We start from the raw sequence: 53055 nt of genomic DNA, 5'->3' as shown, positions 1-53055 counted from the left end.
TGAAGACGCGGCCCGGGTGCTGCGCGAGGTACTTCAGGAGCTCGAACTCCTTGAAGGTCAGGTCGAGCACCCGGCCCTTGAGCTTGGCGCTGTACGTCGCCTCGTCCACCGACAGGTCGCCGTTGCGAATCTCCATCGGCGAGTCGTCGTTGACGATCTGCTGGCGGCCCATGGCGAGCCGCAGCCGGGCCTCGACCTCGGCGGGACCCGCGGTGTCCAGCAGCACGTCGTCGATGCCCCAGTCGGCGGTGACGGCCGCGAGGCCGCCCTCGGTGACGACGAGGACGAGCGGACAGCCGGGCCCGGTGGACCGCAGCAGCTGGCACAGGCTGCGCACCTGGGGGAGGTCGCGGCGGCCGTCGATCAGGATGACGTCGGCGCCGGGGGTGTCGACCAGGGCGGGGCCCTCCGCGGGGGCCACGCGTACGTTGTGCAGGAGCAGGCCGAGGGCGGGGAGCACCTCCGTCGACGGCTGGAGGGCGTTGGTCAGCAGCAACAGAGAGCTCATCGCGCTCCTCCCTCGTGCTTGCGGCCTCGCTCGAGCACCCGGGTCGTCGTCGGTTCGTGCACGGTTCGCTCGCCCATAACGTTCGGTTCCTCCTCGGTCCCTGCGATGGGGCACTCCCACGCCCTCTTCACAGGGGTGGGGGAGTCTGCGGCACTGCTTCGTACGGTGCGAATCCCGCGCCCCGGGGACCCGCTGTGCGGTGGACCCGCCGTACACCTGCGGTTTCCCGCGTCGTATACAACGCTTCCGAAAGCACAAAAGGACCCGGGGGCAACGCTGCCCGAGTCCTTCACTCAGCAGAATAGCCCACATGAGCACTGGTGCGGCAGGTCATGTGGCGCCACCGCCTGCCGTCCGGCCCCCGGAGAAGGGCGTGCGCACGCCGCCGCGGAGGCCTCCGCGCACGTACGACGGGGTGCCGATCGGCGTCGTGCGCGAGCCAGGGGGCGTCGTGCGCGACGCCGGAACGCCACCCTCACGTCACTCCGTGTTCGCACCGCCGGGAGTGCCGGGGGTGCCAGGGGCGCACAGGAGCGCGGGTGGATGCGTATCGAGGTGTGCGCGCCGAGGCGGTCGGGCCGGTCGGCCCGCAGGGCGCACGGGGTCGCCCCTGAGTGCCCGTTCCGACCCGTTCTCGTACGGTGTTCGGTCGGCGTTCGGTCCCCTGGCCGCCCCGTTCGGCGCGGGCGGCTAGCCTGGCGGTGTTCACCGCGTACACCAACACTGATGTGCGTCACGACGATTGAGGGACGAGATGGCAAAGGGCACGGTGCGGTACTGGGCCGCAGCCAAGGCCGCCGCCGGGACCGCCGAGGAGCCGTACGACGCGGGCACGCTCGCCGAGGCGCTGGACGCGGTCCGCGGGCGACACCCGGGCGAACTGGTCCGCGTGCTGCGGCGATGCTCGTTCCTCGTCGACGGTGATCCCGTGGGCACCCGCGGACATGAGACGGTACGGCTGGCCGAGGGCGGCACGGTCGAGGTGCTCCCGCCGTTCGCAGGAGGGTGACCACACGATGAGCAACCAGCCCCACGGCTCCCCCTACGAGGGGTACGACCCGTACCAGCAGCAGCCCGCCCAGCCCTCGCATGCTTCGCAGCCCTCGCAGCCCGCCTGGCAGTACGCGGAGGAGCAGGAACAGCAGCAGTACACCCAGCAGTGGGCGGGCCAGACCTGGGAGACGCAGCTGCAGCCGCCGGTCCCCGCGGCCGACGCGGCGGAGACGGCCTACCTGCCGTCCCAGGGGTACGGGCAGCAGCAGCCCCTGGCGCCCGAGGCACAGCAGCAGTGGCAGCAGTACGCCGCCCAGCCGCAGGGATACCCGCAGGGGTACACCCAGCCCCACGCGCATCAGCAGCACCAACAGCATCAGCAGCACCAACCGCACTATCAGACGCAGCAGCCCCAGCAGCAGCACCAGCCTCACGGCCATCAGCAGCCGGCCCAGCAGCCGGCCCAGCACTTCGCCACCCGTCCCCCCGCCGGAGCGGCGGTGCCCGCGCCCACGCGCCGGGCCGCGCCCACCGACCAGGCACAGCGGGCGCACCAGGCGCACCAGGCGCACCAGGAGCCGCAGCAGGAGGCGGAGCCGGAGGCCGGTTACGGTCCCCCGACCCTCACCGGGAACGCCCGCATCACCGATGCCCAGCGCGCCCGCGCCGAGGGCCGGTCGCCGATCATCGAGCCCGGTATGCAGCCGGCGCTGCTCACCGCCGTCCTCGGGATCCTGCTCTCCGCGACGGCGGCGATCGGCCAGTACGCCCTGGTCGTGCCGCTGGTGATTCTCCAGGCGGTGACCGCGGCCGGCTGGTTCCGGCTCAACGGCATGTGGCCCGCCCGGCAGGGCATCGTGCTGGCCTTCGCCGGCGCGCTCACCGCCGACGTGGCCCTGCTCGCGGTCGGCCGGGAGAACGCACCGGCCGCCATCCTCGGCACCCTCGGCGTGTGGGTCCTGCTGACGCTCGTGCTCCAGCTGCGCAGCCACGCCGATCCCGACGAGCGGATGTACGGACTGACGGCGACGGTCGCGTCGGCCGCCCTGGCGATCATCGCCACCGGGTACCTGGCGGCCGAGTCCGACGCGGTGACGGCGGGCGCGGCGGCGGTGGCCGTGGCGGTGCTCGCCCGCGCCCTGCCCCTGCCGGCGGCGGCCTCCGTGGTCGTGGCGCTGCTGGCCGGTGCGGGCGCCGGGATCGCGGCGGGCTCGATGACGGGCCTGGGCGGGCAGGGGGCCCTCGTCGGGCTGGGCGCGGCCGTCTGCGCCCTGGCCGGTCACCGCGTCGCCGCCTACGACTACCCGTCCCGCTTCGTGCACTTCACGGCCGGTGTGGCGCTGCCCCTCGCGGTGGCGGCGCCCGCGGTCTACCTGCTGGGCCGCGCGCTGGGGTAGGCGCGGCCGGCCGGCACGGGTGATCGACTCCTCATCGGGAAGACACCGCGTTCCGCCTCCCGCCCGGCTAGGGTCGCGTGCAAGCGGCCGCTCGGGCCGTTGACGAGCGACGAGCTGACGGGCGGGATCCAGGACATGCGCGCACTGCGAGCACTGATCGTCGTCGCCGTGATCCTCGGCGGACTCTTCGTGATCGCGGACCGTGTCGCGGTCAACTTCGCCGAGAACGAGGCGGCCGACAGACTGCGTACCAGCGAGGGCCTGAGCAGCACACCGGACGTGTCCATCCAGGGCTTTCCCTTCCTGACCCAGGTCGCGGGCGGCGAGCTGGACGAGGTCGAGGTGGGCATACCGGACTACGAGGCGCCCTCCGGCGACGGCGGTGGCACCGTCCGCATCACCGACCTGAGGGCCGACATGCGCGGGGTCGCCTTCGCCGGGGACTTCAGCTCGGCCACCGCACGGTCCGCCACGGGCAGCGCGATCATCCCGTACGGGGAACTCCTCAAAGCCGCGAAGTCGGAGCCCACCCAGATCGCGCCCGGGGTGACGGCCCGGGTGGTCGGCCTCTCCGACGGCGGCGACGGCAAGATCAAGCTTGAGGTGGACGCGACCGTCCTCGGCCTCGACCTGCCCGAGCCGGTCACCGTGCTCAGCTCGGTCGCCGTCGAGGACGGCACCGTCCAGGCGCGCGCGGACTCCCTGCCGGACCTGGGCGTGAGCCTGCCCGACAGCGCGATGCGCTCGTTCACCGACTTCCAGCAGGCCATCGACAAGCTCCCCGGCGGCATCGCGCTCGACAAGGTCGAGGGCGCCGCGGACGGCGTGCGGATCACGGTGAAGGGTTCGGACGTCGAACTGGCGGGGTAGGACAGCTGACGGCCGCGCGTGGGCCCGGCCGTCCGTCAGGCGAGACGCGGCTGTCCGTACCGCAGTCACGACCTCCCGAACATGCGTCCGCAGCGGTCCCCTGCGCCTTGCGGAGCCCCGCCCTTCCCATACTTCGGACGGTCTTGTCTCACGATGCGACACATCGGTGACACGCGTACCCGTCCGTCCTTACGATCGGGCGCATGAAGCAGCGACAGGCGGACCTCACGAAGCGGCGGGCAGTCGACCTGTGCCGCGTCGCCGCCATGCTCTGTCGCGCCGTCTGACGGGAGCGCGCCTCCCGTTTCCCCGGGCCCTGGCCCCGATCCAGGGCCGCCCGTGCGCCGCGTCGCCCGCCCGCCGGGCCTGACCGCGCACCTCCCGCTTCGTCACGCACAGCACCGCCGCAACTGCCCCGGAGGAGAACAACATGAGCCGCAGCGACGTCCTGGTCGACGCCGACTGGCTGCAGGAGCACCTGTCCGACGAGAACCTCGTCGTCGTCGAGGTGGACGAGGACACCACCGCGTACGACAAGAACCACATCAAGAACTCGATCAAGCTCGACTGGACCAAGGACCTGCAGGACCCGGTCCGCCGCGACTTCCTCGACCAGGAGGGCTTCGAGAAGCTCCTCTCGGCCAAGGGCATCGCCAACGACAGCCTGGTCGTCCTCTACGGCGGCAACAACAACTGGTTCGCGGCCTACGCCTACTGGTACTTCAAGCTGTACGGCCACGAGAACGTGAAGCTCCTCGACGGCGGCCGCAAGAAGTGGGAGCTGGACGCCCGCGAGCTGGTCGAGGAGGTGCCCGAGCGCGCCGCCACCACGTACACGGCCAAGCCGCAGGACACCTCGATCCGCGCCTTCCGCGACGACGTCGTCGCCGCGATCGGCAAGCTGAACATCGTCGACGTGCGCTCGCCCGACGAGTTCTCCGGCAAGCTGCTCGCCCCGGCCCACCTGCCGCAGGAGCAGTCGCAGCGCGCCGGCCACGTGCCGTCCTCGCGCAACATCCCGTGGTCGAAGAACGCCAACGACGACGGCACCTTCAAGTCCGACGACGAGCTCAAGGCCCTCTACGAGGACGAGCAGATCGACCTCTCCAAGGACACCATCGCCCTGTGCCGCATCGGTGAGCGCTCCTCGCTCACCTGGTTCGTGCTGCACGAGCTGCTCGGTGTCGAGAACGTCAAGAACTACGACGGCTCCTGGACCGAGTACGGCTCCCTCGTGGGCGTGCCGATCGAGCTCGGCCCCGCCAAGTAGCTCGGCCCCGCCAAGCAAGGGAGAAGCACATGTGTGGAGCGAAGGCCGGCGGCCCGGACGCCTCGACGATCAAGCCGGGTGAGACCACCATCCAGGGGCAGGTGACCCGCGACGGCGAGCCGGTGACCGGCTACGTCCGGCTGCTGGACGCGACCGGTGAGTTCACCGCAGAGGTGCCCACCTCGGCGACCGGACAGTTCCGCTTCTACGCCGCCGAGGGCACCTGGACCGTGCGGGCCCTCGTTCCCGGTGGCACGGCGGACCGGACCGTGGTCGCTCAGCAGGGCGGCCTGGCGGAGGTCGCCATCGCCGTCTGAGCAGCCGTGTGACGGCGGCCGGCGGAAGCCGGACAGCGAGAAGGGCCGTATCCCGGGGCCGAAGGGCCCGGAGGTACGGCCCTTCGCCGTACCGCGTGCGGGCGCCCGTTCCGGGCCTACGCTGGGAGACATGTACGCACGGCGGCGGCACGTGTACTTCGCCATGATGGGCGTCTGCCTGACGCTCTTCGTCCTGGGCTGCGCCGTCGTCCGCCTCTGGTCGGTGCCCGTGGCCGTCGGCATGTGCGTGGTGGCGATGGTCATCCCACCGCTGGCCGCGATCGTGGCCAATCGCCGCGGCCCCGACGACCGGTGGTGGGACGCGCCCTCCGGCGACGAGGAGTCCGACGAGTGGTGGGACGAGCTGGACGGCAGGAAGCGGCGCAGACAGCCCTGACGGGCACGTCCTGACGGCCCCGTCACGCTGGTCACGCCACGTCACGGTCAGTACACGAGTGCCTGGGTGCCGTCCGCCATCGCCTCCTGCACGAACACCTGCGCGCCCGCGATCCGCACGCCCTCGAGGACGTCCGCCTCGGTGATGTCGCGCCGGGCCGCGCACTGGGTGCACAGGGTGAGGCGGCCGCCGGCCAGGACCGAGTCGAGCAGATCGGGCAGCGGAGCCGCGTGCGGGAGCTCGAACCCGGCCGCCCGCCCCGGCAGCGCGAACCAGGCGGACTCCCCGGTCAGCCAGAGGGACACCTCCACCCCACTGGCCACGGCCACCGCCGCCACGGTGAACGCCTGCGAACAGCGCTCGGGGGCGTCCGCCCCGGCCGTCACCTTGATCAGGAGCTTCTTCGCCATGGCGGGATGGTAGTCCGTGGGGCGGGCCGTCCCGGGGCCGCCCCGTCCGGCCGAGCCCCACCTCACGCGGAAACCCGGGCCCCCGCCGCGTAAGCTGGGGCCCGGCCCCGTGTACGTATGCGCTACACCCGCTCAATCGAGGAGCACCCTGTGGAGATCTTCTTCGAAGTCCTGCTGGTCCTGGTCGCCGTCGGCGTCCTCGCCTTCACCTGGCTGGCAGTGAAGAAGCTGTACCAGGGCCAGCGCTGACCCCCATCGAGGAACTTCCTATCCCATGATTGAGATCCCGTCCGACCTGCACAAGGACCTCGTCCCGCTCGCCTTCCTGCTCGGGAACTGGGCCGGTGCGGGCGTGCACGACTTCCCCGGCGACGAGAAGTGCAACTTCGGCCAGGAGGTCACCTTCACCCACGACGGCCGGGACTTCCTGGAGTACCGCTCCCACACGTGGGTGCTCGACAACGACGGCAACAAGGTCCGTCCGCTGGAGAGCGAGTTCGGCTTCTGGCGGATCGACGCCGACCGCAAGGTCGAGGTCACCATGGTCCGTGACGACGGTGTCGTCGAGGTCTGGTACGGCGAGATGGCCGAGAAGAAGCCGCAGATCGACCTGGTCACGGACGCGGTGGCCCGGACCGCCGCCTCGGGCCCGTACAGCGGTGGCAAGCGGCTCTACGGCTATGTGAAGAGCGACCTCATGTGGGTCGGCGAGAAGCAGACCCCCGAGGTCGAGCTGCGCCCCTACATGTCGGCCCACCTGAAGAAGGTCGTCACGCCCGAGGACGTCGAGCGCTGGGCCAAGGCCCTCCCGGACGACATGCCGGACGACGGGATCGCCTTCTTCCGGTGAGCGCCTTTCGGTGACTCCGGCGACTTCCCCGACCGCTTCCGCGCGACTCGCCCTAGACTTCCCGTGTGGTGAGCACCGACTGGAAGAGTGATCTGCGGCAGCGCGGCTACCGGCTGACCCCGCAGCGGCAACTCGTGCTCGAAGCCGTGGACACCCTGGAGCACGCGACCCCCGACGACATCCTCGGCGAAGTGAGGAAGACGGCGTCGGGGGTCAACATCTCCACCGTGTACCGCACGCTGGAGCTGCTGGAGGAACTCGGGCTGGTCTCGCACGCCCATCTGGGGCACGGGGCGCCCACCTACCACCTCGCGGACCGGCACCACCATCTCCATCTGGTCTGCCGCGACTGCACGAACGTGATCGAGGCGGACGTCGAAGTGGCCGCCGAGTTCACGGACAAGCTCCGTGAGACGTTCGGTTTCGACACGGACCTGAAGCACTTCGCCATCTTCGGCCGGTGCGAGGGTTGCTCCCTCAAGGCTTCAACTACCAAGTCGTAGGCTTGGTCCCATGAAGAGCCCACTGCTGTCCCTGCCCGGCGCCGTCCCCGCCGAGGGCGTGGACGAAGGCGTCGCCGCCCACTACGGCGATCTGTTCCGCGAGCAGCGCGCCCTCGCCGGCGGCGACGGTTTCGTCGACCTCTCCCACCGGGGCGTCGTGACCGTCACCGGCGCGGACCGGCTCAGCTGGCTGCACCTGCTGCTCACCCAGCACGTCAGTGACCTGCCGGCCCACCGGGCCACCGAAGCGCTCGTGCTGTCCGCCAACGGCCACGTCGAGCACGCGCTGTACCTCGTCGACGACGGGGAGACCGTCTGGGCCCACGTGGAGCCCGGCACGCAGGGCGCGCTGATCGCGTACCTGGAGTCGATGAAGTTCTTCTACCGGGTGGACGTGGCGGACCGGACGGACGACATCGCGGTCGTGCACCTGCCGGCCGGTTCCATCGCCGAGGTCCCCGAGGGCGTCGTCGTCCGCGAGACCCCGTACGGCCGCGACCTCTTCCTGCCCCGCGCGGACCTGGAGGCGTACGCGGAGGGCGCCGGCCCCGCCGCCGGACTGCTCGCGTACGAGGCGCTGCGCGTCGAGCAGCACCGGCCCCGCCTCGGCTTCGAGACCGACCACCGCACCATCCCGCACGAGCTGGGCTGGATCGGCACCGCGGTGCACCTGCAGAAGGGCTGCTACCGCGGCCAGGAGACCGTGGCCCGCGTGCAGAACCTGGGCAAGCCCCCGCGCCGCCTGGTCTTCCTGCACCTGGACGGCAGCGAGGTGCACCTGCCCGCGCACGGCACCGAGATCCGCGTCGCGGGTGAGGGCGAGGGTGAGGGCCGGAGGATCGGCTTCATCACCACGTCCGTACGCCACCACGAGCTCGGCCCGGTCGCACTCGCGCTGGTCAAGCGGAACGTGCCGCTGGACGCGCGCCTGCTGGCCGGGGACACGGCGGCGGCGCAGGAGGCCGTCGTCGAGCCGTAGGCCTGTGGACGGGGCCCGGCCGCACTCGATCCGACCGGACCCGTCAGACCTCGATCAGTACGGTGAACGGGCCGTCGTTCGTCAGCGAGACCCGCATCTGCGCGCCGAACCGGCCCGTCGCCACCGTCGCGCCCAGGGCGCGCAGCCGGGCCACCACCTCGTCCACGAGCGGCTCGGCGACCTCGCCGGGCGCGGCGGCGTTCCAGGTGGGGCGGCGGCCCTTGCGGGCGTCCCCGTACAGGGTGAACTGGCTGATCACGAGCAGCGGCGCGTCGATGTCGCTGCACGACCTCTCGTCCTGGAGCACGCGGAGCGACCAGAGCTTGCGCGCCAGCCGGTCCGCCTTCTCCTTGGTGTCCTCGTGGGTCACGCCGACCAGGACGCACAGCCCCTCGCCGTCGATCTCCCCGACCGTCTCGCCGTCGACGACGACGCTCGCGCCGTCCACCCTCTGCACCACCGCACGCATGCGGACCATGATGCCGTGCGCACCGGGGTCACCCGTTCGGGGGTATGGACGGGAGCCGGTACGAACGACCGGCGCGCGCCGAGCGCAATCGTTTCGCCCCGCGTCACCCCAGGTGCGCGCCGTGTGCCGCGAGGATGATCGTTCTTCATATCCTCAACCGGCCATCTGGGCCGATCAAGGGCACTCGGTCACATAGCGTCCACTTCTGGTGGCACCATGCGGGTGTTGTGGTGCGTGCGTGATCCGCGCCGCGCCGGTCGAGGGGACGGGTGGCAGCAGCATGAGCGCATCGAGTGCGAGTACGAGCGGCAGTGCGGACCTGGGCGCGGGGGCGTGGCCGGCGGAGTGGGCCGCCGCGGGGGCGCCCCGCCCGCCCACCCAGCGCACGGACAGTCCGCCCCTGCGCCCCGGCCCCCCGCGGCCCGGACTGACGGAACTCCGCCTCCCGGAACTGCGGGAGCTGCGCCGGGACGCCCAGCGCGACGAGGCCGACCTCAGCTATGTGCGGCGGCTGCTTCAGGGGCGGATCGACATCCTGCGCGCGGAGCTGGCCCGGCGCGGCGGGACGGCGGCGCCCGCGGGTCTGGTCGACCGGCTCACGGAGATCCTCCGGGACGCGCCCACCCGCCGGCGCTCCTCCGCCCGCCACGTGACGGTCGGCACGCCGCGCGGTGCGGAGTACCGGGCCCTGGCCGCGGAGATGCTCGGCGAGGTGGAGCTCTCCGACCTGCGGGCCCGTACGGACGACGAGCTGGCCGCCGGCCTGGGCCGGCTCGCCCGCTACGAGCGGCAGGTCTCCCGCCGGCGGCAGCAGCTCCAGCGCACGGCCGACGACTGCAGCTCGGAGATCGCCCGCAGGTACCGTGAAGGGGAAGCACAAGTAGACGACCTGCTCAGGTGACGTTTCGGCGGCAGAGACGCCCGGTGCCGGGTCCGGCCGGACCCGACCGGTCACCGGCCCGCCGACCGCCGTCACGTGGCGCCGGACGGGAGACCCCCGGCCGGGCCGGGGCAGGTCCCCGTTCCGGAAGGCCGACCGCCGATGACCGTCACCCCTGCCACGCCCCCCGCGACGCCCCTCGACCCCCCTCCCGCCGCGCCGCCCGTCCTCGCCGAGGCCGTACGCTCCGGCTTCGTCGAGAGCCGGCACCGGGGAAGCCTGGTGCTGCTGGCCGCGGACGGCTCGGTGGAGCTGGCGCTCGGGGACGTGACGGCGCCCGTCTTCCCCCGGTCCGCCAACAAGCCGATGCAGGCGGCCGGCATCCTGCGGGCCGGTCTCGACCTCGCCGGGGAGCGTCTCGCCCTGGCCGCCGCCAGCCACTCCGGAGAACCGTTTCACCGGGACCTGGTGCAGAAGATGCTCGCCGAGCACGGGCTCACGCCGGCGCGGCTGCAGTGCCCGCCGGACCTGCCGCTGGACCAGGAGGAGGCGGAGACGTACCTCGCCTCGGGCGCGGCCCGCGACCGGGTCACCATGAACTGTTCCGGCAAGCACGCGGCGATGCTCGCGGCCTGCGTCCTGCGCGAGTGGCCCACCGAGTCGTACCTGGAGCCGGACCACCCCCTCCAGCGGCTGATCCACACGGTGGTCGAGGAGGCGGCGGGCGAGCCGGTCGCCTCGGTGGGCACCGACGGGTGCGGCGCGCCCCTCATGGCGATCGGCCTCACCGGGCTCGCCCGCGCCTTCCGCTCCTTCGTCCTCGCGGCCCCCGGCACCGCCGAACGCCGCGTCGCGGACGCCATGCGGACCCACCCCGAGTACGTCGCCGGCACCCGGCGGCACGATACCTGGCTGATGCGGGAGGTCCCGGGCGTGCTGTCCAAGATGGGCGCGGAGGCCGTCCAGGCGGTGGCACTGCCGGACGGCCGGGCGCTGGCGCTCAAGGTGGAGGACGGGGGCACCCGTGCGCTCCGCCCGGTCCTCGCCCGCGCCCTCGCCCTCCTGGGCGTGGACGCCCCGGTGGTCTCCCGGATCGGCGGTGTGCCGCTGCTGGGCGGCGGCCTGGAGGTGGGGGAGATCAGGGCCATGTTCTGAGGCGCGCGGCGGGCGGAGCGGCGGGCGGAGCGGCGGAAGGGCGCCGCCCTGGTGGGCGACGCCCTTCCGCGGACGTCCAGGCGTCTGTGGTGCCCGGACCTCTTCTGAGCCGTGCTGAGCCGTGCTCCTTCCCTGCGGTCGCTGATCGCTGGTGCTGTCACCGTGATCCGTATGCGCGGTGACGAGGTGTTGCAGGCTCCCCGGTATTCAGTTGTGTGTGCCGTATTCGGTTGTGGCGATGTGAAGTTGTCACCGTATGCGGTTGTGACTGTGCGGCTGTGATGGTGCGGCTGTGACGGTGCTGCGAGGCCGGCCGGGCTCCCGACCCCCCTCCCGTGGGGAGCCCGGCCGGCGTCACTGATGCCAACCCCCCGTTAGCCTGACCATGTTGTCGAAGTTGGTGACCAACTCTATCTTTCTTATCTCCTCTTGGAGTCGGCTCATAACCACCTTCCCATGAACTGCCGCAAGATGGCGCGAAGTTGTAGGGTTTGGTCGTGGAGCCGGAAAGTACCGCCGTCAATGGGCGGAAGAGGGCACAACGGCCACAGAGGTCTCACCGCGAGGTGGCCGACGAGCTGCGCAGCCGGATCAGGTCCGGGGTGCTGCGGCCGGGGGAGCGCATGCCCACCCAGGCCAGGCTGGCCGACGAGTTCGGCGTCGAGCGGGGTGCCGTACGGCAGGCGCTGCGCATCCTTCAGTCGGAGCGTCTGCTCACCAACGTTTCCAAGGGAAGCCCGGCCACCGTGGCACCGAACCCGGCGGACGCCCTGATCGGGCCCGAGGCCCCGCCGCAGCCCACGACGGTGGCGCTCGCCCCGCGCATCTCGGCCGCCTTCGCCGTGGAGCACGTGAAGATCGACGCACTCTGCCTGACGTCCGTCTCGCTGACGCTCGCCATGGGGGAGCCGTTGCGCGAGATTCACTCGGGTCGCACGAAACCGGCCACGGTCGACGTCCGGGTGCTGATGCCCAGCCGCCACATCGACCTCGCCTTCCCGACCCCGACCTCGGTCGACCCGTCGGCCGACCGCCGGCTGCAGCGCCGCTGGCTGGCCCAGCGCAACGCCCAGGGCCAGGTGCTGCGGCACAACCTGATGACCCTGCGCGCGACGCACGGCATCGACGTCCGTGTCTCCTTCCGGGCCCTGCCCTTCACCCCGCCGGTGAAGCTGTACCTGCTCAACGGCTCGGAGGCGCTGTTCGCGTACTACACCGTGCAGCGGCACGAGCGTGAGGTGGACAGCGAGAACCTGGAGACGTACGACACCGTGGGCACGCAGTCGATGCTGTTCGCCTTCGAACGGGGGGCGGCCCTGCGGGACACGACCTTCGTGGAGCAGTCGCACCTGTGGTTCGACGCGCTGTGGGAGACGATCAGCTCCGAGATGCTGCTTACGGACTGACCGCCTCCCGGACGTCGTTCGGCCGTCCGTACGGTGCCCCGGCCGTGGGGCAGGCCCGCGGTGGCGCGGTCACGTGGCGGGCGCGGTCACCGTCATGGCGAGGACGACGGCGCCGATGGAGCTGCAGAGGGGGCTTCTGGCCTTCAGCCCGATGGTGAGGAGCAGCAGCCCGATGATCCCCATCGGGCCGTACCGCCACTCGATGAGCTGTTCGACGCCGGCGAGAAGGACGGCGGAGAGGAGCGCTATGAGGGGCACGGGTGGTACCTCCTTGGCTGCGGGGCCGGTACCCGAGCGGTACGGACCTGCCGTTCACGGCCGTTGGGCAGCTGCCGACCCGCGGTGAGAGGAGGCAAACCGTCCGCCAACTCCTCAGAGTTGGCAACCAACTTACTGAGGTTGTGCCCAGTTGGTCGCGCCTCGAAAACAGCCGCTGGGCAGGTCCTCACGGAGCGTCCGGGGATGGTCCGCAGTCGGTCCGCGGATAGTCCGCAGACGGTCCGCGGATGGTCCGCGGATGGTCCGCGGAGGGAAGACGGTTGTACCGTTCTGCCGGTGACTCAGGAGAACGCCGCAGCGAACGGCCGCAGAAGGCTGTCGCCCCAGGAGATCGCCGACATCCTGCGTGAGCGCATCCGCACCGGTGGTCTCCGGGCCGGCGACCGCCTGCCGACCCAGGCCGAACTCGCGGAGGAGTTCGGCGTGGAGCGGGGCACCGTCCGCCAGGCCCTGCGCGCACTGCAGGAGGACGGGCTGCTCAGCAACGTGAGCAAGGGCAGCCCGCCGCGGATCGCGCCCCCCACCCCCGCGAGGACCGAACCCCGGCCGACACCGGTCGGGCTGGCACCGCGCCTCACGAAGGCGTTCGCGGCGCCGCACGTCCGTATCGACGCCGCCTGCCACACGGCCGAGACGCTGTTGCTGGCCCTGGGCGAACCGGTTCGCCTGATCCACGAGGGCAGGCTGCGCCCCGAGTCGGTCGACGTCCGTGTCCTGCTGCCGTCGCGGGACATCGACCTGGCGTTCCCGGTGCCGGTGGAGCGCCACGAGGAGGAGCGCGCCCCGGTCCACCGGCGCTGGCTGGCCCAGCGCAACGCCCAGGGCCAGGTGCTGCGGCACACCCTGCTGTCCCTGCGCTCCTCCCACGGCATCGATGTCCGGGTGACCTTCCGCGCGCTGCCCCTCACCCCGCCGGTGAAGCTGTACCTGCTCAACGACGCGGAGGCGCTGTTCGCGTACTACCAGCTGACCCGGCGCGAGGAGGAGACGGACGACGGGACACTGGAGCTGTACGACGCCCTGGGTCCCACGTCCCTGCTCTTCTCCTTCGCACGGGACGGCGGGGAGATGGACGCCGCGTTCGTGACCGAGTCCCGGAAATGGTTCGACGCCCTCTGGGAGACCATCACCACGGACCTGACGCTCTCCTAGCCGGGGCTGTCCCGGGAGTGGCTGTCCCGGGGGTGCGGTCACCTGGCAAGGACCGGAGTCGGCTGCCAACCGGCCGAGAGATGTCCGGAGTTGGTCGGCAGCACCGGGTCACCACCGGCGCAGGAGAACGTGGACGTGAACGGCAGCAGCGGACGGCCCCCGCAGGAGATCGCCGCGTCGCGCGGGGGGCCGGCGGGGCCCCGGCCGGCCACCGTGACGCTCGCCGAGCACATCGAGCGGGCTCGCGAGGTGCCGCACGTGGCTCGACGTCGTGTGCCTCACGGCGGAGACGCTGATGGAGGCCCTGCACACCGCACGGCTGCACGTCCGGGAGGGGCGGGTGCGGCCCGCGTCCCTCATCCTGCGCTGCCTGCTGCCTGCTGCCTGCTGCCTGCTGCCCGACCCGGACCTCACGCAGGCCTCTCCCGTGCCGGTCGACGGGGACGCGGCCCGGGCGGCGGAGACCCGCCGTGCCCTCGCCGCGCAGCGTACGTCCCAGGCGCAGGTGCTCGACTGCCGAGCGGTGAGCCGGAGGTGTACGACGCCTGGGGCAAGCAGTCACTGCTGTTCCGCTTCGAGCGGGGAGCGGGCGGGTGGGACGCAGCGTTCGTGGAACAGTCGGGGAAATGGTTCGACGCCCTCTGGGCAACGATCGCCCGTCCATCGACACTGACACTCACCTAGTGGACTCGATGCGACGGGAGCCGGGCCGGTGGCGGACGCGACGGACCATCTCCGGCAGCTGGTGTCCCGGACGCGGTACGTGGTCTTCGACTTCGACGGACCGATCTGCTTCCTCTACCCGGGCCGCTCGGCGGAGCGCGTCGTGAGGGCCCGGGCGGCATGGCTGCGGGAGCGCGGACTGCACGATCTCCTCACCGAGGAGGAACGCGACCGCCCGGACCCGTACCCGGTCCTGACCGCCGTGGCCGGCCGTCGTCCCGGCAGTGACCTGCTGGCGGAACTGGAGGAACGGCTCACCCGGCAGGAGCTGCGGGAGGTGCCGCGGGCGTGGCCCACCCCGTATGCGGACGTCCTGGTCCGTACCTGGGTGGCGCTGGGCGTCCGGCCGGCCATCACCAGCGACACCTCCGACCGCCCGGTGCTGTCGTACCTGGACGGCAGGGGACTCACCGCGTGCTTCGTCCCGCACGTCCACGGCCGCCCACGGCCGCCCCGGTTCCCCCAGCCGTACGCACACCCCCTGCGCCGGGCCCTGATCACCCTGGGCGCGGCCCCCGGGGCGTCACTGATGATCGGCGACCGTCCCGAGGACGCCGCCGCCGCCCGCGAGGCGGGCGTGGCCTTCCTCGGCTACGCCCCCGACGAACGCGGCGAACGACGCTTCCTGGAGGCGGGCGTACCTGCTGGGCACCTGGTGTCCTCCCTGGAGACACTGCTCCGGGCGGTCCGGGAGGGGGCCTGACGTCATCGGCCCGGCCGACTGGCCGACTGGCCTTACGGCCGACTGGCCTTCCGGCCGCCCGGTGGCAGGATCCGGCGTGACGAGAGTTACGAGAAGGCGACGGGATCATGACCGTGCGCGCACCTCGGTGATCGTTTTCGTGGCTAGCGTGGTCGTGCTGGTGAGCGGCGGACTCTCCCGGGCCCATCTCCTCCCCCCAGGGCTCGCCGCCGCTCACCGGCGACGCCCGCGCGGCCCCGGTCCCGGTCCCTCAGCTCGTGGCCGCGTCCAGTACGGGGATCAACTGCTCCTCCTCGTACGTGAGGTGGGCCTCCAGCTCGGTGGTCAGACGCTCGACCTCGCGGCGTACGCGACCGGGATCGGCGGCGTCGGCCGTGGTGTCGGCCGCGGCGTCCGTCACCACGCGGCGGAGCTCCTCCAGGAGTGCGGCGATCCGCTCGTGCTCCTCGCGCAGCCGGTCCAGGACGGGGCCCAGCTCGGGGTGGCGGGCGGCGAGGAACGGGAACAGGCCCATGTCCTCGCCGGTGTGGTGGTTGTGCAGCCCCTGGCAGAAGGTCAGGCAGTTGACGCGGAGCTGAGCACCGAGCGCGGCACCGCTCTCGACCCCCCGCTGCACCTCCGCGTTGATGAGCGCCAGCTCGCGGCGGAAGGCGTCGTGGACGACCTTGACGGCCTCGCCCATGGAGGCCGCGTTGATGTTCGGCGGTCCGGCCACGGGTATCTCGCGCAACGCGACCACGGGAATGACGCGCTCGGTCCTGCTCTGGTACTCGGCCCACCCGGGCTCGTCCTCCACCGCCCGTGCGAAGGCCCGGTCGCGTTCCTCCCCGCTCAGGACGACGGCCTCGGCCTCGTACGTGAACGCGCCGCTCTCGACGGTCACCCGCGGCTCGGCGAGGAGGTTGCGGTACCAGTCCGGGTTCTGGGGCGCGCCGCCCGCCGAGGCGATGACCAGGACGTTCCCGTCGCCATCGGGGAGGTACCCGACCGGGGTCGTATGGGGCTCGCCGGTCCGGGAGCCGGTCGTGGTGAGCAGGAGGAGCCGGCTGCCCTCGAAGGGGCCGCCTACCCGCCCGTGGTGGGCGCGGAACTCATCGATGATCTGCTGGTTGAAAGGGTTCGGCATTCTCTGCTTTCCGGGTGATGGGGAGAGGGCGGTTCCGAGGTCTTCGCTTTGCACGCATTGCGATATCCGCTGTTTTCGGGGTCGCCTGATAACGCCGTGGCCCATGGCCCGGTGAATTTCGGGCTACGGGCAGCCCGAATTGCACGGCATGGGACAGGGCGGAAGCGGCGAACCCGCAGGCACTGCTGACCGGGGGGAGGCGACGACGCCGTACGCGCACCCGGCAGGTGTCAGTAGCAGTGGCAACAGTGCTGAGGACAGCGGTGGAAGAACACGGCGGACCTCTGGCCCGCGCCGGCCTCACTCAGAGGCCGGGCACCCAACTCGCTCACGGCACAAGGCCGACCCGGCAGTCATGGGGGAACCGTAAGGGCAGAAGTGGGGAAACGCAATGCCGTAATGTCCGGGAACGGATTGGATAACGCGGGGCGCCGTAGCGCTTGTCGGCGAAACGGGTGCCGCTCCAGGAGGCGGCGTCGATGGTGACGTTCTCCCCGACTGCCTCGGCGAACTCACGGCACCAGGACATGGTTCGGTCGAGATCCTGTTCGCCCAGGAGGCGGCTCCGGCCCGCCGGCAGCGGCTCCGGTGGGATGAGGGTGCCGAGGCGGTACAGACGGAGCCGGGTGTCCCGGATGCCCGGCGTCGCGCCGGTGTGCCGCTGCCAGGCCCCGGCGAAACCGGTGACGGCGCCGTGGTCCGCGCTGACGGCGGGGAGATGAGGAGCGCACCGAGCCCCGAGCCCCGGTGCGTGCCGCACGTGCGGGGTGCTGTTCACCGGACGGTTCCCGTCAGGGCGTCCGCACCCCAGTCGGCCGGGCGGTCGCTGAGCGGGCCGCTGCCGTCGAGCGTGCGGTGCGCTCGTGGTGCCCCTCGGCCGGGGTGGGCAGTGCTTCCGTGTCCACTGCCGCCGCCGGTTCCTCGCGATCAGTCATCCGTCCATCATGCGGTGCGCGCTCCGGACCGGAACGCCGAGCTGGTCCAGGACAGTTGCTTCGCCGCCGGACCGCTGCCACGCAGGAGCACTTTTGCAAGCAGTCGCTTGCAAAAGTTAGCAAGGGCGGGCATGGTGGAGGCATGGCATCGCTCAATGTCGGCAATCTCGGTGAGTACCTCCGCGAGCAGCGGCGCAACGCGCAGTTGTCGCTCAGGCAGCTCGCCGACGCCGCCGGGGTGTCCAATCCGTATCTGAGCCAGATCGAGCGCGGGCTGCGCAAGCCCAGCGCGGAGGTGCTGCAGCAGGTCGCCAAGGCGCTGCGGATCTCCGCCGAGACGCTGTACGTGCGCGCCGGCATCCTCGACGACACCGAACGGGACCGGGACGAGGTGGAGACGCGCGCCGTCATACTCGCCGATCCCAGCCTCAACGAGCGGCAGAAGCAGGTACTGCTGCAGATCTACGAGTCCTTCCGCAAGGAGAACGGGTTCGGGATCGCCGCCCAGCAGGAGTCGGCCGAGGACGCGCGGAGCGCTCGGAGCGCTCCGGGCGCACGGAGTGCTCAGGACGCGGAGGACGCGCGTACGGGGATACGCGCCGTCCAGGACACCGACGCCGGGAGTCCCGGCTCCCGCGCGGACGGCGACGGGAGCGGTGCCGGTCCGCAGCAGACGGCCAGCTGATCCCAGGACGTACAGGGCGGCATGGCGGTCGCCGCGTACGGCACGACCGCTCGACCCCTTGAACGCGTGAACGCTCGAACGACGCACGAACGCTTGAACGCTTGAACGCCTGACAAAACCCTCAGTTGAAAGCCAATCGGAGGACCGTCACCATGGCCATCACCGACGACCTGCGCAAGACCCTCAGCGACCCGACCCCGCTCTACTTCGCCGCCGGCACCGCCGACCTGGCCCTCCAGCAGGCCAAGAAGGTGCCGCACCTGGTCGAGCAGTTGCGGGCCGAGGCCCCCGCGCGTATCGAGGCCGTGCGCCACACCGACCCCAAGGCCGTCCAGGAGAAGGCCAGCGCCCGGGTCAAGGAGACCCAGGAGAAGGCCGCGGCCCGCGTCAAGGAGACGCAGGAGACCATCCAGACCAAGGTCAACGAGATCCTCGGCAGCCTGGACACCGACCTGAAGAAGCTCGGCGAGACCGCCCAGGACCTCGCGCTGCGCGGTGTGGGTGTCGCCGCCGAGTACGCCGTCAAGGCCCGGGAGACCTACGAGAAGGTCGCCGAGCACGGCGAGCAGACCGTGCGGCACTGGCGCGGTGAGGCCGCCGAGGAGATCGAGGAGCTGGCGATCGCCGTCGAGCCGGACACGAAGCCGGTCGACGACATCAAGGAGGGGGAGAAGCCGGCCGGGACCGTCGAGGTCAAGGCCGAGCCCGCCCCCGCCGCGGTCACGAAGCCCGCGCCGGTGAAGAAGACCCCGGCGGCCAAGAAGACGACCGCCAAGAAGACCACGCCGACGGCCAAGTGATCACGGTCCGGTGACCCCGGCCGGCCTTGTGGCCCGGGAGCGCCGGGCGTACTCCTCATAGCCGGTACTTCCGGAAAGGGCCGGGGCACTCCAGGATGTCCCGGCCCGTTTCCCGGGTACGGTGGCCGTAAGACGACTCGATCGGGTGGTGGGCATTGTGCTCCTGACGGCATTCGGCGGCTTCATGTGGCTGCTCTTCACCGCCATGCTGGTGCTCGCTGTGGTGGCGCTGGTGATGGCCGCACTGGCGCGAGAGGACGCGTACCGCGCCGCCGACAAGAAGACCAAGACGTTCTGGCTCGTCATCCTGGGCGTCACGGTCGCCGTGAACGTCTTCGTACCGTTCCTCTTCCTGCAGATCGCGGGCCTCATCGCGACGATCGTCTTCTTCGTCGACGTCCGGCCCGCGCTCCAGCAGGTCTCGGGCGGTGGCCGTGGCGGTCGCCGCGGTTCCAGCAGCGACGGACCGTACGGGCCGTACAACGGCGGCCGCTAGGCACCACCGCGACCGTCGCGATCGCCGCAACCGTCGCGATCGCCGCAACCGTCGAGATCGCCGCGGCACCGGTACGCGCAACCGAGCCACCGCCTCCGGGCGGTGGCTCAGTCGTTCCCCGCGACCGCGGGCTCCCGGTCCCGGTCCCGGTCGAGCAGCAGTACCGCCACGTCGTCCGTCAGCTCGCCGCCGTTGAGGTGGCGGGCCTCGTTCACGGCGGCCCGCAGCAGGTCCTCGCCGTGCAGCCCCTGGGCGAGCAGGCGGCGGATCAGGTCGACCATCCCGTCCTGGCCGAGGCGTTCCCCGCTGTCGCCGACGTGGCCCTCGATCAGGCCGTCCGTGTAGAGCATCAGGCTCCAGGCGTCGCCCAGCGTGATCTGCGTACGCGGCCAGCGGGCGTCCGGCAGCAGCCCGAGGGCGGGGCCGTTGTTGTCGTACGGCAGCAGCTCGGCCGCGGGAGCGGTCCGGGCCGTGGTGGCCGCGGCCACCGGAGCGGCGTCCGGGCCCTGCGCCGGACCGGGGCGGACGACCAGCGGGGCCGGGTGGCCGGCCAGGCACAGGCCCGCGCTGCGGCCGTCCGGCGCGATGTCGACCGTGCAGAGCGTCGCGAAGATCTCGTCGCTCTCCCGCTCGTGCTCCAGGACCTGCTGCAGGGTGGAGAGCAGCTCGTCCCCGCACAGCCCGGCGAACGTCAGCGCCCGCCAGGCGATGCGCAGCTCCACGCCGAGCGCCGCCTCGTCGGGCCCGTGCCCGCAGACGTCGCCGATCATGGCGTGCACGGTGCCGTCGGGGGTGCGGACGGTGTCGTAGAAGTCTCCGCCGAGCAGGGCCCGGGAGCGGCCGGGGCGGTAGCGCGCGGCGAAGCGGAGCGGGGAGCCCTCCAGCAGTGGGGTGGGCAGCAGTCCGCGTTCCAGCCGGGCGTTCTCCTGGGCGCGCAGCCTGGACTCGGTGAGCCGCCGCTCGGCCGTGTCGGAACGTTTCCGCTCCACCGCGTAGCGGATCGCCCGGCTCAGCAGCCGCGCGTCCAGCTCGTCGCGGAAGAGGTAGTCCTGGGCGCCGACGCGCACCGCCTCGGCGCCGCGCTCGGCGTCGCCGGACGCGGTGAGCGCGAGGACGGCGTGCCGGGGCGCGAGCAGCAGGACGTGCTTGAGCACGGCCAGCTCGTCGTCGACGACGACGGGGTCGCCGGCGGGCGCTCCCTGCGTACGGGCCGGCAGCGCGAGGTCCAGCAGGATGCAGTGGACGTCGTCGGTGAGCAGCCGTCCGGCCTCGGTGAGGTTCCGTGCGGTCCGCACCTTGATCGGCTTGCCCGCCGGGTCGAGCAGCTCGGGCACGCTGAGTGAGCCCGAGGGGTCGTCCTCGATGAGCAGCACGGTGAGGTTGGTGCCGCTGTCGGCGGGGGCGACGGTCCTGACCTCCGTGCTCATGTCCGCCACCTTCTCCGCCCCCCTTCCGCGCGGGTGTCCGGGCACGGGTCCCGGCCCGCTCCCGGACCCGGAGTCGACTCCGGACTCGCATGCGGCCGGGCCGTGCGGCGGCTGTCCGGGGGTGCTGCTGTGCGGCGGCTGTCCGGGCGGGCCGCCGGGTTCGGGTACGGCGGGCGCCTGACCACTCTCCACGGCCGGGATCACCCTCTGCCGCGGTACGGGTACGGGCATCGTCTTGGGTTCCTTCCCCTCCCCCCGAGGGCACGGTGGTCCGCGGGACGTCGGGCCACCGACGGGGACCATAGCGCCAGGCGGCGCCGCAGCGGAACGGCCCGTGGCGAGCCGACTGGCATTCGGCCAACGGCATATGCCGCAAGCCCGCACGCACTTGGGCACGGCCCGGTCGTACCGGGGATGAGGAATGTCACGCGCCCGGCAGCCGCCGGGGAGCCGGCCGGTGGACGGGACGTGCCGGGCGTCACGTGGGGCGGGTCACGTGGGATTGCGGACGACTCCTGCGACCGGTGGGACACGGGAGACGTGCTGGAGGGACACGGGTGGTGCCGTGCCCGGCGCCGGGCGGCGGGCCGGTGAGCGCGTGGCCGGTTCACGCGTCCGGTCGTACGACGCCCAGGATCGGCATGGAGCCCGCGCCGGTCGTCGTCACCGTCCGCCCCGGGCGTGGGGCGTGGACGATCGTGCCGTCGCCCACGTACAGGGCCACGTGGCTCGCGTCCTTGTTGTAGATGATCAGGTCGCCGGGCCGCATGTCCTCGATGTCGACCCGCTCGAGCTGCTTCCACTGCTGCTGCGAGGTGCGCGGGACGGCCACGCCGGCGGCGGCCCAGGCCATGGAGGTCAGACCGGAGCAGTCGTACGTCCGCGGGCCCTCGGCACCCCACTCGTACGCCTTGCCGATCTGCTCCGTGGCGAACTCCACCGCCTTCTCGCCCGGTCCGGAGGCCTCACCGCGGGCGCCGTCCAGCACGCCCGAGCGCAGCCACGCGGTCTGCGCCTGCCGCGCGGCCTCCTGCTCCAGCAGTGCCAGCCGCTCCCGCTCCTCCTGCTCCAGCCGCCCCTCCAGCTTCTCGGCCGCGGCGATCCGCTTCTTTATCTCCTTCTGGGCCTCGGCCTTGGCCGCGCGGTTGGCCTCCAGCTTCCTCCACTGCGCGGAGGCGTCCTTCGCGTACTGCTCCAGGTCCTCCTGCGTGCGCTGCGTCTCGGTGAGCAGGCCCTGGGAGGCGTGCTGGCCCTGGCGGACGCGGTCGGCGTCGTCGAGGTACTGCTGCGGGTTCTCGCTGAGCCAGAGCCGCACCTCGGGCGGGAGGCCGGCACCGCGGTACTGGGCGCGGGCCGCGGCGCCGATGAGGTCGTTCAGCTCCTCCAGCCGCTCCTTGCCCTCGACGATCTCGCGGGCCAGCTCGACCACCTCGGCGGACTGCTTCTCGGCCTTCTCCTCGGCGGCGTTGTACGCGTCGGTGGCCACCGCCGCGGCGTGGTAGAGGTCCTCCAGCTGCTTGCGGACGGCTTCGAGCTCCTCGTCGCTCGTGGCCGTCGCGCGGGGAGCGGCCGTCGCACCGGGCGGGGTCGTCGCACCGGGAGAGGCCGTCGTGCCCGGGGACGGGTCGGGGTGCGGTGCGGTCGGGGCCGCGTGGGCGATGCCCGGCGCGCCCAGCACGGTCACCGCGCAGACCAGGGCCACGGCCGCGGTGGTCAAGCTCCGCTTGCGGGTTCCCATTTCCTGCCCCCAGCCTGCCACCTGACCACCTGCCAGATCGCCCGTCGGTACCGTGTGGGCGTGTGGACGCCCCAGGGGCGGACGCCCGCATGACGTCTCCCCACCGATGGGACGAACGACCCATGGGCGGCGTTCCCGGCGGGGGCGCCGGGGGGCGCCGGGGAAGGCCGTGAAGCGCTGGTTGTGCCGAGGAGCACCGAGAAGCGCCGAAGAGCACCGGGAGCACCGAGAGCACCGAGAGCGCCGAAGGGCATTCGAAGGGCATCCGAAGGGCTCAGCCGCGCGGCGCCAGCGCCTCCCACGCCACCGTGACCTCGCCCTGCCGCCAGCGTGCGCCCCCGTCCCGGACCGGCCAGTCGGCGGTCAGGTCGCGCACCGCGCGGATCCACCGCTGGCGCGCGCCGTACGAGGCGTAGGGCGCCGCGGCCGCCCAGGCGCGGTCGAAGTCGCGGAGGAAGGCGTGCACCGGCTCACCCGGGACGTTGCGGTGGATGAGCGCCTTGGGCAGGCGTTCGGCGAGGTCGGAGGGTCGGTCCAGGGAGCCGAGGCGGGTGGCGAAGGTGACCGTGCGGGGGCCCTCCGGGCCGAGGGCGACCCAGACGTGGCGGCGGCCTATCTCGTCGCAGGTCCCCTCCACGAGCAGCCCGCCCCCCGAGCGCGCGGTCGCCGGGGCGAGCCGGGCGCACAGCCGTTCCCAGACCGCGGCGACCTCGTCCTCGTCGTACTGGCGCAGTACGTTGGCCGCGCGTATCAGCGTCGGCCGGCCGGTCACGGGCACCTCGAAACCGCCGTGCCGGAAGACCAGCCCCTCCTCCGCGTACGGGAGCGCCGCCGCGACCCGGGCGGGCTCTATCTCGACGCCGACGACGCGGGTCCGGGGTGCGGCCGCGCGCAGCCGCCGGAGCAGTTCGACCGCGGTCCAGGGGGCCGCGCCGTAGCCGAGGTCGACGGCCACCGGGTCGGCGGCGCGGCGCAGTTCGGCGCCGTGGACCGCCGCGATCCAGCGGTCCATGCGGCGCAGCCGGTTGGGGTTCGTGGTCCCGCGCGTCACCGTGCCCACGACGGGGGTCCCCCCGCTCGACCGGGGCCGGGAGCGGGGGAGGGCCGCCGCGCGGGTTGTCATACGTACGAGGGTAAGCGGCGGCCTGTTGCCCTCGTCCGGGGGTATACGAGGCTTGTGTGACGGTTGCGACCACGCGTACGACTGCTTACGCATGCTCACGGGCGTGTACGGCCCTCGCGGACGCGCCCCGAGTCGAACGGTTGAGCGATCTCCGTAATAATTCGGCAAAGAGGAAATGGAGCGGCCCGCTCCGGTGTTCCCCCTCTTCGGAGGGGACCGTGCGCCCTCCGGCCGGCCCGCCCGCAGCAAGCGCCCGCTCCAGGACGCAAGGCGCCCGTACAAGGAGGAACGCCACGTGAGCCAGTACGCCAGCAGGCTCGGGCGTCGCTCCCCGGGCTCCCCGGCGGTGTCCGCGCGGCTCCGGCTGCCCTCCCGCAGGCCCCGCCGGGTCGCCATGCTCTCCGTGCACACCTCGCCGCTGCACCAGCCCGGCACGGGCGACGCCGGCGGCATGAACGTCTACATCGTGGAGCTCGCCCAGCGGCTGGCCGCGATCAACATCGAGGTCGAGATCTTCACCAGGGCGACCACGGCCGCCCTCCCGCCGTCCGTCGAGCTCGCGCCCGGCGTCCTCGTCCGGCACGTCGACGCGGGCCCGTACGAGGGCCTGGCGAAGGAGGAGCTGCCCGCGCAGCTGTGCGCCTTCACGCACGGCGTGATGCAGGCGTGGGCGGGCCACCGCCCCGGCTACTACGACCTGGTCCACTCGCACTACTGGCTCTCCGGCCACGTCGGCTGGCTCGCGGCGGAACGCTGGGGCGCCCCGCTCGTCCACGCCATGCACACCATGGCGAAGGTGAAGAACGCCGCGCTCGCCGAGGGGGACACCCCCGAGCCCGCCGCCCGCGTCATCGGCGAGACGCAGATCGTGCGCGCGGCCGACCGCCTCATCGCCAACACCACCGAAGAGGCCGCCGACCTGGTGCGCCACTACGAGGCCGAGCCCGCCAAGGTCGCCGTGGTCCACCCCGGCGTCAACCTCGACCGTTTCCGCCCCGCCGACGGCCGCGCCGCCGCCCGCGCCCGCCTCGGCCTCCCGCAGGACGCGCTGATCCCCCTCTTCGCGGGCCGTATACAGCCCCTGAAGGCCCCCGACGTCCTCCTCCGCGCGGTCGCCGTGCTCATCGGCGAACGCCCGGAGCTCCGCTCGCGCCTTGTCGTCCCGGTCGTCGGCGGCCCCAGCGGCAGCGGCCTGGCCAAACCCGAGGGCCTGCAGAAGCTCGCCGCCCGGCTCGGCATCGCCGACGTCGTCCGCTTCCGGCCGCCCGTGCGGCAGGACGAGCTCGCGGACTGGTTCCGCGCCGCCTCCGTCCTCGTCATGCCCTCGTACAGCGAGTCCTTCGGCCTGGTCGCCATCGAGGCGCAGGCGGCCGGTACGCCGGTGCTCGCGGCCTCGGTCGGCGGCCTCCCCGTCGCCGTGCGCGACCAGGAGACCGGCTTCCTCGTCGACGGGCACGACCCCGTGGCGTACGCGCGCGTGCTGCGCCGTTTCGCCGACACCCCGCACCTCGCCGGCAGCATGGGCGCGGCGGCGGCCCGGCACGCTCGGGCCTTCGGCTGGGAGGCGTCCGCCGCGGCCACGGCCGACGTCTACACGGAAGCCGTCCAGTCCCACCGCCGCAAGGCCCGCGCGGGCGCCCACCACGGCTGACGTACCGCGGGCGCCCACCACGGCTGACGTACGCTCGCTGCATGGCTGACGCAGCGTCGATCGTCGAGCAGTTCCTCGCCGGGGCGGAACTGGAGTGGGAGAGTCCCGGCCCCGGCACCTACGTCGTGAAGCTCCCCGGCACCCGCAAGCTGTCGACGACCGTCTCCCTCATCGTCGGCAGGCACTCCCTCTCCCTGAACGCCTTCGTCATCCGCCACCCGGACGAAAACGAGGCGGGCGTGCACCGCTGGCTGCTGGAGCGCAACCTCAAGCTGTACGGCGTGAGCTACGCGGTCGACCCGCTCGGCGACGTGTACGTGGTCGCCAAGCTCCCCCTGTCCGCGGTCACCCCCGAGGAGATCGACCGGCTGCTCGGCTCGGTCCTGGAGGCGGCCGACGGCCCCTTCAACACCCTCCTCGAACTCGGCTTCGCGACCGCCATCCGCAAGGAGTACGCGTGGCGGGTGTCGCGGGGGGAGTCGACGCGGAACCTGGAGGCGTTCGCCCATCTGACGCGGCCCGCCGCGGACGGCTGACGGTCACCGGACGGCGGTACGCGCGTACCGCCCCGGCGCCACCCCCACCAGCTTCTTGAAGTGCCGGGTGAGGTGGGCCTGGTCGTAGAAGCCGGTCGCGGCGGCCACCTCGCCCGCCGGCAGCCCGTCGAGCAGCAGCCGTCGCGCCCGGTCGACCCGCCGTGACACCAGGTACTGGTGCGGCGCGATCCCGAAGGCGGCGCCGAACGCCCGCACCAGGTGCGCCGGGTGCGCGTGCACGAGCGCGGCGGCCTCCGCCAGGGTCACGCCCTGGGCGACCCGCTCGTCGAGCAGCTCACGGAGCCGTCCGGCCGGCGGCCGCCCCTCGGGCAGCGCCCGCCGTACGGTTCCGGCGCGGCGACCGGGCCGCAGGTGCTCCCGCAGCCGCTCCTGCAGCCGCTCCCTCACGAGCGCGAGCCGGCTCTCCGCCTCGAACTCGTCCCCGGGGCGGGCGAGCGTGGCGTGCAGCCGCCCCACCTCCCGCCGCAGCTGCGGATCGCGCAGATCGGGCCCGTCCACGGCGGCACCGACGAGACCGGCGTCCAGCACGGTGGCGTCCAGGTACAGCACCCGCTTGCGGAAACCCGCCTCCGTGACGGGCGCCCCGTTGTGCGGCACGTGCGGCGGCAGCAGCGTCACCGTGCCGTGCGGGGTGCCGTGCTCGTGCCGGTCGAGGTCGTACCGTACGGCGCCGTCGTCGACGACGAGCAGGGTCCAGGCGTCGTGCACGTGCATGGGGTACGCGTAGGCCGTGTAGTGCGCGTGGAAGACCTCGACGACGCCGGGTACGCGAGGGCGCCAGGCGGTGACGTCGCGGATCTCCTTGCGCCCCTGCTCAACGGCGGACATGCAAAAAACGTACAAGACGCGGCCGTGCGGCGATCGGCAGTCTCGAGGCATGAGCACGATGACCACGACCACCACCGAGAACACCGCGGAGCCCATCCGCTTCGACACCAAGATCGCGGTCCTGCTCCGGGACGACCTGGAGACCTGGCAGCGCCTCAACGTGACCGCCTTCCTGGTGAGCGGCCTCGGCGCACAGCTGCCGGAGGTGATCGGCGACCCGTACGAGGACGCGGACGGCGTCGCGTACCTGCCGATGATCCGCCAGCCGGTCCTGGTCTTCCAGGGCACCGGGGGCACCCTGAAGACCGCTCACGCACGCGCGCTCTCCCGCGCCCTCCCGCGCGCGGTCTTCACGTCGGAGCTCTTCACCACGGGCAACGACCGCGACAACCGCGCGGCGGTGCGCGCCGTCCGCACGGACGACCTGGACCTGGTCGGCCTCTCGGTGTACGGCCCGCGCAACGCGGTGGACAAGGTGCTGAAGGGTGCCCGGATGCATCCGTGACCCGTGACGCCCGTTGTGCCGTGAGGGACCCGCCGGGGCGGCTGCGGGGAACACCGCAGCCGCCCCGGCCCGTCACTCCACGCCGCCCGGCCGGGCCCCGCGGCTCTCGGCGATACGGAGGCTGTCCCGGAGCGCCTCGACCAGCCGGGCGGTCAGATAGCGCAGCTCGGGGACGCCGGTCTCCGGCTCGTCGAGCAGCGCCACCGCGTGCTCGACGAGCCGCAGCCCCATCCCGATCTGCGTCACCTCCACCAGGTCGGCCCTGCGGGAGAGGTACCCGCCGTGGTCGTCGGTGAGGAGGTAGGAGGGCCTGCCGTCGGCCGACGCCCAGGGAAGAAGCCGAAGCACGGGCACCGACCGCACCTCCTCCGGCTCACGCCCCTCAGCCGTCACGCGGTCACCTCCACACCGTGGATACGACGGGGCCCGACATCGACGCCGTACGTGGCGAGCCAGAGGGCGCGACGACGGTGGCGCTGCTGCCGGCGGAGGTGCTTGCGGTGGGCGAGTTCAGCGGACGTGAGGAGGTAGGGGCGTACGAGGGCGGAGGCTTCGCCGGGGAGGAGCCATGGTGGGGGAGGGATGGGCGACGAGCTCGGGCCGACGGTCCGGGTGGTCGGTTCCGGTTGCCGCCGGGTGAGTGGGGGCAACGGCGGTGTGACTGCTCGGTGACGACCCCGAGGCGGCAGCAACAACCTCAGCAGTCGGACGAGCAGGAGGGAGATAAAGTGCGGCATGTCTACCTGCCTTGTTCAGGTTGGCCATGCCCCCGGACCGCATGCAGCGCGGTCGCGGGGGTTTTCGTGTGTGGTGCGGTGCAGGGCTCGGTGAGACGAGCCAGGAGCCGTCCACCGTGCAGGTCGGCGCTCGGATCCTTAGTGACGCGTCGACCGAACAGAGCGTATTCACAGAAACGCTGCGAGTTAAGGAAAACTGTGACTCGTAACTCTTATGTGTGACTGCCAGACTGGGCGCCCCCGGAGGGAGGGCACATGACCCAGGGACTCGGCCTCGTCGTCCGCTTCCTGCTTGCGAGCGATGAGGCGGCAGCCGCCTTCGACGACCTCTGCGCCCGCACCATGGAGGGCATCGAGGAGCATGAGCCCGGAACGCTGGTGTACGTCCGACACACCCCGCCCGAGGAGCCGCTGACCCGCGTCTTCTACGAGCTCTACGCGGACCGGGAAGCCTTCGAGGCACACGAGGCCCAGGAGCACGTCAGGCACTTCCTTTCCGAGCGCGGCCAGTACCTCGCGGGCACCGAGGTGATTTTCCTGGACGCGATCGACGGGAAGGTGGCCGCACAGTCGTGACGGCGCACGAACGACCGGCCTTCGGTACGCGGGTCGCGGAGCTGAGGCGTCGGCGGGGGCTGACACAGAGCGAGTTGGCGCTGGCCATCGGACGCACCGCCAGCTGGGTGTCGCAGGTCGAGCGCGGTATCCAGCCGGTCAACCGGCTGGATGTGCTGCGGCTGCTCGCAGACGGTCTGGACGTTGCCCTCAACGTGCTCCAACCCGAGGCGCCGGACGCGACAGGCTCGGACGGGGTGCCGGCCGCACAGGCGCGGAACGACCTGGACCAGGCCCGTCTGGTGATGTCCGGACACCCCGCGCTCGACGTCGTCCTGGGCCATCGCCCGACCGCCCACGGCGACGAGCCGCTCGACGGACTGCGTGGCGATGTGGACCGGCTCTGGACGTTGACGCACTCCGGGCGCTTCGCCGAGCTGAGCCGAGCGCTGGCACCCCTCGTCCCACGGCTGGAGCGAGTCTCCCGGACGGCATCGCGTGAGGAGCGCGCGGAGGCGTTCGGGCTGCTGGCCCGCACGTATCAGGCGCTGGCTTCGGCCTTCGTACGCCAGAACCAGGCCGACGCGGCATGGGTGGCCGCCGACCGTGCCATCCGGGCGGCCGAAATGGCCGGTGACGAGCTCGGCGTGTTCGTCGGCGTCTTCCGCCTGGTCCACGTCTTCGTCCGGCTACGCCACCTCGACCAGGCCGAACACACGGCCGCGACGGCGATCAACGCCCTCGCCCCCCAGGCGGAGTCGAATGCGGCCGACACCGAGGAGCTGTCGGTCCTGGGGTCCCTGCACCTCGCCCTCGCGCTGGTGCACGCACGTTCCGGGCAGCGCGCGGCAGCACGCGAACAGATCGCCAGGGCACGGGCGGTGGCCGATCGGGTCGGTGATGGACGCAACGACTTCAATCTTGAATTCGGCCCCGTCAACGTCGAGATCCAAGCGGTGTCCACAGCTGTGGAACTCGGCGACGCGGGCGAGGCGCTCGACATCGCCGGGACCGTGGACACCAGCGGGCTGTCGGCCGAGCGGCAGGCACGGATGCTGATGGACGTCGGCCGCGCGCACGCCCAACGACGGCAGCTGGGCGATGCGCTCGCCTCACTGCTGGAGGCGGAGAGCGTGGCCCCGGAGATCATCCGACATCACATGGTCGCGCGTGACGTCGTCAAGGAACTGTTGCTGATGGCCGGGCGCGGGGCGTCGCCCGAATTGAGGGCGCTCGCCGATCGCCTGGACGCAATGACGTAACCGGTCCTGGCCGCGGTGACGGCCGTTCGACCCCGGTATACGGCACCAACTCCGTCATACGGCACGGACCTCGGACTCCCCGAGCTGCTCGTGGTCCACCGCACGGACCTCCTCGCGCACGGGCTCAGTCATCGACAGCCCCCGCATCAACACCCAGTACCCCACCCCGGCCACCGTCCCCACGACCGCGCACAGCCCCCACAGCCACTCCGCCCCCCACCGGTCGATGACGAACCCGGACGTGAGCGGAGCGACCAGCGCCGCCACGGACCACGACATGGCGTACATCCCCTGGTAGCGGCCGCGCCCGTGCGTGGGCGACAGGCGGACGACCAGTCCCGTCTGCGTGGGCGCGTTCACGATCTCGGCGAGCGTCCACACGCACACCGTGAGCGCGATGACACCGACCGACCCCGCGAAGGCGGTGAGGCCGAAGCCGTACCCGGCGAGCACGGACGACACGACGAGCAGCCGGCGCGGATCACGGTGCTCGATGAAGCGCGTGACGGGGATCTGGAGGGCGACGATCAGGACGCCGTTGACCGCGATGGCGAGGCCGTAGTCGGCGGGCGTGAACCCGGCCGCCCCCATGGCCACCGGCAGCCCGATCGACCCCTGCTGGAAGATGAGCGCGACGAGGAAGGACAGCCCGACGACGCTCATGAAGCGCCCGTCGCGCAGCACGGTGCCCAGCCCGACACCGTCCCCGGTGTGCTTGCCGGCGGTGGCCGTGGCCGTGGGCCGCGACTCCGGCAGCTTCACGAAGACGAGGATCGCGCAGGCCATCGTCATCCCGGCCTCGATCAGGAAGCCCGCGCGATAGCTGACCTCCGCGATGAAGCCCGCCGCCATGGACGAGACGGCGAACCCCAGGTTGATCGCCCAGTAGTTGAGCGAGAACGCCCGCACCCGGTCCTCGGGCCGCACGATGTCCGCCATCATCGCCTGCACGGCGGGCCGCGAGGCGTTGCTGGCCGCGCCGACCAGGAAGGCGACGGCGGCGATGGCCACCGGGTCCCGCACGAAACCGAGCAGCGCGACGGCCACGGCGGTCGACGCCTGCGCGACGAGCAGCGTTGGCCGCCGGCCCAGCCGGTCGGCCATGACACCCCCGGCGAGCGAGGACAGCACTCCGCCGAGCCCGTGCAGCGAGGCGACGAGACCGGCGTACGAGGCGGAGTAACCGCGGTCGAGCGTCAGGTACAGCGCCATGAACGTGGCGACGAACCCTCCCAGCCGGTTCACGAGCGTGCTGGTCCACAGCCACCAGAACTCTCGTGGCAGCCCGGAGACGGTCTCCCGGACGGCGCGTCCCAGAGTGGTGGCAGGCATGGAGGTCCCCCGTAAAGTATGTAAGTGGCTCAGGCGGTGAGCACAACTTACGAGGACGACGGGCGCGCAGGCCACTCGATTAACAGAAGCAGTCAACCGAAGGGCGAACCGGTGCCCGGTACCGGCCGCCCGCGCGGGGAGCCAAGGCATTCGATTACGCTCAGGACCATGGCCGACGCACCGTACAAGCTGATCCTCCTCCGCCACGGCGAGAGCGAGTGGAACGCGAAGAACCTGTTCACCGGCTGGGTGGACGTCAACCTCAACGAGAAGGGCGAGAAGGAGGCGGTCCGCGGCGGTGAGCTGCTCAAGGACGCCGGCCTGCTGCCCGACGTGGTCCACACGTCCCTCCAGAAGCGCGCGATCCGCACCGCCCAGCTCGCGCTGGAGGCCGCCGACCGCCACTGGATCCCGGTCCACCGCAGCTGGCGCCTGAACGAGCGCCACTACGGCGCCCTCCAGGGCAAGGACAAGGCGCAGACCCTCGCCGAGTTCGGCGAGGAGCAGTTCATGCTGTGGCGCCGCTCGTACGACACGCCGCCGCCGCCGCTCGACGCGGACGCGGAGTACTCCCAGTTCCACGACGCGCGGTACGCGACGCTCCCGCCCGAGCTGCGCCCCCGCACGGAGTGCCTGAAGGACGTCGGCGTCCGCATGCTTCCGTACTGGTTCGACAACATCGTCCCGGACCTCCTCACCGGCCGCACGGTCCTCGTCGCCGCCCACGGCAACAGCCTCCGCGCCCTGGTGAAGCACCTCGACGGCATCTCCGACGAGGACATCGCGGGCCTGAACATCCCCACGGGCATCCCGCTCTCCTACGACCTGGACGCCGAGTTCAAGCCCCAGAACCCGGGCGGCACCTACCTCGACCCGGAGGCCGCGGCGGCGGCCATCGAGGCGGTCAAGAACCAGGGCAAGAAGAAGTAAGCCGGTACCAAGAAGCCCCCTACCTGCGGGTTCTCCGCGGGTAGGGGGCTTGTTGCTGTGCTGGGGCCGTCTCTGGGCCGTCAGGTGCGGGACGGCTCCGCCTGGGCCGTGTCGAAGACGGCGGCCACAGCCTTGCGGGTGCGCTCCTGGCTGGACGGCATCAGGTGCGCGTACACGCGGAGCGTCAGGCCCGGGTCCGAGTGGCCGAGGTACTCGGCGAGAGCCTTGATGTTCTCCCCGGCGTCCAGGAGCACCGACGCGTAGAAGTGCCGCAGCGCGTGCATGCCGTTCTCGCGGGACTCGGCGTAGGGCCGGCCGCGCTCGGGGACCGGGATGACTTCGGCCGCAGCGAGCGCCGGTTTCCACGCCTCCTCGTTGAGCGACGTACGCCAGACGTGCCCGCCCCGCGGCCCGGTGAAGATCAGCCGCTTGGTCACAGGGGGGCCGTCGGCCACCTTCCACGGCAACGTGATCTCGACCGGCGGGAACCGCTTCACGTGCTCCCGGAGCGCATCGGCGACAGGCCCGGGCAGCGGCACATCCCGCAGCTTGCCGCCCTTGGGCGGGGCGAACACGGCCTTGCTGCGGCTCAACTTCAGTTGCTGGACAACGTGGAGCATGTCCGACTCGAAGTCGATCGCGTCGACGGCCACGCCGAGGATCTCGCCCTGGCGGAGCCCGCAACCGGCGCCCAGGTCGACCATGGCCTGATAGCGCTCGGGCATGGCGCCCCGGACGGCGAAGACCCGCTCCGGCGTCCACGGGATCACACGCTTCGTGTCGACGGTCGGCGGCCGGACCGAGCGGGCAGCGCACGGGTTCCGGGGAAGGTGGCCGTCGTCCACGGCCGCGCTCAGGGCAGCCCGTACGTTGGAGTAGATCGTCCGCGCGTACGACCCCCGGACGCCGTTCTGCTGGAGCTGGCGCACCCAGTCACGGATGTGCGCGGGCTGGAAGGAGCCGAGCGGACGCGTGCCCAGATACGGGAAGGCGTGCAGCCGGAGCTGCGACTCCATCGACGCTTGGGTGTTCGGATCGGCGCCCTGGCTGGCCACCCAGGTTTCGGCGTACTGCTGGAACGTGATCCGGGCGGCGCGAGGGTCGATGTACTGCCCACGCGCCATGTCCGCCTCGATGTGCGCCAGCCACTGATCAGCGAGCCGCTTCTGTCGGTCGGGGAAGCTCTTGGACTTCTCCGTCCCATCCGGACCGACGTAGCGAGCGCGGTAGCGGAGGCCCGCCCCGTAGCGCTCGGTCTTGATCTTCCGAGCCTTCCCGTCCGGGCCGGTCTCGGTTCTGTACCAGCGGTCTTGAACGTGCCCGGCCATCAGGCAACCGCCCCGTTGAGCTGCGACTCCACCCACGCGCGTACGTCTGCCGGGTCGAAGCGCAGGTGCCGGCCGACCCGGAAGCCGCGAGGACCGGTGCGCTTACGGCGCCACTGGTAGACCGTCTCGACGCTGGGCAGGCCGAACATCGCCACCAGGTCGTCAGGAGTCAGGAACCGCGATGGCAGGGCGCGCGACTCGGCGGCCACGTCTGCGACGGCGAGGCGGCGGCTAGCCATGGGTGGGCTCTCCTTCAGTTCCGGGGGCGGGTTCGAGGGTTTCGGCGAGCCAGGCTTCGGCGTTGGTGAGGCCGGTACCGGCGTAGGCCCAGTGCGCGAGGACGTAGGTCGTCTCCGGCTCGGTCTCGCCGTCTGCGGCATGCGCTGCGGCTTGGGCGCGGCGCCATGCGGCGCGGGCGTCGCGGAGGGCGCCGAGGGTGGTGGAGTAGCGGCGGGACTTGGTGGAGAAGTGGCCGCGGAAGCCAAGCATGTGGGCCCAGGCGCGGAGCCGGAGGTCCTCCAGGTCCTTGCGGGCGCCGAGGACCCAGGCGGTGCGGATCATGCGGCGGGCGTGGTCGCTGATGTCGAGCTGGGCGAGTTCGGCGAGGAACTTCAGCGGCCGGTCCAGGGCCCCGGTCGCGGTCTCGGCGCCCTTGGTGGCGTACTTGGCGATGTACGCGGCCACCGCCCGTTCGGTGAGCTCCTGGCCGCCGTCGAAGTCGGCGGATCGGATGGTGCGTACGTCGAGCTGGCGGCCGAAGGCGAAGACGTGCTCGCGACCGTCGATGACGGGCCCGTCGACCTGCACGGCGGTGGTGGCGGCGCGGATGGCGTCGGTGAGCAGGTCGGCGGTGGCCCAGGCCGGGGGCGGGGTGTCGCCACCTTCGGGGCCGTCGATGCGGATGACGGCGTGGAAGTGGACCGCGCCGCGCTTCTGGTACTCGGCGACCTTGGCGAAGGACACCCGGGCGTACTCGCGGAAGTCCCGTTGGGTGAGGCCGGCGCGCTTGGCGACCTCACGGCGCAGGTAGATGGAGAAGCGCCGCCAGAGCGGACCGGCGTGCGCGTTCCAGAGGACGGCTGCCTCGTAGTCGTAGGTGTCGGGGTCGAGCGGAGTGCCGAGGGTGGGGTCGTCGGGGTCGTGGAGGGCGCCGCAGCGGCAGCGGCGGACGGTGCGGGCCGGGCCGGTGGGGCGGTTGTGGACAGGGCCGAAGCCGGGGGCGGTGAAGGTGGCGAAGACGCGGGGGTGGGTGGCGACGCGTTCGGGGACGCCCTTACCGCCGCGCAGGCCAGAGGTGATCAGGCGGAAGGTGTCGCGGCGGTAGACCTCCGCGCAGGCCGCGCAGCGGGTGGTGCGGCGGTTGTTGCAGCGCACCAGGAGGTTCCCGGCCGGGAGGCTGGAGGAGTCGAGGTGGTGGAGGACGTTGCCGATCTCGCCGGTGCGGGTGTTCAGGCCGTACTCGGTGCGGTGGCCGTCGAGGCGGATCGGGTGCGTGCAGCCGCCGAGGCCGGAGAGCTGGCGCAGGAGTGCGGGCATGGTGCCGAGTGCGGCCAGTTCGCCGAGTTCGTGGAGCGGGGGCGGGGTGGCGCGGGTGATGATGGGTCTTCTCCTTCTGGCTTCGGTCAGGAGGGACAGGGCCCCCGGGGCGGCGGATGCTTGGCGGTATCGAGGCCGTCCCGGGGGTCTGGTGTGTCGGTGTCAGCGGTGGTGCTGGTCGCGGAGCAGGGAGCGCAGGACCACGGCGGGGCCGCTGTTGCCTACTCGTCTAGTCATGTGAGCCGTTGATGATGTCCACGCCGGAGCGCGTGCCGGACTCGATGGCCGGGGCCATGAAGGTCTGCGAGAGCCAGAAGCCGAACAACGCGATCAGTACGACGACCCAGGTGCGGACGCCGAGGAACTTGACCGCTCCCCAGGCGAAGAAGCCGAGGACGAGGACGAGCGGCAGGCTGACGGTCACGGGGGCGGGGTCCTTTCAGCGGACGGGGCAGCGGTGGGTACGGGCGGCCAGTTCGGCGGCGGCGCGGCTGTCGTAGTCGGCGGAGAAGCCGCAGCGCGGGGCCGTGCAGGCGGCAGTGTGCTTCTCGCGGCCGCGACCGTCGTAGGACGTGCCGACCTGGACGGGGCCTATGCGGGTGACGGAGCGGAAGCGGCGGTTGGCGCTCATGTCGGTCTCCTTTCAGAGCTGGGCGGCGATGGCGTCGGCCATGGGCATGGGGACGCCGAGTCGGGCGCGCAGGGTCGGGGTGTCGATGGCCCTGCCGGTGCGGGTGTGGTGCTCGGTGGCGACTTTGCGGGCGTGCTCGACCAGGGCGGCCGGGACGGGGACCGCCGGCGGAGGAGCCGGGACGGGTGTCGGCTCGTTGACCGGTGGCGCCGGGAGCTCCGGTAAGGCGGGAACGGGCGCGTCCTCCTGGACCTCGACCTCAATGGGGCCGGGATTCTTCGAGGCGTCGACCTCCTTGTGTTCCTCCTCGCCCTGGTCCTCGGTGGCCTCGGTCTCGTTGTGCGGGGGTGGCGCCGAGTGGGCGAGGAGGGTGCCGCCGAGGAAGGCGACCGCGGGCCAGCCTGCGACGAGGATGCGGAGCCAGGCCGGTACGTGGTCCATGTCAAGCAGCCCGGCGGTGGCGACGTTCGCACCCAGGGACGCGGCGAGCGCGATGACGAACCAGCACCACCCGGCCGCCTTCGCGTCGCCGGACCGCAGCCGACGCCAGGCAGCGACGAGCAGCAGGTCGACCGAGATCGGGTAGGCCCACGCCTTCCACCCGTCCTGACCGGCCGCCAGGGCGATGTCATGCAGGTGGGCGAAGGACAGCGCGGCGGCGATGACCGCCTGGACGAGCACCGCGTCGACGCGGGCCAGCAGGGCGCGCATTCTGCGGCTCCTTACGGATTCGGGGCAGGGGAGGGGTAGGGACGTGGCGCGAGACGGTCACGCTGACCGGGTGGAGAGGGGTTGTAGATCAGTCGGTCACCGGACGCGGCCGGAGGACCGGGGCCGGTGGCGCGACCGGCCGTGCGGGCACGGCGGGCCGGAAGGGCGTGAGCGCGGGCAGGTCGGGGACCAGGTGGGCCGAGGCGTGGCAGATCTCGGCGGCGTCGGCGAGGGAGAGGTACGGCGTGCGGATGCGGGACCATCCGCCGGAGGTGTCACCGGCCACGGCGAGGCCGGGCCGTTCGGCCGCGATGGCGCAGGCGGCGGCGACCGCTTCGGGGGCGATATCGCCGAGCGCCATCTTGGCGGAGGCTTCATCGTTCACGCGGTGGCAGACCCGGCCGGTGAGCTGGGCCCGCAGCATGGTCGCGCCCCTGCCGAGTTCGGCGCCGAAGCGCTGCCCGCAGACCTCCAGGTAGATGCCGGCCGCGCGGCCGAGCTGGGCGAGGCGGATGAGCTGGGTGACCATCTCGTCCCGGCGTTCCTCCTCCTTCTTCGTGGCGGTGAGGAAGAGTTCGGCCACCTCGTCCACGAACAGCACGATGGGAGTCGGGCGTTCGTGCTCGGGCAGGCCCCAGATGTCGGAGGTCAGTTCCTCGTCCGGCGTGCCCGGCGCGATGCCCTGCCGGGCCTTGATCAGGTCGTAGCGGTCCTCCATCTCCCTGATGAGCACGGGCAGCAGCTCGGCGGCCTGATCGGGGTCGGTGGCCAGCGCCGACAGCCGCGGGGCGAAGGGCGCCAGCTCGACGCCACGCTTGCAGTCGATGCCGACCAGGGCGACCGGCTGGCGGGCGAGTCCGGCGACGAGGTGGCGCAGGTACATGGACTTGCCCGAGAGCGTGGCGCCCAGGGTGAGCCCGTGCGGCACGGCCCGGTAGTCGCGTACGAAGGGCGTGGCGTCCTCCCGCAGCGCCACCGGAATCCTCAGGAACCCGGCCGCCGACTTGCGCGGCATCCGGACCCGCCGCAGCACGTCGAAGCCGACGAGCCGCAGGTCCACGACGCCGGGCTTGACCAGGGTCACGTACACGGCGTGGACGCCCCAGGCGTGCCGCAGCCTCTCGGCGGAGGCGGCCACGTCGGCCGGTTCCTGCCCGGGAGCGAGCCGCAGCCGAAGCCGCAGCCCGGTCGAGGTGGGCCGGATGAGGCCGCGACGCGGCGGTACAGGCCGAACCTCACGGCGAGTGGTGGCCTGCACCGCCAGCATCCGCAGCCGGGACGGAGCGACGGTCAGTCCGCAGGCTTCCATGACCGAGCTGTACGAGCTGAGCAGCCGGGCGGTGGAGAGCGGCAGGCCGACCGTGGACCAGTAGACGCCGGGGTGCTTGGCCCGGGCGTAGGCGGCCCCACCGCCGAGTGCGGCGACGGGACCACCCACCTCCAGAAGCGTCGTCAGATCGGTCATCAGGCCGTGGCCCCCATGGCGGCCGGGAAGGCGGCCGGGGTCACAGCGGCGGCACGGTAGGCGATGCCGTGGCGCTGCTGGCCGTTGAACACGCTCTCCCAGGGTCGGGCCACCAGTCCCGGCAGCGAGACCGGCGAGCCGAGCGGGAGCCCTTCCGACACTCCGCTCTCAGGCACGGTCACCTTGATCAGGGACGACTCCCCCTCCTCGATGTAGACGACGCCGATCGTCATCAGCGCCTCTCCGCTGTTGGCGTCCTTGGCGATCTCGCCCGTCTGCCGGTCCCGGACCTTGGGCTCGGGCGCCTCGGTCAGCAGGATCGTCGCGGCCGAGGTCTCCACACGGATGGTGCGCAAGGCTTCTTCCCGTCTACTCGTCTATACAAGATGCAGTCTTCGAACCCGATCTCGCCGGGAACGGGGACCACTCTGACACACAACTTGCCCACTCGTCTATACGAGTATGCGTGTCGGGGTGTACGAGTTGGACGAGGCCGCTGCGCACGGCCGCCCGAAGGCCGCGATTGTCAGACCTTGCAGGCAGGCTCGGGTCATGCTGATTGCTATGAGCGCACGGGGTCACAGAGTGAAGCGTCCTTCGAAGCCGACGATAGGCACCATGCTCGCGAACCTGAGTCGCGACAACGAGCACATGGTCGTTGAACGACAGGACGAGGACCTTGCCGGGGACTGGTACATCCAGGTTCTGTTGCGCCAGAACAACACGTACCAGCTCGAGTACCGGGACGGCGTTGCAGCCGAGCACTACCAGACGCAGACCATCTCGCAGGAGAAGGTGCTCCGGGCGCTCCTCGGCTGGGCGGCCGGCACGTCGGAGTGGCGGAAGGAGTTCATGTGGAACAACATCAGCTCCACGTTCGGGCCCTCCGAGGCAAAGGTCGCGGCGGACCCCACCGCCTAGCGCCGACACCTTCCCGCTCATGTGATCACGTTGCCGGGAGCTGGTAGGAGAGGACGTATGCGTCTGCTGCCATGACCGTGTCGCAGACTTCCACGGCCCGGTTCTCGGTGTCGTAGGCGGTACGGATCAGGTGGATCACGGGCACGCCGGAGGCGAGCTGGAGCGTCTTGACCTCGGCGGGCGAGGGCATCCGGGCCCGGATCTCCTCCTCGAAGTGGTCGAGGTGGTGACCGAGTTCCTCCAGCCGGGCGTAGATGCCGCCGGGACCCGGATTGGGCTCGGCGATCTGCGTGCCGCGGGCGATGTCGAGCGGGAGGTAGGAGGTGGCGAACTCCACAGGCCGGCCGTCGAGGAGATACCGGCGCCGCCGGGCGAGTACCCGCCGCACGGACCCGAGGCGGGTGGAGATGTCCTGGCCGGCCTTCTCCTCCTTCACCTCCAGGCTGTCCACCTTCGGGTGACTGCCTACGGCGTCGGCCTCCACGATGAACGCGGACTTCCCCTGCTCGCGGTGGCGGCGGGCGAATCGGTCGGAGGCGAGCCGCCGCACCGGCGGCCGGGGCCGCACGAACACACCCTTGCCGTGCTCGGCATGGACCAGGCCCTCACCCTGGAGAACGGAGAAGGAGTTCCGCACCGTCATCCGGGACACCCCGTAGTGCTCCACCAGCTCGGCCTCCGAGGGCAGCTTCTCGCCCTCACTGAATCGCCCGCGGTCGATGGCCTCGCGCAGCTGGTCGGCGATCTGCCGGAAGACCGCACGATCACTCGTGGGGTCGAGGGCGCCGAGGTGGCTCGATAGAGACGTCACGCTTACTCCTTTAGGTATCTAGACGAGTGGGCGAGTGCTGTTGCTACGGTGGAGAGCCTAGCCAGCCGAGAGGGCCGAGGAACGTGACCGCTGACCGTCCGCATTCCGTGAGCGTCGCCGGAGTCATCGTCGACGACCAGGGCCGGGCCCTCTTGATCAAGCGCCGCGACAACGGCCACTGGGAACCCCCGGGCGGCATCCTCGAACGCGAGGAAACCATCCCCGAGGCCCTCCAGCGCGAAGTCCTCGAAGAGACCGGCATCAAGATCGAGCTCCCGGCGACCCTGACCGGTGTCTACAAGAACATGACCGGCCTGATCGTCTCGCTGGTTTTCCGCTGTCAGGCTGTCGACGGCGAACCCACCACCGGGGACGAGACCCGCGCACTGCGCTGGGCCACCCGCGAAGAGGTCATGGAGCTCGCCGAAGAGGCGTACGCGATCCGCGTCCTGGACGCACTCGATGCGATGTCCCCGCCGGCCGTCCGCGCGCACGACGGCGTGAAACTCGTCTAGCCCGATCCCGCTGCACATGGCGGCCTACCAGCACGAAGGAACTTGTATGCACGAGTATACGAGCACTGCCCGAGTCTGGGGCCTCACTTGCCCAGGTTTCCCGGAAGAGGTGAGCCGGGCCCGCCGCTGGACGCGGGACATCCTGCGGGACTCCCCACTGGCAGAAGAGGCCGCCCTGATCGTGAGCGAGCTGAGCTCCAACGCGATCCTCCACACAGCAAGCGGCCGGGAACACGGAAGCTTTTACCTCTCGCTCGCGGTGTCCCCGCAGGTGATCGCCTTGTCCGTGACGGACGAGGGAGGCGCGGACAGCGCCCCGAAGGCGGAGCACCCTGGAGACGACGCTGTACACGGCCGGGGCCTGAACATGGTCAGCGTGGTCGCGCACCGGGTCGTGGTTCACGACAGCCAGGACGGCTACACGGTCACCGCGGAGCTCTACACGGGCCCAGGCCCAGAAGGCCATCCCCGCTGACGATCGATCCGCCGCAGCCGTACCTCGACTGCACCCTGTTCTCACTAGGGTGCTCGCATGACGGAGGCCGATGTAGCAAGATCCGCGCCCAGGCAGCTCGCTGAGCTTTCTGGTGTGTACGACTTCCTGGATGAGATACGGCTGCGTCCCGGCATGTGGGTCCACCGCAGCTCGCTGCTGCACCTGGACTCCATGCTCACCGGTTACCGCGTCGCCCTCGGAGTGCACGACATCGAGGAGCCCTTCGACTTCTGGACTCCCGGGGGCTCAGCACCCTTCTCGGAGTGGTTGTGGCAACGACTGGGCTACCACAGTTCTCTGCGCTGGGCTGCCGAGATCGAGCGAGTAGCGAAGCAGGAGAACAGACCCGCCCTGAAGGAGTTCTTCGAGCTGCTCGACGAGTTCCGCGCCGTGCACCACAACCCTCACGACCAAGACCAGGCGGAGCCGGACGCTCATAGCTCAGGTGAAGCTGAACGGCCCAGCGCTGCCGACTGAGTTACAACCTTCTCTACTGGTTCAAGGCGGCTCGCTCCGCTCCCCGCGCGCGGCCCGGCCCCCGGCCGGGCCTGCGCTCCTGTCTCCGCCCCGCTCCAGCCCGGCCGGCGTCCGTGCCGCGCGCATAGCCATCAGCCGCCTGATGCCAGAGGAGGGATAGGTCGCCGCTAGGCCCTGTTACGAAAGTGAGTGCTGAGGCGCGCTAGCTACGGAGTTGGGTGAGTTGCCGGTTGCGCCCCTGCTGCCCGAAGGATCTCGGCAGTGTCAGGGTGAGGGCCGCTGTTCGCCCAGTCCAGCGGGGACTTGCCTGTGCCGTGGTCTTCGCGAAGGTTGGGATCGGCGCCATGCGTCAACAACTGCCGGATCGTTTCGGTGTGCCCCCAGCAGGCGGCTGCGCAGAGCGGTGTGCCCTCAGAGCCGAGGCCGCTGCTTTCGGTGTCGGGAGAAGCCCCGGCTTCGATGAGCAAACGAGCTATCTCGGCTTCGCCCTGCACTGAAGCCAGGTACAGCGGAGTGGTGCCGTCACTGTTCCGTCTCTCTGGACTCGCTCCACTGCGCAGCAGGGCCTTCGTGCGCATGGCGTCACCTGCCAGGACTGCTTCGAAGAGGTGGCGGGAGAGCTTCTTCTGCTGGCGCTGCTTCATAGCCGGTGAGGCTAGCGATTATGAGTACGCCGGAGCCATTCATATCCATTCGTTGATCGCCGCGACCAGCACAGTGGCTTCGTAGCGGACGGCGAGTTTGTCGTATCTCGTGGCCACGGCTCGGTGTCGCTTGAGGCGATTGATCCCACACTCGACCGCGTGGCGCTCGCGGTAGTCGGCCGGATCGAAATGCGGCGGCCGGCCGCCACGGGAGCCGAGCTTCTGGCGGTTGCGTGCCTGGTCTGCCTTGTCGGGGATGGTGCAGCGGATCCCGCGTCGGCGCAGGTAGGCGCGGTTTTTGCGGGAGGCGTACGCCTTGTCGGCCCGCACGCGATCGGGGCGGACGCGTGGCCGGCCCGGCCCGATGCGAGGCACGCGAACCTTCTCCAGCACGGGTTCGAACTGCGGTGAGTCCCCGCGCTGCCCGGCGGTCACCACGATCGACATAGGCTTCTGGCCTTGCTCGACGGCCAGGTGCAGCTTGGTGGTGAACCCGCCGCGCGAGCGTCCCAACCCGTGATCATTCGGCTCGGTGAACACACCGCCCGGTGGTTCCTTCTGCAAATCACCCTGCTTGCGGGCCCCGGCCGCATGCTGATGAGCGCGGCACACTGTGGAGTCGACGCTCAGTTCCCACGTGATCGCGCCTTTCGCGTCGGCCGGGGACTGGAGCCGGGTGAGGATCCGGTGCCATGTGCCGTCCCGCTGCCACCGGCGGAACAGGTCGTAGACCCGGTTCCACGGTCCGTATCCGACCGGGATGTCTCGCCACGGCACTCCGGTTCGGACCCGGAACCGTATGCCGTCGATCAGTTGCCGTCGAGGCCAGATCGGTGGCCGCCCCGCCCTGGCACCCTTCGGCAACAGTGTTTCCAGCACCGCCCACTGTTCGTCTGTGAGATCTCCCCGACCCATGATCTGTGATCATGCACAACCCAAGATCCACTTTCGATACATGGCCTAGGGCGATCGGCTCCATGGCTTTGAGTACCACTGCGGCGCGAGCCTTGCAGATCATGGCCCCAACGTCGTGCTTTAGCGGGCAGGTCCACAGACTGCCCGACGCGCCGGAAGCTTATGGGACCATGACCACTCGCGCCAAAGCAGCTCCAGCTCAAAGCCGTTCCGTCGACCTCTCATGTCCATCGAGAATCAGCATCACGGTCATCAACAAGCGAAATATTGCGACGCGGAACCAGATTGTCTGGCGCTTTCTTAGCCAGGTAGTCGCGAACCATCAGGTGACGGAACTCAAATGAGCCCAGACGGGGAATCAAGATTGATGACTTCCGCAGAGACTCAAGTACCTTGAAGTACCTTTTAGGGAGGAGTCCCCTTCGTACCATGATTGCCATGCACAGATGGCGCCTAATCAGGTCAGCGCCACCATTCTTCAGGGCGGCAAGCAGGCCAATGGGTACAGCATAAAACAGGGTGTTGACACCAGGCTGAAAGAGCAAGGCTGACTCGAGAGCCGGGTATAGAGCGTACATCGACAAACTTACGCAGGCGTAGAAACCGCCGCCAACAAGAAGGCCCACAGTCAACGCCGCCCGCCGCAGGCTTGCCAACTCCTCTCCCGGGAAGAGGGGCATGCGTGATCTTTCGGCCCGCTCTGAGGACCAGATCATGCGCATTGGAGGCCACATCATCGAGCAAGGGAATCCGATTACAACGATAGTGTCGACTGTAGCATTACCCGCAAACGGAATTAGTAGAGCTGCAACGATTCCTTGAGCAACGAATACGGCAATCAGTCGCTTGAAGAACAGCTTCACATTCTTTCGCGCCGCCGTCGTGCGAGATACTGGGGATAACGGCAACTCGTCCTTAGCTATTTTGACTGCTAGGTAGCCAAAGGTGAGAGGAAAAAGGAATGTGAGAGCCCAGTATACGGGTCGAACAGTCGACTCTTCAGCCGAGGCGGTCATGACGAAGCGAACCGCAATGGTCGGAACAATGAATGCTAAAAAACATGACCAAAGCATTGCTCTTTTTAGAGTAGGCTCAAGGGTTGCAGGGAAGTGTTCGACCACCGTCCGGTCTGGATAAAAGGCAACGAGCTTCCGCACTCTCAGTGTCTGGGCAATACTCGCTAGCCAAGAAGTCTGGACAGGGCCATGTAGGTTGAGATTTGCGCGTTTCTCGCAGTGTGATATGTACTCCCTCAGCAAAGCTGACTCGATGTCGCGCGACTCAGTAACGCCAATCGCTTCAGCATTGCGATAGGTGATCAACGCCAGACGGAGGAAAAGAGGATTCTGCAACAAGGAGCGAAATGCGCGACTGCCTTGGATTCCCTTCAGGAGCTGCTCGAAATCCGGACCAAAAGTGCTTACGGCGCCTACCAGGTCCTGCACTTTGATCGGATTTAAATCAATCGATCCGCGCAGCGCGAGGAACTTCCTGGCATCTTCATATTCTCTCTTCCTGCACGCTACGACTGCTTCCAGGTTCGGATAGCTGGATAGGAACTTGTTAAGTGCAACTATGCATTCCCGGCGCTGGCGAAGGCCAAGTTCGTCAAGGCCGTCAATGAAGAGAGCTAGTTCCCCGTCCGCGAACCAGCTCTGAAGATACTGCTCGTGAATCCCGTACTGTCGGTTAAGTGTGTCAATAACCCACTCTTTTATGTCCCGTCGGGGCCCCAGCCACGATGAGACATGGAGGTAGAATGGGATGGGATCATGCGGGTTTTCCTTAGCCCTTTCTAGGGAGTGCCGCATAACACGACGAATAATGTAAGTCTTACCGGCCCCGGGCTCACCGAGCACAAGCAGGCGCCCTAGGGATGATTCGAAAGCATAGGCCGCTTCAGTGCCTGATATATACTTACCGCTGGTTGCCCCGGGAAGAGTCGCAATCTCTCTGCGCGGGTGCGCAACATATCCCACGCCATATCTCGCCGTAACCGGGAACTCTGGACCATCATCTCCGGACCACAGGTCCTCTTCGGCAAGCCACTGCGGCAGCAGTGCAGTCACTAGTCGTTGGCGTACTTTGTCGGCTCGACTTTCACGCCAGAGGCTGGGCAAGTTGGCTGCCAGCTTACGGATTTTGATGTCTCTACCTGCGGCAAAGTGGCCCGATATTTCGACATCTCCATATATCGTCTTCGCGCCGTTACTTCCGCCTTTTTTGCGCAGCCGACTCCAGCGTTTGAGCATGGGTGGGCTTCTTACTGGCGGTCGAATCGTATGTCGCGACCTGCGACATACTTACCCCTGAGTGTCACGTCACCGTAGACTGTTCCGGCACCCTCAATCTTCGAGCCCGGCCTAGAAAGAAGCTGCTCCAGCTCCTGGGCGTCCTCGGGGTTCTCCCGCAGTGCTCTCAAGATTGCAGCGGAGAGATTCTCCTCGTCTGACCCCAATGCCAGGGCGATGCTGCTACGTGATGTCAGGAACGTGCGAAGTCGCTCGAACCATGATCGGGCCGCGGCGTCTGTAGCCGCTGCCGCGTGCGTAGAGAGGCCCGTCACGTAGGCGGCCGCCGCCGCGTCAGCGAGATGGACAAGTTCCATGGTTCCCCCCGATGGCCAGGTCTCAACTGCATAATCCTGCCACAGACACAGAGGCTCGAGTGGTGGTTTGCGCCAACAAGGATCGTCAACGCAGTCCAGCTGTCGTCCGTGCTGGCCACGTGTCAGATGGCACGTGGAGGCGCGGGAGACACCGGGGGTCAGGGCGGCGATGGGCTGGAGTGCACTGCTGCCCCGCCGCAGGGCAGGCGGATGCGCAACCTCAGACCACCTGAGCTTCCCAAGCTGAGTGCTCTGGCACCGTCGTCACGGGCTGGACGCCATGTCTTGCTCTGATCAACGGCGCCAGCGGCGTGGCTGAGTCCAGTTGTGGTGCAGCGAGGCACACGCGCGCCTGGTCGGTCGGCGTCCTCGCCGTCGTGGCTGACTGTCGCCAACTGAGGTTCAGGCGGGCCGCATCGAGGGAGCCCGCCGTCGTCGACCACGGCGAAGCTGGGCCGTCCCTGGGCCGTCCGAGGTCGCTCGACAGCAGCCAATAACGACCAACGACGACCACCAGGCGCACGGGCTCACCCTCCCCGACCAGCAAAAACCCAGCTCCCCAAGATCCCCGACAAGACCCAGGGCAAGAAGAAGTAAGCACGTACGCGTAAGCCCCCTGCCTGCGGGTTCTCCGTAGGCAGGGGGCTTTTCGAGGCCAGAGCCACTGGTAGCAGTCGGTCACTGCCGGCCCCGGTCACGCCCGACCCGCGCCGCCTCACACCCAGCCGCCATCTCGCTGACCCTGTGGCACCGCCGCTCGACCATGGCCAACTCCACTGGTACCAGCCCTGACCCGGTGTATCGGTCGTCGGAAGTAGGTCCTGCGCCTCAGGCGCGCTTCGCGCCCGCTTGGCTAGGTTCCGTCCTCATGGACACCGAGACCACGGGAACCGTCCGTCGCCAGACGGCGGAGCGTAGGCGCGATGCTCTGGAGCGACTCGTCAGCGAACGGGACGTATGGGTGTCGACGGCTCACCCTGAGCACGGGCCGCATCAGGTGCCGCTGTGGTTCCTGTGGGACGGGCGAGCAGTGTGGATGTGCACCAGCGCCACTTCCGTGACCGCACGGAACGTCCGCGAAGAGCCGCGCGTGCGCCTGGCGCTGCCGGACACCTTCGACGTGGTGCTCCTCCAAGGTGAGGCCGAGTGGTTCCCGGACCAGGTAGTGCCCGATGGCGCGGCGGAGGCGTTCGCCCACAAGTTCGGGTGGGATCCACGCGCGGAAGACGGCGCCTTCCTGTACGTACGCGTGATCCCGAGGACCGTGCGCGCTTGGCGCGGCGAGCCGGAACTGCGCGGGAGGGTCATCATGCGCGACGGGGTGTGGCTGGAGTAACGGCCGGCCGCCGCTCACGCACCCCAGCAATGGTCGATGTCCGGTCGGCCTCAGCCGCGCGTCATGGACGTCCAGGCCGTCCTCGACCGGCCGGGACCACGTATGCGCACAGTGATCGCAGAGGTACTGCGGCTACTTCAGTGACCGGTCCCGCCCGGTGGCGTCGTCCCCCAGAACCGTGCGCAACCGGTGTGACCGCCCCCGACCGCGCAACGCCGCGCCCGCACAACCCGCCACGACGGCGAGACCTGCCAGTACGCAGACAAGCGCGGTGATCGACGAGGAGACGTGCTCCACCGTCGAGCCGTCGGCGTAGACGCAGGCGCTGCGCAGCGGCCAGTACGCCTCCTCGATGCTCGTCAAGTCGGCACCGGAGACGCTCCGGCTCTCGCACAGGTCGGGGAACGGTGCTCCGAAGGCGATGGAGAACCAGCCGTAGCAGTACAGCGTCACAGCCGAAGAGCTGAAGGTCAGACTGAGGACCGCAAGAAATCGGGCCGGTGGCAGGGGCGGGGCGTTCAGCATCAGGACGACGGTCACGATGCCCGCCGCCGCAGTGGCCAGAGCGATGAGCAGCAGCACGCCCATCAGAGGCAGCAACACTGTGTCCCCTTTTTGCAGGGCAGGGAGGAAGCTCGATGGAAGAGGAACCCACATGGGCGGAGCTGCTTGTTGGTCTCCTCCTCATGGTGGCCGTCCCCACGGTCATCGGGGGGACGGTCCTCCTGTCCGTCATCGGACTGACGATGTGGGTGACGGCGCCGCTGCGGCGCCGTAGGCGGGACAGGCGCGCGTAGCGTGCCCGCCGCTCACTCGGCGACGGCGACCGTCGGAGGACCTCCCCGCTTCACCGAGGCGATCACGGCGGACACGGCGGCGGTCGCCGCGAGGCTGCCCAGCAGCAGGATGCCCACGCCGATCGCGAAGAGGCCGCTGGCGTCGTCCGACCAGTCGTAGGCCGCGGCGACGGCCAGGCCGACCGGAACGCCGAGCGCGGCGGCCGCGTTGCGGTGCCGGGACACCGCCCAGTACACCGGTGCCAGCAGGGTCAGGGCCAGCCCGATCACCTGCCACGCCTCGTACGGGCCCGTCACCGAGCCGTCGGGCTGTACGTCATGGTGCTGGTCCCAGCCCAGCCAGGCGGCCCACAGGGCGGACGCCGCCACGGCCGGCACGAGGTAGGTCAGCAGTCGGGACGCGAGTCCCGGTCGTCTTTGTTCCATGCCCCCAGCGTCTCGGTCCGCCCTGTGGCCCGACCAGCGCGCACATACTCATTTCCGTCCGAGTATCGCGGCCCCGAGCGATGCGCACCCGCGGCAGCGGCACGGCCGGACCGACGGCTCACATCGTCAACGGCACCGGATACAGCTCGTCCGCCTTGTGACCGGCGCGGTCGTGCACACGCTGGACCGCTTCGGCCGAGGGCGCCTCCGAGAGGCAGAAGACCGTGCCGGACCGCGGGTCCGCCCAGGTCCTCTCGAAGTGCACGCCCTCGTCCTTCTCCACGGCGAGGTCGGCCTCGTGGGCCTCGCGGAGCTGATCGGCCGTGATGCCCTGCATTCCGTGGTGGACGTCCATGTACTTCGCCATGGCTCCCTCCACCTCCTTACTCGGGACGGACTCCTGCCCCCATGCTGCTCCCAGAAGAAGGGCCCCGGAACACTCCCGGGGCCCTCCACTACGTACACCGTCGGCCCCACGGCCTCAGCCGTACGGACACGTACGGTCAGCCGCACTGGCAAGGGCCTCCCGACTGGCAGCCGCAGCCGCAGCCCGAGCCGCAGCCGCAGGCGCCGAGGACCGGCAGGGTCCTGGCGTCGGCGGGCTGCTGCGTCTCGCGTGCCTGGACGGGGTCGGGGATGGTGGGTTCGGCCATGGGTCCGGGTCCCTTCTCGGACGGAGGGTGAGGGATGGAGCAAGGAGCATGGAACGTGGAGCACGAGGCGCGGAGTACGAAGCGCGGAGCGGCGTGCCCACACCCCACGGCCCACACTCCATGGAATGCCCCTCCGACCCGGAGCGGGAACGGCGCACGCGGCGGCGCACGGGGGCTCCGCCGCGTGGTGGCTCAGGCCCCCTCGACCCCCGTGACCGGCTGGATGCCGGACTGGACGTCCGCCTGGAGGTCGTCCGCGTGCTCACCCGTCACCAGGTACACCACCCGCTTGGCGACCGACACCGCGTGGTCGGCGAAACGCTCGTAGTAGCGGCCCAGCAGGGTCACGTCGACGGCCGTCTCGATGCCGTGCTTCCAGCGGTCGTCGATCAGGTGCTGGAACAGCGTGCGGTGCAGCAGGTCCATCTCGTCGTCGTCCTGCTCCAGCTGCAGCGCCAGGTCCACGTCCTTGGTGACGATGACCTCGGCGGCCTTCGCCATCAGCCGCTGGGCGAGCTGGCCCATCTCCAGGATCGTGGCGTGCAGGTCCTGCGGGACCGCGCGCTGCGGGAAGCGCAGCCGGGCCAGCTTCGCCACGTGCTGGGCCAGGTCGCCCGAACGCTCCAGGTCCGCGCTCATGCGCAGCGAGGTCACGACGATGCGGAGGTCCGTGGCCACCGGCTGCTGACGGGCCAGCAGGGCTATCGCGCGCGCCTCCAGCTCGTGCTGCAGGTCGTCGACCTTCTTGTCGGCCTCGATGACGTGCTCCGCCAGCTTCAGGTCGCCGTCGAGGATCGCCGTGGTGGCGCGCCCGATCGCCGACCCGACCAGCCGGGCCATCTCGACCAGGCTCTCGCCGATCGAGTCCAGTTCCTCGTGGTACGCGTCCCGCATCTGGGGTCTCTCTTCCTCTTTGTGTCGGCTATCGGGTTCCCGGATTCCGGTGGGTATCGCCCGCGACAGCTCCGCCGGTGCAGGCCCCGGTGTCACTCCGGTGCAGGTCCCGGTGTCACCCCCCGGTGCGAGCCCCGGCCGGAACACGGCCCCTGGAACCCCACGCTCCCACGTTCGGCCCCGCACGCGTCCGTTTCCGGCATCCCAAATGAATCACCACTGGCTCCAAGGTGAACTCTGGGCGACGAGTGCTTCAGGTCGCACTCGGATGGCTGTGGACGGGCGCGATCTCGTGCCTAACCTGGACGCATGGACGTGAACGCGGCGGTCGCCGCAGTGGCGGCGATCGCCGGATTGCTCACCGGGGTGATCGCCGTGCTGGCATTCCGCTTCAGTGAGCGCGAGCAGAAGCGTCCGACCCGGTCCTCGCTGCACACCGACCCGGTGCTGCCGCCCGGCGTCGACACCGTGCTGTCCGTGCTCCGCTCCTCCGCCGTCGTGCTCGACGAGGCGGACTCCGTGGTCAAGGCCAGCTCCGCCGCGTACGCCCTCGGGCTGGTGCGCGGCGGGCGGCTGGCCGTCGAGCCGATGCTGCAGATGGCCCGGGACACCCGCCGGGACGGTGAGATACGCCAGGTCGAGCTGGACCTGCCGCGGCGCGGCACCGGCCGCGGCGAGGCCCTCGCCGTGTCCGCGCGCGTCGCGCCGCTCGGCTCCCGGCTGGTGCTGCTGCTGGTGGAGGACCTGACGGAGGCCCGTCGCATCGAGGCCGTACGGCGCGACTTCGTGGCCAACGTCAGCCATGAGCTGAAGACCCCGGTCGGCGCGCTCTCCCTGCTCTCCGAGGCCGTCATGGACGCCAGCGACGACCCGGAGGCCGTGCAGCGCTTCGCCGGCCGCATGCAGATAGAGGCCACCCGACTGACCAACCTGGTGCAGGAGCTCATCGACCTGTCCCGGGTGCAGAACGACGACCCGCTGGAGGACGCCGAGCCGGTGCGCGTCGACGAGCTCGTCGCCGAGGCCATCGACCGGTGCCGCCACCAGGCCGGGACCAAACAGATCACCATGGCGGCCGGCGGGACGGCGGACCTGCACGTGTGGGGCGACCGCGGCCAGCTCGCCGCCGCCCTCGGCAACCTCGTCGAGAACGCCGTCAACTACTCTCCCGCCCGTACCCGCGTCGGCATCGCCGCGCGCCGGGTGTCCGCACCGGGCGGCGAACTGATCGAGGTGGCGGTGACCGACCAGGGCATCGGCATCTCGGACAAGGACAAGGAGCGTATCTTCGAGCGCTTCTACCGCGTCGATCCGGCCCGCTCCCGTGCCACCGGTGGTACGGGCCTCGGGCTCGCGATCGTCAAACACGTGGCCGCCTCGCACGGCGGGGAGGTCACGGTGTGGAGCTCCGAGGGTCAGGGCTCCACGTTCACCCTGAGGCTGCCGGAGGCGGGTGCGGCCCGCGACCGAACGCAACAGCAGCCCCGCCTCGACGACGAGGACGGGCAGTCCCACGAACCATCCCCGTACGCATCGCTTCCCGCCCCGGAGGTCCTTCCGTGACCCGAGTGCTCGTCGTCGAGGACGAGGAATCCTTCTCCGACGCCCTGTCCTACATGCTCCGCAAGGAGGGCTTCGAGGTCGCCATCGCGACCACCGGCCCCGACGGCCTCGACGAGTTCGAGCGCAACGGCGCCGACCTCGTCCTCCTCGACCTGATGCTGCCCGGCCTGCCGGGCACCGAGGTCTGCCGCCAGCTGCGCGGCCGCTCCAACGTCCCGGTGATCATGGTCACCGCCAAGGACAGTGAGATCGACAAGGTCGTGGGCCTGGAAATAGGAGCCGACGACTACGTCACCAAGCCGTTCTCCTCGCGCGAGCTGGTCGCGCGCATCCGTGCCGTACTGCGCCGCCGGGGAGAGCCCGAGGAGGTCGCCCCGGCCGCGCTGGAGGCCGGTCCGGTCCGCATGGACGTCGACCGGCACGTGGTCACGGTCGCGGGCTCCAAGATCGACCTCCCGCTCAAGGAGTTCGACCTGCTGGAGATGCTGCTGCGCAACGCCGGCCGCGTCCTGACCCGCATGCAGCTCATCGACCGCGTGTGGGGCGCCGACTACGTGGGCGACACCAAGACCCTCGACGTCCACGTCAAGCGGCTGCGCGCCAAGATCGAGCCGGACCCGGGCGCGCCCCGCTACCTGGTGACCGTGCGCGGCCTGGGCTACAAGTTCGAGCCGTAGACCGGACGCACCCGCCAGCACGGACGCACGGACGTACGGTCCGAGGGACGCACGGTCCGAGGGACGTACGGTCCGAGGCACCGAGGCACCGAGGCAAGAGGAAGGGCGGCACCCCCACACGGGGGTGCCGCCCTTCGCCCGTACGGCGCCGCGCGGGCGCCGTACGGTGGATCACTCGCCGTCGCGCGGGTCGGAGCCGGAGGGCCGCACGTCGGGGTCCGCGTCGCCGGTCTCGCCCGCCGAGGCGGAGGCGGACGCGGAGTCGGACGGCGTCTCGACGGGCGCACCGGACTCGGAGGGCGCACCGGACTCGGAGGGCGAGGCGGCGGCGTCGGGCACCTCGCTCGGGCCCCACCCGGTGAAGTAGCTCTCGGCCGGGACGACGAGCGCGGGCAGGCTCACCTCACCGGTCTCGCTGAAGTTGAACGTGATCTCCTGGGCGTTGCCGTCCTGGATGGCCTCACGGCTGCTCGGGAGTACCGCGGCGGCGTTGCCCTCACCACCGAGGACGACGTGGCCGCCGGCCGGGACGGTCAGCTTGCCGCTGCCCTCCGCGGGGTGGATCTCGGCGGTCTTGCCGGTGCCGTCCACGGTGATGGAGTCGATCGTCTGGTCGCTCCTGCCGTTGTTGAACAGGGTCGCGGAGACGACCGCCGGACCCGTCGACTCGCGGTCGGGCTGGGTGATGACGACTGCGTTCTGGACCTTGATGTCACCGACGGCGGTCATGGCCTGGTCCGGCACGATGTTCAACGACTGGGCGTTGTGGCCGGCACCGCACGCGGCGAGCGAGGCGATCGAGAACGCGATGGCGGCGGCGGCGAGGGCGCCGCGTCGAAGGCTGCTGCTCACGGCGGCGGCAACTCCTTGAACGTGGGCGGTACGGGAGGCGGGCGGCCGTACCGAGGTAAAGCCGCCCTAAGGGTTGGTCAGCGGCCTCAGGTTACCGAGCCGTCCCCCGGGCGCGGCACCCGACCCTCCCCAAGAGTGCGGCTTCCCCCGGGCAGGGGCACGCGATTTCGCGTCACTGCTCCCTCTCGCGCATCGGGCCCGCTCGTTCGGATGGATGTCGGCGAAGCCTGCCGTCCGCCATTCGCATTAGCGGCGGCGGTGTCCCGGGCATCCGCCCTGCGGATTTCCGGTGCGGAATGCGGGACGGGACCAGAAAATCGATCACCGGGCGATCACCGAGGAGATACGCGTCCGGAACGGCGACCGGAAGATCGGCGGCGAGAACGGCCACGTCGTGAGTGCCGGTTACGGCGGTCGCACAACGGCTGGAACAACATGTGGCTTGATCAATTCCGGATTCGGCTCGTACCCGACTCAGGTCGCCGAACGGAGTAGCGCACGTCGCACACATGGAGGCGGACATAACGGGACGTTCGGGCGTCTCCGGCAAGCTCCGGATGTGTGTAACGTACGCGTTTCACCCCGCCTGCAGAGACGCTCCGACCTGCGAATACCCTGTTCCGTTCGCCGTCCGAAGCACGTTCCTGTTGCTGTTGTCAAGCCCCGAGATATGCCCTGACCTGCGAAAACGCCATTCAGAAGACGCCGTATCCGTGTTACCCTGGATAGCCACGGAAGGGGTACCTGTCACATGACGTTCAAGGTTGGCGACACCGTGGTCTATCCCCATCACGGGGCCGCGCTGATCGAGGCTATCGAAACTCGCCAGATCAAAGGCGTGGACAAGACCT

The 53055-nt window shown here is 70.5% G+C and carries 64 protein-coding genes (1 of these 64 only partly in view); 33 read left to right on the top strand and 31 right to left on the bottom strand.

What is annotated here, in order from left to right; all coding sequences use genetic code 11:
- Nucleotides 1–508 carry the 5' portion of a response regulator transcription factor gene (locus tag UW392_RS43130; protein ID WP_320780760.1) on the bottom strand. Its footprint begins 302 nt before the window's first position, so the window shows 508 of its 810 coding nt (coding positions 1–508); it begins with the start codon at nt 506–508; its stop codon lies beyond the left edge, outside the window.
- 754 nt (nt 509–1262) lie between these two features.
- On the opposite strand from UW392_RS43130, the gene UW392_RS43125 reads away from it, so the two are divergent.
- The 7 genes from UW392_RS43125 (at nt 1263) to UW392_RS43100 (ending at nt 5752) form a co-directional block, all read left to right on the top strand.
- Nucleotides 1263–1517 carry a MoaD/ThiS family protein gene (locus UW392_RS43125; RefSeq protein ID WP_320780759.1) on the top strand — a complete coding sequence of 85 codons (255 nt, stop codon included), beginning with the start codon at nt 1263–1265 and terminating at the stop codon, nt 1515–1517.
- A 7-nt stretch (nt 1518–1524) separates the two neighbouring features.
- On the top strand, nt 1525–2898 hold the full coding sequence (locus UW392_RS43120) for a hypothetical protein (protein WP_320780758.1): 1374 nt from the start codon (nt 1525–1527) through the stop codon (nt 2896–2898).
- Nucleotides 2899–3033: 135 nt separating this feature from the next.
- A complete protein-coding gene (locus UW392_RS43115) occupies nt 3034–3768 on the top strand; it encodes a DUF2993 domain-containing protein (protein WP_320780757.1) in 735 nt (244 codons plus the stop codon).
- A gap of 203 nt (nt 3769–3971) precedes the next feature.
- Nucleotides 3972–4055, top strand: a complete 84-nt coding sequence (locus tag UW392_RS67135; RefSeq protein ID WP_350807544.1) for a putative leader peptide — start codon at nt 3972–3974, stop codon at nt 4053–4055.
- 143 nt (nt 4056–4198) lie between these two features.
- Nucleotides 4199–5038, top strand: coding sequence for a sulfurtransferase (locus UW392_RS43110; RefSeq protein WP_320780756.1), 840 nt, complete (start codon nt 4199–4201; stop codon nt 5036–5038).
- Between the two features lie 29 nt (nt 5039–5067).
- Nucleotides 5068–5355, top strand: coding sequence for a DUF1416 domain-containing protein (locus tag UW392_RS43105; RefSeq protein WP_030187974.1), 288 nt, complete (start codon nt 5068–5070; stop codon nt 5353–5355).
- A gap of 130 nt (nt 5356–5485) precedes the next feature.
- Nucleotides 5486–5752: a DUF3099 domain-containing protein gene (locus UW392_RS43100; RefSeq protein ID WP_320780755.1), complete on the top strand. Its 267-nt coding sequence runs from the start codon at nt 5486–5488 to the stop codon at nt 5750–5752.
- Between the two features lie 47 nt (nt 5753–5799).
- Here UW392_RS43100 and UW392_RS43095 read toward each other — a convergent pair whose 3' ends face one another.
- Nucleotides 5800–6162 (bottom strand): DsrE family protein, encoded by a 363-nt coding sequence (locus UW392_RS43095; protein ID WP_320780754.1) that lies wholly within the window; start codon nt 6160–6162, stop codon nt 5800–5802.
- A gap of 274 nt (nt 6163–6436) precedes the next feature.
- Here UW392_RS43095 and UW392_RS43090 point away from each other — a divergent pair, with 274 nt between their 5' ends.
- The 3 genes from UW392_RS43090 to UW392_RS43080 all read left to right on the top strand — a co-directional run bounded on the left by UW392_RS43090 (nt 6437) and on the right by UW392_RS43080 (nt 8494).
- Complete coding sequence (locus tag UW392_RS43090) at nt 6437–7012, top strand: FABP family protein (RefSeq protein WP_320780753.1); 576 nt, start codon at nt 6437–6439, stop codon at nt 7010–7012.
- A gap of 65 nt (nt 7013–7077) precedes the next feature.
- Nucleotides 7078–7515 carry a transcriptional repressor gene (locus UW392_RS43085; RefSeq protein WP_320780752.1) on the top strand — a complete coding sequence of 146 codons (438 nt, stop codon included), beginning with the start codon at nt 7078–7080 and terminating at the stop codon, nt 7513–7515.
- A gap of 10 nt (nt 7516–7525) precedes the next feature.
- Complete coding sequence (locus UW392_RS43080) at nt 7526–8494, top strand: folate-binding protein (protein ID WP_320780751.1); 969 nt, start codon at nt 7526–7528, stop codon at nt 8492–8494.
- Nucleotides 8495–8537: 43 nt separating this feature from the next.
- On the opposite strand, the gene dtd is transcribed toward UW392_RS43080, so the two are convergent.
- A complete protein-coding gene (dtd, locus tag UW392_RS43075) occupies nt 8538–8963 on the bottom strand; it encodes a D-aminoacyl-tRNA deacylase (protein ID WP_320780750.1) in 426 nt (141 codons plus the stop codon).
- A gap of 280 nt (nt 8964–9243) precedes the next feature.
- Here dtd and UW392_RS43070 point away from each other — a divergent pair, with 280 nt between their 5' ends.
- The 3 genes from UW392_RS43070 (at nt 9244) to UW392_RS43060 (ending at nt 12404) form a co-directional block, all read left to right on the top strand.
- On the top strand, nt 9244–9864 hold the full coding sequence (locus tag UW392_RS43070; protein ID WP_320780749.1) for an AmfC protein: 621 nt from the start codon (nt 9244–9246) through the stop codon (nt 9862–9864).
- 141 nt (nt 9865–10005) lie between these two features.
- The gene (locus UW392_RS43065) at nt 10006–10998 is read left to right on the top strand and encodes an asparaginase (RefSeq protein ID WP_320780748.1); all 993 of its coding nucleotides are present in this window, start codon (nt 10006–10008) and stop codon (nt 10996–10998) included.
- A 491-nt stretch (nt 10999–11489) separates the two neighbouring features.
- Nucleotides 11490–12404 (top strand): FadR/GntR family transcriptional regulator, encoded by a 915-nt coding sequence (locus tag UW392_RS43060; RefSeq protein WP_320780747.1) that lies wholly within the window; start codon nt 11490–11492, stop codon nt 12402–12404.
- A 69-nt stretch (nt 12405–12473) separates the two neighbouring features.
- Here UW392_RS43060 and UW392_RS43055 read toward each other — a convergent pair whose 3' ends face one another.
- On the bottom strand, nt 12474–12662 hold the full coding sequence (locus UW392_RS43055) for a hypothetical protein (RefSeq protein WP_320780746.1): 189 nt from the start codon (nt 12660–12662) through the stop codon (nt 12474–12476).
- A 291-nt stretch (nt 12663–12953) separates the two neighbouring features.
- Between UW392_RS43055 and UW392_RS43050 the strand changes: the two genes are divergently transcribed.
- Both UW392_RS43050 and UW392_RS43045 read left to right on the top strand, forming a co-directional pair.
- A complete protein-coding gene (locus UW392_RS43050) occupies nt 12954–13835 on the top strand; it encodes a GntR family transcriptional regulator (protein ID WP_320780792.1) in 882 nt (293 codons plus the stop codon).
- 712 nt (nt 13836–14547) lie between these two features.
- A complete protein-coding gene (locus UW392_RS43045) occupies nt 14548–15261 on the top strand; it encodes an HAD family hydrolase (protein ID WP_320780745.1) in 714 nt (237 codons plus the stop codon).
- A gap of 250 nt (nt 15262–15511) precedes the next feature.
- Here UW392_RS43045 and UW392_RS43040 read toward each other — a convergent pair whose 3' ends face one another.
- The gene (locus UW392_RS43040; RefSeq protein WP_320780744.1) at nt 15512–16387 is read right to left on the bottom strand and encodes a nitroreductase/quinone reductase family protein; all 876 of its coding nucleotides are present in this window, start codon (nt 16385–16387) and stop codon (nt 15512–15514) included.
- 328 nt (nt 16388–16715) lie between these two features.
- The gene (locus tag UW392_RS43035) at nt 16716–17165 is read right to left on the bottom strand and encodes a hypothetical protein (protein WP_320780743.1); all 450 of its coding nucleotides are present in this window, start codon (nt 17163–17165) and stop codon (nt 16716–16718) included.
- Nucleotides 17166–17464: 299 nt separating this feature from the next.
- Here UW392_RS43035 and UW392_RS43030 point away from each other — a divergent pair, with 299 nt between their 5' ends.
- The 3 genes from UW392_RS43030 (at nt 17465) to UW392_RS43020 (ending at nt 19303) form a co-directional block, all read left to right on the top strand.
- The gene (locus UW392_RS43030) at nt 17465–18007 is read left to right on the top strand and encodes a helix-turn-helix domain-containing protein (protein WP_320780742.1); all 543 of its coding nucleotides are present in this window, start codon (nt 17465–17467) and stop codon (nt 18005–18007) included.
- Nucleotides 18008–18159: 152 nt separating this feature from the next.
- Nucleotides 18160–18807, top strand: coding sequence for a hypothetical protein (locus UW392_RS43025; protein WP_320780741.1), 648 nt, complete (start codon nt 18160–18162; stop codon nt 18805–18807).
- Between the two features lie 157 nt (nt 18808–18964).
- Nucleotides 18965–19303, top strand: coding sequence for a DUF2516 family protein (locus UW392_RS43020; RefSeq protein ID WP_320780791.1), 339 nt, complete (start codon nt 18965–18967; stop codon nt 19301–19303).
- 107 nt (nt 19304–19410) lie between these two features.
- Here the strand turns inward: UW392_RS43020 and UW392_RS43015 are convergent, their stop codons facing one another.
- From UW392_RS43015 to UW392_RS43005, 3 genes are all read right to left on the bottom strand, one after another.
- Nucleotides 19411–20961, bottom strand: coding sequence for a PP2C family protein-serine/threonine phosphatase (locus tag UW392_RS43015; RefSeq protein ID WP_320780740.1), 1551 nt, complete (start codon nt 20959–20961; stop codon nt 19411–19413).
- A 376-nt stretch (nt 20962–21337) separates the two neighbouring features.
- Entirely contained in the window at nt 21338–22468 is a 1131-nt protein-coding gene (locus UW392_RS43010; protein WP_320780739.1) for an NlpC/P60 family protein, read from the bottom strand.
- A gap of 274 nt (nt 22469–22742) precedes the next feature.
- Nucleotides 22743–23591, bottom strand: a complete 849-nt coding sequence (locus UW392_RS43005; protein WP_414497225.1) for a class I SAM-dependent methyltransferase — start codon at nt 23589–23591, stop codon at nt 22743–22745.
- A 295-nt stretch (nt 23592–23886) separates the two neighbouring features.
- Between UW392_RS43005 and mshA the strand changes: the two genes are divergently transcribed.
- Nucleotides 23887–25242: a D-inositol-3-phosphate glycosyltransferase gene (gene mshA / locus UW392_RS43000; RefSeq protein ID WP_320780738.1), complete on the top strand. Its 1356-nt coding sequence runs from the start codon at nt 23887–23889 to the stop codon at nt 25240–25242.
- 41 nt (nt 25243–25283) lie between these two features.
- Nucleotides 25284–25778 carry a YbjN domain-containing protein gene (locus tag UW392_RS42995; protein WP_320780737.1) on the top strand — a complete coding sequence of 165 codons (495 nt, stop codon included), beginning with the start codon at nt 25284–25286 and terminating at the stop codon, nt 25776–25778.
- A 3-nt stretch (nt 25779–25781) separates the two neighbouring features.
- Here UW392_RS42995 and UW392_RS42990 read toward each other — a convergent pair whose 3' ends face one another.
- Nucleotides 25782–26627, bottom strand: coding sequence for an AraC family transcriptional regulator (locus tag UW392_RS42990; RefSeq protein ID WP_320780736.1), 846 nt, complete (start codon nt 26625–26627; stop codon nt 25782–25784).
- Between the two features lie 49 nt (nt 26628–26676).
- Here UW392_RS42990 and UW392_RS42985 point away from each other — a divergent pair, with 49 nt between their 5' ends.
- Nucleotides 26677–27132: a DUF2000 family protein gene (locus tag UW392_RS42985; protein ID WP_414497222.1), complete on the top strand. Its 456-nt coding sequence runs from the start codon at nt 26677–26679 to the stop codon at nt 27130–27132.
- Between the two features lie 72 nt (nt 27133–27204).
- On the opposite strand, the gene UW392_RS42980 is transcribed toward UW392_RS42985, so the two are convergent.
- On the bottom strand, nt 27205–27486 hold the full coding sequence (locus tag UW392_RS42980) for a hypothetical protein (protein ID WP_320780735.1): 282 nt from the start codon (nt 27484–27486) through the stop codon (nt 27205–27207).
- Nucleotides 27487–28124: 638 nt separating this feature from the next.
- Here UW392_RS42980 and UW392_RS42975 point away from each other — a divergent pair.
- The gene (locus UW392_RS42975; protein WP_320780734.1) at nt 28125–28445 is read left to right on the top strand and encodes a putative quinol monooxygenase; all 321 of its coding nucleotides are present in this window, start codon (nt 28125–28127) and stop codon (nt 28443–28445) included.
- A complete protein-coding gene (locus tag UW392_RS42970) occupies nt 28442–29686 on the top strand; it encodes a helix-turn-helix transcriptional regulator (protein WP_320780733.1) in 1245 nt (414 codons plus the stop codon). The genes UW392_RS42975 and UW392_RS42970 overlap by 4 nt, the downstream gene beginning before the upstream one ends.
- 54 nt (nt 29687–29740) lie before the next feature.
- Here the strand turns inward: UW392_RS42970 and UW392_RS42965 are convergent, their stop codons facing one another.
- On the bottom strand, nt 29741–31018 hold the full coding sequence (locus tag UW392_RS42965; RefSeq protein WP_320780732.1) for an MFS transporter: 1278 nt from the start codon (nt 31016–31018) through the stop codon (nt 29741–29743).
- 168 nt (nt 31019–31186) lie between these two features.
- Between UW392_RS42965 and UW392_RS42960 the strand changes: the two genes are divergently transcribed.
- Nucleotides 31187–31948: a phosphoglyceromutase gene (locus tag UW392_RS42960; protein ID WP_320780731.1), complete on the top strand. Its 762-nt coding sequence runs from the start codon at nt 31187–31189 to the stop codon at nt 31946–31948.
- An 80-nt stretch (nt 31949–32028) separates the two neighbouring features.
- Here UW392_RS42960 and UW392_RS42955 read toward each other — a convergent pair whose 3' ends face one another.
- The 8 genes from UW392_RS42955 to UW392_RS42920 all read right to left on the bottom strand — a co-directional run bounded on the left by UW392_RS42955 (nt 32029) and on the right by UW392_RS42920 (nt 37975).
- A complete protein-coding gene (locus UW392_RS42955) occupies nt 32029–33276 on the bottom strand; it encodes a tyrosine-type recombinase/integrase (protein WP_320780730.1) in 1248 nt (415 codons plus the stop codon).
- Nucleotides 33276–33515 (bottom strand): helix-turn-helix domain-containing protein, encoded by a 240-nt coding sequence (locus tag UW392_RS42950; RefSeq protein ID WP_320780729.1) that lies wholly within the window; start codon nt 33513–33515, stop codon nt 33276–33278. The genes UW392_RS42955 and UW392_RS42950 overlap by 1 nt, the downstream gene beginning before the upstream one ends.
- A complete protein-coding gene (locus tag UW392_RS42945; protein WP_320780728.1) occupies nt 33508–34812 on the bottom strand; it encodes a replication initiator in 1305 nt (434 codons plus the stop codon). Before UW392_RS42945 ends, UW392_RS42950 begins: the two co-directional genes overlap by 8 nt.
- 229 nt (nt 34813–35041) lie before the next feature.
- Complete coding sequence (locus UW392_RS42940; protein WP_189214719.1) at nt 35042–35236, bottom strand: hypothetical protein; 195 nt, start codon at nt 35234–35236, stop codon at nt 35042–35044.
- A 15-nt stretch (nt 35237–35251) separates the two neighbouring features.
- Entirely contained in the window at nt 35252–35443 is a 192-nt protein-coding gene (locus UW392_RS42935) for a mobile element transfer protein (protein WP_004986816.1), read from the bottom strand.
- A 12-nt stretch (nt 35444–35455) separates the two neighbouring features.
- Nucleotides 35456–36154 (bottom strand): DUF2637 domain-containing protein, encoded by a 699-nt coding sequence (locus UW392_RS42930; protein WP_320780727.1) that lies wholly within the window; start codon nt 36152–36154, stop codon nt 35456–35458.
- Nucleotides 36155–36242: 88 nt separating this feature from the next.
- A complete protein-coding gene (locus tag UW392_RS42925) occupies nt 36243–37619 on the bottom strand; it encodes an FtsK/SpoIIIE domain-containing protein (protein ID WP_320780726.1) in 1377 nt (458 codons plus the stop codon).
- A complete protein-coding gene (locus UW392_RS42920; protein WP_320780725.1) occupies nt 37619–37975 on the bottom strand; it encodes a hypothetical protein in 357 nt (118 codons plus the stop codon). The genes UW392_RS42925 and UW392_RS42920 overlap by 1 nt, the downstream gene beginning before the upstream one ends.
- Before the next feature lie 262 nt (nt 37976–38237).
- On the opposite strand from UW392_RS42920, the gene UW392_RS42915 reads away from it, so the two are divergent.
- Nucleotides 38238–38540, top strand: a complete 303-nt coding sequence (locus UW392_RS42915) for a hypothetical protein (RefSeq protein ID WP_320780724.1) — start codon at nt 38238–38240, stop codon at nt 38538–38540.
- 25 nt (nt 38541–38565) lie between these two features.
- Here the strand turns inward: UW392_RS42915 and UW392_RS42910 are convergent, their stop codons facing one another.
- Nucleotides 38566–39351, bottom strand: coding sequence for a GntR family transcriptional regulator (locus UW392_RS42910; protein WP_320780723.1), 786 nt, complete (start codon nt 39349–39351; stop codon nt 38566–38568).
- 107 nt (nt 39352–39458) lie between these two features.
- Here UW392_RS42910 and UW392_RS42905 point away from each other — a divergent pair, with 107 nt between their 5' ends.
- From UW392_RS42905 to UW392_RS42895, 3 genes are read left to right on the top strand one after another with little or no spacing between them, the layout of a single operon-like run.
- A complete protein-coding gene (locus tag UW392_RS42905) occupies nt 39459–39866 on the top strand; it encodes an NUDIX hydrolase (RefSeq protein WP_320780722.1) in 408 nt (135 codons plus the stop codon).
- Between the two features lie 46 nt (nt 39867–39912).
- Nucleotides 39913–40341, top strand: a complete 429-nt coding sequence (locus UW392_RS42900) for an ATP-binding protein (protein WP_320780788.1) — start codon at nt 39913–39915, stop codon at nt 40339–40341.
- Between the two features lie 57 nt (nt 40342–40398).
- Nucleotides 40399–40839 carry a hypothetical protein gene (locus UW392_RS42895; RefSeq protein WP_320780721.1) on the top strand — a complete coding sequence of 147 codons (441 nt, stop codon included), beginning with the start codon at nt 40399–40401 and terminating at the stop codon, nt 40837–40839.
- 206 nt (nt 40840–41045) lie between these two features.
- Here the strand turns inward: UW392_RS42895 and UW392_RS42890 are convergent, their stop codons facing one another.
- From UW392_RS42890 to UW392_RS42875, 4 genes are all read right to left on the bottom strand, one after another.
- A complete protein-coding gene (locus tag UW392_RS42890) occupies nt 41046–41483 on the bottom strand; it encodes an ankyrin repeat domain-containing protein (RefSeq protein WP_320780720.1) in 438 nt (145 codons plus the stop codon).
- A gap of 39 nt (nt 41484–41522) precedes the next feature.
- Nucleotides 41523–42398 (bottom strand): IS5 family transposase, encoded by an 876-nt coding sequence (locus UW392_RS42885; protein ID WP_320780719.1) that lies wholly within the window; start codon nt 42396–42398, stop codon nt 41523–41525.
- Nucleotides 42399–42619: 221 nt separating this feature from the next.
- Nucleotides 42620–44650 (bottom strand): NACHT domain-containing protein, encoded by a 2031-nt coding sequence (locus UW392_RS42880; protein WP_320780718.1) that lies wholly within the window; start codon nt 44648–44650, stop codon nt 42620–42622.
- Between the two features lie 11 nt (nt 44651–44661).
- A complete protein-coding gene (locus UW392_RS42875; protein ID WP_320780717.1) occupies nt 44662–45006 on the bottom strand; it encodes a hypothetical protein in 345 nt (114 codons plus the stop codon).
- An 868-nt stretch (nt 45007–45874) separates the two neighbouring features.
- Between UW392_RS42875 and UW392_RS42870 the strand changes: the two genes are divergently transcribed.
- Nucleotides 45875–46342: a pyridoxamine 5'-phosphate oxidase family protein gene (locus UW392_RS42870; RefSeq protein WP_320780716.1), complete on the top strand. Its 468-nt coding sequence runs from the start codon at nt 45875–45877 to the stop codon at nt 46340–46342.
- Between the two features lie 132 nt (nt 46343–46474).
- Here the strand turns inward: UW392_RS42870 and UW392_RS42865 are convergent, their stop codons facing one another.
- Entirely contained in the window at nt 46475–46930 is a 456-nt protein-coding gene (locus tag UW392_RS42865; protein WP_320780715.1) for a hypothetical protein, read from the bottom strand.
- A 50-nt stretch (nt 46931–46980) separates the two neighbouring features.
- Here UW392_RS42865 and UW392_RS42860 point away from each other — a divergent pair, with 50 nt between their 5' ends.
- A complete protein-coding gene (locus UW392_RS42860) occupies nt 46981–47139 on the top strand; it encodes a hypothetical protein (protein ID WP_320780714.1) in 159 nt (52 codons plus the stop codon).
- 12 nt (nt 47140–47151) lie between these two features.
- Here UW392_RS42860 and UW392_RS42855 read toward each other — a convergent pair whose 3' ends face one another.
- The 4 genes from UW392_RS42855 to phoU all read right to left on the bottom strand — a co-directional run bounded on the left by UW392_RS42855 (nt 47152) and on the right by phoU (nt 49112).
- Entirely contained in the window at nt 47152–47565 is a 414-nt protein-coding gene (locus UW392_RS42855; RefSeq protein WP_320780713.1) for a hypothetical protein, read from the bottom strand.
- Between the two features lie 118 nt (nt 47566–47683).
- Nucleotides 47684–47932: an SCO4226 family nickel-binding protein gene (locus UW392_RS42850; protein ID WP_320780712.1), complete on the bottom strand. Its 249-nt coding sequence runs from the start codon at nt 47930–47932 to the stop codon at nt 47684–47686.
- A 136-nt stretch (nt 47933–48068) separates the two neighbouring features.
- On the bottom strand, nt 48069–48218 hold the full coding sequence (locus UW392_RS42845; protein WP_320780711.1) for a hypothetical protein: 150 nt from the start codon (nt 48216–48218) through the stop codon (nt 48069–48071).
- Between the two features lie 192 nt (nt 48219–48410).
- Entirely contained in the window at nt 48411–49112 is a 702-nt protein-coding gene (phoU, locus tag UW392_RS42840) for a phosphate signaling complex protein PhoU (RefSeq protein ID WP_320780710.1), read from the bottom strand.
- A gap of 309 nt (nt 49113–49421) precedes the next feature.
- Between phoU and UW392_RS42835 the strand changes: the two genes are divergently transcribed.
- Both UW392_RS42835 and UW392_RS42830 read left to right on the top strand, forming a co-directional pair.
- A complete protein-coding gene (locus UW392_RS42835) occupies nt 49422–50675 on the top strand; it encodes a sensor histidine kinase (RefSeq protein WP_320780709.1) in 1254 nt (417 codons plus the stop codon).
- Nucleotides 50672–51352 carry a response regulator transcription factor gene (locus UW392_RS42830; RefSeq protein WP_320780708.1) on the top strand — a complete coding sequence of 227 codons (681 nt, stop codon included), beginning with the start codon at nt 50672–50674 and terminating at the stop codon, nt 51350–51352. The genes UW392_RS42835 and UW392_RS42830 overlap by 4 nt, the downstream gene beginning before the upstream one ends.
- 171 nt (nt 51353–51523) lie before the next feature.
- On the opposite strand, the gene UW392_RS42825 is transcribed toward UW392_RS42830, so the two are convergent.
- Entirely contained in the window at nt 51524–52204 is a 681-nt protein-coding gene (locus UW392_RS42825; RefSeq protein ID WP_320780707.1) for a DUF461 domain-containing protein, read from the bottom strand.
- A 751-nt stretch (nt 52205–52955) separates the two neighbouring features.
- Here UW392_RS42825 and UW392_RS42820 point away from each other — a divergent pair.
- Nucleotides 52956–53055: CarD family transcriptional regulator (locus tag UW392_RS42820; protein ID WP_320778885.1), on the top strand; the 100-nt coding region annotated here is incomplete at its 3' end.

This window comes from Streptomyces sp. CRN 30, from assembly GCF_034105845.1.
The sequence above is the reverse complement of the archived record's forward strand: the minus strand, read 5'-3'. Positions and strand labels throughout refer to the sequence as shown.

What these genes read in the sequence shown, in the direction of transcription:
- UW392_RS43125 (WP_320780759.1), top strand. Translation starts at nt 1,263, where the DNA reads ATGGCAAAGGGCACGGTGCGGTACTGGGCCGCAGCCAAGGCCGCCGCC.
- UW392_RS43120 (WP_320780758.1), top strand. Translation starts at nt 1,525, where the DNA reads ATGAGCAACCAGCCCCACGGCTCCCCCTACGAGGGGTACGACCCGTAC.
- UW392_RS43115 (WP_320780757.1), top strand. Translation starts at nt 3,034, where the DNA reads ATGCGCGCACTGCGAGCACTGATCGTCGTCGCCGTGATCCTCGGCGGA.
- UW392_RS67135 (WP_350807544.1), top strand. Translation starts at nt 3,972, where the DNA reads ATGAAGCAGCGACAGGCGGACCTCACGAAGCGGCGGGCAGTCGACCTG.
- UW392_RS43110 (WP_320780756.1), top strand. Translation starts at nt 4,199, where the DNA reads ATGAGCCGCAGCGACGTCCTGGTCGACGCCGACTGGCTGCAGGAGCAC.
- UW392_RS43105 (WP_030187974.1), top strand. Translation starts at nt 5,068, where the DNA reads ATGTGTGGAGCGAAGGCCGGCGGCCCGGACGCCTCGACGATCAAGCCG.
- UW392_RS43100 (WP_320780755.1), top strand. Translation starts at nt 5,486, where the DNA reads ATGTACGCACGGCGGCGGCACGTGTACTTCGCCATGATGGGCGTCTGC.
- UW392_RS43095 (WP_320780754.1), bottom strand. Translation starts at nt 6,162, where the DNA reads ATGGCGAAGAAGCTCCTGATCAAGGTGACGGCCGGGGCGGACGCCCCC.
- UW392_RS43090 (WP_320780753.1), top strand. Translation starts at nt 6,437, where the DNA reads ATGATTGAGATCCCGTCCGACCTGCACAAGGACCTCGTCCCGCTCGCC.
- UW392_RS43080 (WP_320780751.1), top strand. Translation starts at nt 7,526, where the DNA reads ATGAAGAGCCCACTGCTGTCCCTGCCCGGCGCCGTCCCCGCCGAGGGC.
- dtd (WP_320780750.1), bottom strand. Translation starts at nt 8,963, where the DNA reads ATGCGTGCGGTGGTGCAGAGGGTGGACGGCGCGAGCGTCGTCGTCGAC.
- UW392_RS43070 (WP_320780749.1), top strand. Translation starts at nt 9,244, where the DNA reads ATGAGCGCATCGAGTGCGAGTACGAGCGGCAGTGCGGACCTGGGCGCG.
- UW392_RS43065 (WP_320780748.1), top strand. Translation starts at nt 10,006, where the DNA reads ATGACCGTCACCCCTGCCACGCCCCCCGCGACGCCCCTCGACCCCCCT.
- UW392_RS43040 (WP_320780744.1), bottom strand. Translation starts at nt 16,387, where the DNA reads ATGCCGAACCCTTTCAACCAGCAGATCATCGATGAGTTCCGCGCCCAC.
- UW392_RS43030 (WP_320780742.1), top strand. Translation starts at nt 17,465, where the DNA reads ATGGCATCGCTCAATGTCGGCAATCTCGGTGAGTACCTCCGCGAGCAG.
- UW392_RS43025 (WP_320780741.1), top strand. Translation starts at nt 18,160, where the DNA reads ATGGCCATCACCGACGACCTGCGCAAGACCCTCAGCGACCCGACCCCG.
- UW392_RS43015 (WP_320780740.1), bottom strand. Translation starts at nt 20,961, where the DNA reads ATGCCCGTACCCGTACCGCGGCAGAGGGTGATCCCGGCCGTGGAGAGT.
- UW392_RS43010 (WP_320780739.1), bottom strand. Translation starts at nt 22,468, where the DNA reads ATGGGAACCCGCAAGCGGAGCTTGACCACCGCGGCCGTGGCCCTGGTC.
- UW392_RS43005 (WP_414497225.1), bottom strand. Translation starts at nt 23,591, where the DNA reads ATGACAACCCGCGCGGCGGCCCTCCCCCGCTCCCGGCCCCGGTCGAGC.
- UW392_RS42995 (WP_320780737.1), top strand. Translation starts at nt 25,284, where the DNA reads ATGGCTGACGCAGCGTCGATCGTCGAGCAGTTCCTCGCCGGGGCGGAA.
- UW392_RS42990 (WP_320780736.1), bottom strand. Translation starts at nt 26,627, where the DNA reads ATGTCCGCCGTTGAGCAGGGGCGCAAGGAGATCCGCGACGTCACCGCC.
- UW392_RS42985 (WP_414497222.1), top strand. Translation starts at nt 26,677, where the DNA reads ATGAGCACGATGACCACGACCACCACCGAGAACACCGCGGAGCCCATC.
- UW392_RS42975 (WP_320780734.1), top strand. Translation starts at nt 28,125, where the DNA reads ATGACCCAGGGACTCGGCCTCGTCGTCCGCTTCCTGCTTGCGAGCGAT.
- UW392_RS42965 (WP_320780732.1), bottom strand. Translation starts at nt 31,018, where the DNA reads ATGCCTGCCACCACTCTGGGACGCGCCGTCCGGGAGACCGTCTCCGGG.
- UW392_RS42960 (WP_320780731.1), top strand. Translation starts at nt 31,187, where the DNA reads ATGGCCGACGCACCGTACAAGCTGATCCTCCTCCGCCACGGCGAGAGC.
- UW392_RS42955 (WP_320780730.1), bottom strand. Translation starts at nt 33,276, where the DNA reads ATGGCCGGGCACGTTCAAGACCGCTGGTACAGAACCGAGACCGGCCCG.
- UW392_RS42950 (WP_320780729.1), bottom strand. Translation starts at nt 33,515, where the DNA reads ATGGCTAGCCGCCGCCTCGCCGTCGCAGACGTGGCCGCCGAGTCGCGC.
- UW392_RS42945 (WP_320780728.1), bottom strand. Translation starts at nt 34,812, where the DNA reads ATGCCCGCACTCCTGCGCCAGCTCTCCGGCCTCGGCGGCTGCACGCAC.
- UW392_RS42935 (WP_004986816.1), bottom strand. Translation starts at nt 35,443, where the DNA reads ATGAGCGCCAACCGCCGCTTCCGCTCCGTCACCCGCATAGGCCCCGTC.
- UW392_RS42930 (WP_320780727.1), bottom strand. Translation starts at nt 36,154, where the DNA reads ATGCGCGCCCTGCTGGCCCGCGTCGACGCGGTGCTCGTCCAGGCGGTC.
- UW392_RS42925 (WP_320780726.1), bottom strand. Translation starts at nt 37,619, where the DNA reads ATGACCGATCTGACGACGCTTCTGGAGGTGGGTGGTCCCGTCGCCGCA.
- UW392_RS42915 (WP_320780724.1), top strand. Translation starts at nt 38,238, where the DNA reads ATGCTCGCGAACCTGAGTCGCGACAACGAGCACATGGTCGTTGAACGA.
- UW392_RS42900 (WP_320780788.1), top strand. Translation starts at nt 39,913, where the DNA reads ATGCACGAGTATACGAGCACTGCCCGAGTCTGGGGCCTCACTTGCCCA.
- UW392_RS42895 (WP_320780721.1), top strand. Translation starts at nt 40,399, where the DNA reads ATGACGGAGGCCGATGTAGCAAGATCCGCGCCCAGGCAGCTCGCTGAG.
- UW392_RS42890 (WP_320780720.1), bottom strand. Translation starts at nt 41,483, where the DNA reads ATGAAGCAGCGCCAGCAGAAGAAGCTCTCCCGCCACCTCTTCGAAGCA.
- UW392_RS42885 (WP_320780719.1), bottom strand. Translation starts at nt 42,398, where the DNA reads ATGGGTCGGGGAGATCTCACAGACGAACAGTGGGCGGTGCTGGAAACA.
- UW392_RS42880 (WP_320780718.1), bottom strand. Translation starts at nt 44,650, where the DNA reads ATGCTCAAACGCTGGAGTCGGCTGCGCAAAAAAGGCGGAAGTAACGGC.
- UW392_RS42875 (WP_320780717.1), bottom strand. Translation starts at nt 45,006, where the DNA reads ATGGAACTTGTCCATCTCGCTGACGCGGCGGCGGCCGCCTACGTGACG.
- UW392_RS42870 (WP_320780716.1), top strand. Translation starts at nt 45,875, where the DNA reads ATGGACACCGAGACCACGGGAACCGTCCGTCGCCAGACGGCGGAGCGT.
- UW392_RS42865 (WP_320780715.1), bottom strand. Translation starts at nt 46,930, where the DNA reads ATGGGCGTGCTGCTGCTCATCGCTCTGGCCACTGCGGCGGCGGGCATC.
- UW392_RS42860 (WP_320780714.1), top strand. Translation starts at nt 46,981, where the DNA reads ATGGAAGAGGAACCCACATGGGCGGAGCTGCTTGTTGGTCTCCTCCTC.
- UW392_RS42855 (WP_320780713.1), bottom strand. Translation starts at nt 47,565, where the DNA reads ATGGAACAAAGACGACCGGGACTCGCGTCCCGACTGCTGACCTACCTC.
- UW392_RS42850 (WP_320780712.1), bottom strand. Translation starts at nt 47,932, where the DNA reads ATGGCGAAGTACATGGACGTCCACCACGGAATGCAGGGCATCACGGCC.
- UW392_RS42845 (WP_320780711.1), bottom strand. Translation starts at nt 48,218, where the DNA reads ATGGCCGAACCCACCATCCCCGACCCCGTCCAGGCACGCGAGACGCAG.
- phoU (WP_320780710.1), bottom strand. Translation starts at nt 49,112, where the DNA reads ATGCGGGACGCGTACCACGAGGAACTGGACTCGATCGGCGAGAGCCTG.
- UW392_RS42835 (WP_320780709.1), top strand. Translation starts at nt 49,422, where the DNA reads ATGGACGTGAACGCGGCGGTCGCCGCAGTGGCGGCGATCGCCGGATTG.